At 61.1% G+C, this 55656-nt stretch carries 56 protein-coding genes, 1 pseudogene and 1 riboswitch (2 of these 58 running past the window's edge); of the genes and pseudogenes, 22 read left to right on the top strand and 35 right to left on the bottom strand.

Annotated elements, in window-relative coordinates; all coding sequences use genetic code 11:
• The 3 genes in view from mutT to ACR0NT_RS08225 are tightly spaced (at most 6 nt apart) and all read right to left on the bottom strand, a layout consistent with a single transcriptional unit that may run on beyond the window.
• On the bottom strand, nt 1–50 hold the start of the coding sequence (gene mutT, locus ACR0NT_RS08235) for an 8-oxo-dGTP diphosphatase MutT (RefSeq protein WP_170672659.1). Its footprint begins 349 nt before the window's first position; only the first 50 of its 399 coding nucleotides appear in the window; it begins with the start codon at nt 48–50; its stop codon lies off the left edge, out of view.
• Nucleotides 47–1273, bottom strand: a complete 1227-nt coding sequence (gene argJ, locus ACR0NT_RS08230) for a bifunctional glutamate N-acetyltransferase/amino-acid acetyltransferase ArgJ (RefSeq protein ID WP_170672657.1) — start codon at nt 1271–1273, stop codon at nt 47–49. The genes mutT and argJ overlap by 4 nt, the downstream gene beginning before the upstream one ends.
• 6 nt (nt 1274–1279) lie before the next feature.
• On the bottom strand, nt 1280–2128 hold the full coding sequence (locus tag ACR0NT_RS08225; RefSeq protein ID WP_170672655.1) for a peptidylprolyl isomerase: 849 nt from the start codon (nt 2126–2128) through the stop codon (nt 1280–1282).
• Nucleotides 2129–2304: 176 nt separating this feature from the next.
• On the opposite strand from ACR0NT_RS08225, the gene secA reads away from it, so the two are divergent.
• From secA to ACR0NT_RS08210, 3 genes are all read left to right on the top strand, one after another.
• A complete protein-coding gene (secA, locus tag ACR0NT_RS08220; protein ID WP_170444592.1) occupies nt 2305–5022 on the top strand; it encodes a preprotein translocase subunit SecA in 2718 nt (905 codons plus the stop codon).
• A 100-nt stretch (nt 5023–5122) separates the two neighbouring features.
• Complete coding sequence (locus ACR0NT_RS08215) at nt 5123–6046, top strand: hypothetical protein (protein ID WP_170672653.1); 924 nt, start codon at nt 5123–5125, stop codon at nt 6044–6046.
• Nucleotides 6047–6071: 25 nt separating this feature from the next.
• Nucleotides 6072–7628 (top strand): phosphate ABC transporter substrate-binding/OmpA family protein, encoded by a 1557-nt coding sequence (locus tag ACR0NT_RS08210; protein ID WP_170672651.1) that lies wholly within the window; start codon nt 6072–6074, stop codon nt 7626–7628.
• A 4-nt stretch (nt 7629–7632) separates the two neighbouring features.
• Here ACR0NT_RS08210 and radC read toward each other — a convergent pair whose 3' ends face one another.
• The 13 genes from radC to dnaK all read right to left on the bottom strand — a co-directional run bounded on the left by radC (nt 7633) and on the right by dnaK (nt 19351).
• Nucleotides 7633–8388 carry a RadC family protein gene (radC, locus tag ACR0NT_RS08205; protein ID WP_170672649.1) on the bottom strand — a complete coding sequence of 252 codons (756 nt, stop codon included), beginning with the start codon at nt 8386–8388 and terminating at the stop codon, nt 7633–7635.
• A 35-nt stretch (nt 8389–8423) separates the two neighbouring features.
• Nucleotides 8424–9158, bottom strand: a complete 735-nt coding sequence (locus ACR0NT_RS08200) for an ABC transporter permease (protein WP_170672647.1) — start codon at nt 9156–9158, stop codon at nt 8424–8426.
• The gene (locus ACR0NT_RS08195) at nt 9155–9883 is read right to left on the bottom strand and encodes an ABC transporter ATP-binding protein (RefSeq protein ID WP_170672645.1); all 729 of its coding nucleotides are present in this window, start codon (nt 9881–9883) and stop codon (nt 9155–9157) included. Before ACR0NT_RS08195 ends, ACR0NT_RS08200 begins: the two co-directional genes overlap by 4 nt.
• Complete coding sequence (gene tenA, locus ACR0NT_RS08190; RefSeq protein WP_170672643.1) at nt 9880–10554, bottom strand: thiaminase II; 675 nt, start codon at nt 10552–10554, stop codon at nt 9880–9882. Before tenA ends, ACR0NT_RS08195 begins: the two co-directional genes overlap by 4 nt.
• Entirely contained in the window at nt 10551–11486 is a 936-nt protein-coding gene (locus ACR0NT_RS08185) for an ABC transporter substrate-binding protein (RefSeq protein ID WP_170672641.1), read from the bottom strand. Before ACR0NT_RS08185 ends, tenA begins: the two co-directional genes overlap by 4 nt.
• A gap of 20 nt (nt 11487–11506) precedes the next feature.
• A complete protein-coding gene (locus tag ACR0NT_RS08180) occupies nt 11507–12472 on the bottom strand; it encodes a ThiF family adenylyltransferase (RefSeq protein WP_170672639.1) in 966 nt (321 codons plus the stop codon).
• Complete coding sequence (locus tag ACR0NT_RS08175; protein WP_170672637.1) at nt 12469–13065, bottom strand: thiamine phosphate synthase; 597 nt, start codon at nt 13063–13065, stop codon at nt 12469–12471. The genes ACR0NT_RS08180 and ACR0NT_RS08175 overlap by 4 nt, the downstream gene beginning before the upstream one ends.
• Nucleotides 13062–13826, bottom strand: coding sequence for a thiazole synthase (locus ACR0NT_RS08170; protein ID WP_170672635.1), 765 nt, complete (start codon nt 13824–13826; stop codon nt 13062–13064). Before ACR0NT_RS08170 ends, ACR0NT_RS08175 begins: the two co-directional genes overlap by 4 nt.
• A gap of 2 nt (nt 13827–13828) precedes the next feature.
• On the bottom strand, nt 13829–14023 hold the full coding sequence (thiS, locus tag ACR0NT_RS08165) for a sulfur carrier protein ThiS (protein WP_170444624.1): 195 nt from the start codon (nt 14021–14023) through the stop codon (nt 13829–13831).
• The gene (locus ACR0NT_RS08160; RefSeq protein WP_170444628.1) at nt 14007–14984 is read right to left on the bottom strand and encodes an FAD-dependent oxidoreductase; all 978 of its coding nucleotides are present in this window, start codon (nt 14982–14984) and stop codon (nt 14007–14009) included. The genes thiS and ACR0NT_RS08160 overlap by 17 nt, the downstream gene beginning before the upstream one ends.
• Complete coding sequence (gene thiD, locus ACR0NT_RS08155; protein WP_170672632.1) at nt 14981–15784, bottom strand: bifunctional hydroxymethylpyrimidine kinase/phosphomethylpyrimidine kinase; 804 nt, start codon at nt 15782–15784, stop codon at nt 14981–14983. The genes ACR0NT_RS08160 and thiD overlap by 4 nt, the downstream gene beginning before the upstream one ends.
• 44 nt (nt 15785–15828) lie before the next feature.
• Nucleotides 15829–15935, bottom strand: a riboswitch (TPP riboswitch).
• A 276-nt stretch (nt 15936–16211) separates the two neighbouring features.
• Nucleotides 16212–17366, bottom strand: coding sequence for a molecular chaperone DnaJ (gene dnaJ / locus ACR0NT_RS08150; RefSeq protein WP_170444633.1), 1155 nt, complete (start codon nt 17364–17366; stop codon nt 16212–16214).
• A gap of 74 nt (nt 17367–17440) precedes the next feature.
• Nucleotides 17441–19351 (bottom strand): molecular chaperone DnaK, encoded by a 1911-nt coding sequence (gene dnaK / locus ACR0NT_RS08145; RefSeq protein WP_170444636.1) that lies wholly within the window; start codon nt 19349–19351, stop codon nt 17441–17443.
• A gap of 213 nt (nt 19352–19564) precedes the next feature.
• Between dnaK and ACR0NT_RS08140 the strand changes: the two genes are divergently transcribed.
• Entirely contained in the window at nt 19565–20167 is a 603-nt protein-coding gene (locus tag ACR0NT_RS08140; protein WP_170672630.1) for an alpha-ketoglutarate-dependent dioxygenase AlkB, read from the top strand.
• Here the strand turns inward: ACR0NT_RS08140 and ACR0NT_RS08135 are convergent.
• The gene (locus ACR0NT_RS08135) at nt 20164–20985 is read right to left on the bottom strand and encodes an ABC-2 transporter permease (protein WP_170444642.1); all 822 of its coding nucleotides are present in this window, start codon (nt 20983–20985) and stop codon (nt 20164–20166) included. The two genes, ACR0NT_RS08140 and ACR0NT_RS08135, sit on opposite strands and share 4 nt — an antisense overlap.
• Nucleotides 20986–21107: 122 nt before the next feature.
• Here ACR0NT_RS08135 and cysQ point away from each other — a divergent pair.
• A pseudogene (cysQ, locus tag ACR0NT_RS08130) lies at nt 21108–21896 on the top strand (3'(2'),5'-bisphosphate nucleotidase CysQ); the annotation flags it as partial.
• 100 nt (nt 21897–21996) lie between these two features.
• Here cysQ and ilvD read toward each other — a convergent pair.
• A complete protein-coding gene (gene ilvD / locus ACR0NT_RS08125) occupies nt 21997–23829 on the bottom strand; it encodes a dihydroxy-acid dehydratase (protein ID WP_170447479.1) in 1833 nt (610 codons plus the stop codon).
• A 107-nt stretch (nt 23830–23936) separates the two neighbouring features.
• Here ilvD and ACR0NT_RS08120 point away from each other — a divergent pair, with 107 nt between their 5' ends.
• The 4 genes from ACR0NT_RS08120 to ACR0NT_RS08105 all read left to right on the top strand — a co-directional run bounded on the left by ACR0NT_RS08120 (nt 23937) and on the right by ACR0NT_RS08105 (nt 26919).
• Nucleotides 23937–24500, top strand: a complete 564-nt coding sequence (locus ACR0NT_RS08120; protein WP_170447478.1) for an XRE family transcriptional regulator — start codon at nt 23937–23939, stop codon at nt 24498–24500.
• Nucleotides 24501–24529: 29 nt separating this feature from the next.
• The gene (locus ACR0NT_RS08115; protein WP_170327862.1) at nt 24530–24799 is read left to right on the top strand and encodes a CBU_0592 family membrane protein; all 270 of its coding nucleotides are present in this window, start codon (nt 24530–24532) and stop codon (nt 24797–24799) included.
• 81 nt (nt 24800–24880) lie between these two features.
• Nucleotides 24881–25735 (top strand): 3-mercaptopyruvate sulfurtransferase, encoded by an 855-nt coding sequence (gene sseA / locus ACR0NT_RS08110; RefSeq protein ID WP_170674453.1) that lies wholly within the window; start codon nt 24881–24883, stop codon nt 25733–25735.
• Nucleotides 25735–26919: an amino acid aminotransferase gene (locus tag ACR0NT_RS08105; RefSeq protein ID WP_170674451.1), complete on the top strand. Its 1185-nt coding sequence runs from the start codon at nt 25735–25737 to the stop codon at nt 26917–26919. Before sseA ends, ACR0NT_RS08105 begins: the two co-directional genes overlap by 1 nt.
• 99 nt (nt 26920–27018) lie before the next feature.
• Here ACR0NT_RS08105 and ACR0NT_RS08100 read toward each other — a convergent pair whose 3' ends face one another.
• From ACR0NT_RS08100 to ACR0NT_RS08090, 3 genes are all read right to left on the bottom strand, one after another.
• The gene (locus ACR0NT_RS08100; protein ID WP_170674449.1) at nt 27019–27333 is read right to left on the bottom strand and encodes a hypothetical protein; all 315 of its coding nucleotides are present in this window, start codon (nt 27331–27333) and stop codon (nt 27019–27021) included.
• Between the two features lie 135 nt (nt 27334–27468).
• Nucleotides 27469–28794: an ammonium transporter gene (locus tag ACR0NT_RS08095; RefSeq protein ID WP_170327859.1), complete on the bottom strand. Its 1326-nt coding sequence runs from the start codon at nt 28792–28794 to the stop codon at nt 27469–27471.
• Nucleotides 28795–28829: 35 nt separating this feature from the next.
• Nucleotides 28830–29168, bottom strand: a complete 339-nt coding sequence (locus tag ACR0NT_RS08090; protein ID WP_170674447.1) for a P-II family nitrogen regulator — start codon at nt 29166–29168, stop codon at nt 28830–28832.
• Between the two features lie 258 nt (nt 29169–29426).
• On the opposite strand from ACR0NT_RS08090, the gene ACR0NT_RS08085 reads away from it, so the two are divergent.
• Nucleotides 29427–31616 carry a PBP1A family penicillin-binding protein gene (locus ACR0NT_RS08085; RefSeq protein WP_170674445.1) on the top strand — a complete coding sequence of 730 codons (2190 nt, stop codon included), beginning with the start codon at nt 29427–29429 and terminating at the stop codon, nt 31614–31616.
• Nucleotides 31617–31674: 58 nt separating this feature from the next.
• Here the strand turns inward: ACR0NT_RS08085 and leuB are convergent, their stop codons facing one another.
• Both leuB and ACR0NT_RS08075 read right to left on the bottom strand, forming a co-directional pair.
• Nucleotides 31675–32778 carry a 3-isopropylmalate dehydrogenase gene (leuB, locus tag ACR0NT_RS08080; protein ID WP_170447466.1) on the bottom strand — a complete coding sequence of 368 codons (1104 nt, stop codon included), beginning with the start codon at nt 32776–32778 and terminating at the stop codon, nt 31675–31677.
• A gap of 133 nt (nt 32779–32911) precedes the next feature.
• Nucleotides 32912–33805: a LysR family transcriptional regulator gene (locus tag ACR0NT_RS08075; protein ID WP_170447464.1), complete on the bottom strand. Its 894-nt coding sequence runs from the start codon at nt 33803–33805 to the stop codon at nt 32912–32914.
• A gap of 83 nt (nt 33806–33888) precedes the next feature.
• On the opposite strand from ACR0NT_RS08075, the gene ACR0NT_RS08070 reads away from it, so the two are divergent.
• Nucleotides 33889–34779 carry a Rossmann-fold NAD(P)-binding domain-containing protein gene (locus tag ACR0NT_RS08070; protein ID WP_170674443.1) on the top strand — a complete coding sequence of 297 codons (891 nt, stop codon included), beginning with the start codon at nt 33889–33891 and terminating at the stop codon, nt 34777–34779.
• Nucleotides 34780–34785: 6 nt separating this feature from the next.
• Here ACR0NT_RS08070 and ACR0NT_RS08065 read toward each other — a convergent pair whose 3' ends face one another.
• From ACR0NT_RS08065 to leuC, 5 genes are all read right to left on the bottom strand, one after another.
• Complete coding sequence (locus ACR0NT_RS08065; protein WP_170674441.1) at nt 34786–35814, bottom strand: endonuclease/exonuclease/phosphatase family protein; 1029 nt, start codon at nt 35812–35814, stop codon at nt 34786–34788.
• Nucleotides 35811–36590 carry a hypothetical protein gene (locus ACR0NT_RS08060; RefSeq protein WP_480442877.1) on the bottom strand — a complete coding sequence of 260 codons (780 nt, stop codon included), beginning with the start codon at nt 36588–36590 and terminating at the stop codon, nt 35811–35813. Before ACR0NT_RS08060 ends, ACR0NT_RS08065 begins: the two co-directional genes overlap by 4 nt.
• 409 nt (nt 36591–36999) lie before the next feature.
• Nucleotides 37000–37605 (bottom strand): 3-isopropylmalate dehydratase small subunit, encoded by a 606-nt coding sequence (gene leuD / locus ACR0NT_RS08055; RefSeq protein WP_170674438.1) that lies wholly within the window; start codon nt 37603–37605, stop codon nt 37000–37002.
• Nucleotides 37606–37647: 42 nt separating this feature from the next.
• Nucleotides 37648–38193: a DUF308 domain-containing protein gene (locus ACR0NT_RS08050; RefSeq protein ID WP_170447455.1), complete on the bottom strand. Its 546-nt coding sequence runs from the start codon at nt 38191–38193 to the stop codon at nt 37648–37650.
• 37 nt (nt 38194–38230) lie between these two features.
• Nucleotides 38231–39634 (bottom strand): 3-isopropylmalate dehydratase large subunit, encoded by a 1404-nt coding sequence (gene leuC / locus ACR0NT_RS08045; protein ID WP_170674436.1) that lies wholly within the window; start codon nt 39632–39634, stop codon nt 38231–38233.
• 243 nt (nt 39635–39877) lie between these two features.
• Between leuC and ACR0NT_RS08040 the strand changes: the two genes are divergently transcribed.
• From ACR0NT_RS08040 to ACR0NT_RS08025, 4 genes are all read left to right on the top strand, one after another.
• Nucleotides 39878–41230: a mechanosensitive ion channel domain-containing protein gene (locus tag ACR0NT_RS08040; protein ID WP_170674434.1), complete on the top strand. Its 1353-nt coding sequence runs from the start codon at nt 39878–39880 to the stop codon at nt 41228–41230.
• Between the two features lie 164 nt (nt 41231–41394).
• Entirely contained in the window at nt 41395–41754 is a 360-nt protein-coding gene (gene rsfS / locus ACR0NT_RS08035; RefSeq protein WP_170327847.1) for a ribosome silencing factor, read from the top strand.
• Nucleotides 41755–41798: 44 nt separating this feature from the next.
• Nucleotides 41799–42269 carry a 23S rRNA (pseudouridine(1915)-N(3))-methyltransferase RlmH gene (rlmH, locus tag ACR0NT_RS08030; protein WP_170674432.1) on the top strand — a complete coding sequence of 157 codons (471 nt, stop codon included), beginning with the start codon at nt 41799–41801 and terminating at the stop codon, nt 42267–42269.
• 1 nt (nt 42270) lies between these two features.
• Nucleotides 42271–42756, top strand: coding sequence for an NAD(P)H-dependent oxidoreductase (locus ACR0NT_RS08025; RefSeq protein WP_170674430.1), 486 nt, complete (start codon nt 42271–42273; stop codon nt 42754–42756).
• Between the two features lie 3 nt (nt 42757–42759).
• Here the strand turns inward: ACR0NT_RS08025 and ACR0NT_RS08020 are convergent, their stop codons facing one another.
• Together ACR0NT_RS08020 and ACR0NT_RS08015 are read right to left on the bottom strand one after the other, a co-directional pair.
• Nucleotides 42760–43107 (bottom strand): hypothetical protein, encoded by a 348-nt coding sequence (locus ACR0NT_RS08020; protein ID WP_170674428.1) that lies wholly within the window; start codon nt 43105–43107, stop codon nt 42760–42762.
• Between the two features lie 35 nt (nt 43108–43142).
• Complete coding sequence (locus ACR0NT_RS08015; RefSeq protein ID WP_170674426.1) at nt 43143–43853, bottom strand: DUF599 domain-containing protein; 711 nt, start codon at nt 43851–43853, stop codon at nt 43143–43145.
• An 81-nt stretch (nt 43854–43934) separates the two neighbouring features.
• Here ACR0NT_RS08015 and ACR0NT_RS08010 point away from each other — a divergent pair, with 81 nt between their 5' ends.
• The 6 genes from ACR0NT_RS08010 (at nt 43935) to ACR0NT_RS07985 (ending at nt 50172) form a co-directional block, all read left to right on the top strand.
• Entirely contained in the window at nt 43935–45374 is a 1440-nt protein-coding gene (locus ACR0NT_RS08010; RefSeq protein WP_170674425.1) for an FAD-linked oxidase C-terminal domain-containing protein, read from the top strand.
• A gap of 64 nt (nt 45375–45438) precedes the next feature.
• Complete coding sequence (locus ACR0NT_RS08005) at nt 45439–46539, top strand: FAD-binding protein (protein WP_170674422.1); 1101 nt, start codon at nt 45439–45441, stop codon at nt 46537–46539.
• 4 nt (nt 46540–46543) lie between these two features.
• Nucleotides 46544–47860 carry a glycolate oxidase subunit GlcF gene (gene glcF, locus ACR0NT_RS08000; protein WP_170674421.1) on the top strand — a complete coding sequence of 439 codons (1317 nt, stop codon included), beginning with the start codon at nt 46544–46546 and terminating at the stop codon, nt 47858–47860.
• A gap of 118 nt (nt 47861–47978) precedes the next feature.
• Nucleotides 47979–48770 (top strand): trypsin-like serine peptidase, encoded by a 792-nt coding sequence (locus ACR0NT_RS07995; RefSeq protein ID WP_480442873.1) that lies wholly within the window; start codon nt 47979–47981, stop codon nt 48768–48770.
• Nucleotides 48767–49582: a trypsin-like serine protease gene (locus ACR0NT_RS07990; RefSeq protein ID WP_170674419.1), complete on the top strand. Its 816-nt coding sequence runs from the start codon at nt 48767–48769 to the stop codon at nt 49580–49582. Before ACR0NT_RS07995 ends, ACR0NT_RS07990 begins: the two co-directional genes overlap by 4 nt.
• 122 nt (nt 49583–49704) lie before the next feature.
• Entirely contained in the window at nt 49705–50172 is a 468-nt protein-coding gene (locus tag ACR0NT_RS07985) for an Hsp20 family protein (protein WP_170674417.1), read from the top strand.
• 172 nt (nt 50173–50344) lie between these two features.
• Here the strand turns inward: ACR0NT_RS07985 and ACR0NT_RS07980 are convergent, their stop codons facing one another.
• The 4 genes from ACR0NT_RS07980 to ACR0NT_RS07965 all read right to left on the bottom strand — a co-directional run bounded on the left by ACR0NT_RS07980 (nt 50345) and on the right by ACR0NT_RS07965 (nt 54433).
• On the bottom strand, nt 50345–51376 hold the full coding sequence (locus ACR0NT_RS07980) for a lyase family protein (protein WP_170674407.1): 1032 nt from the start codon (nt 51374–51376) through the stop codon (nt 50345–50347).
• A 37-nt stretch (nt 51377–51413) separates the two neighbouring features.
• Nucleotides 51414–52928, bottom strand: a complete 1515-nt coding sequence (locus ACR0NT_RS07975; RefSeq protein ID WP_170674405.1) for a tripartite tricarboxylate transporter permease — start codon at nt 52926–52928, stop codon at nt 51414–51416.
• Between the two features lie 6 nt (nt 52929–52934).
• Nucleotides 52935–53402 (bottom strand): tripartite tricarboxylate transporter TctB family protein, encoded by a 468-nt coding sequence (locus tag ACR0NT_RS07970; protein WP_170674403.1) that lies wholly within the window; start codon nt 53400–53402, stop codon nt 52935–52937.
• Between the two features lie 71 nt (nt 53403–53473).
• On the bottom strand, nt 53474–54433 hold the full coding sequence (locus tag ACR0NT_RS07965) for a tripartite tricarboxylate transporter substrate binding protein (RefSeq protein WP_170447422.1): 960 nt from the start codon (nt 54431–54433) through the stop codon (nt 53474–53476).
• A gap of 110 nt (nt 54434–54543) precedes the next feature.
• Between ACR0NT_RS07965 and ACR0NT_RS07960 the strand changes: the two genes are divergently transcribed.
• Nucleotides 54544–55461 carry a LysR family transcriptional regulator gene (locus ACR0NT_RS07960; RefSeq protein WP_170447420.1) on the top strand — a complete coding sequence of 306 codons (918 nt, stop codon included), beginning with the start codon at nt 54544–54546 and terminating at the stop codon, nt 55459–55461.
• Between the two features lie 181 nt (nt 55462–55642).
• Here ACR0NT_RS07960 and ACR0NT_RS07955 read toward each other — a convergent pair whose 3' ends face one another.
• Nucleotides 55643–55656: the 3' portion of an esterase-like activity of phytase family protein gene (locus ACR0NT_RS07955; RefSeq protein ID WP_170674401.1), read on the bottom strand. It continues 2176 nt past the right edge of the window; 14 of the gene's 2190 nt are visible here — the last part of the coding sequence; its start codon lies beyond the right edge, outside the window; it ends in the stop codon at nt 55643–55645.

Raw genomic sequence — 55656 nt, 5'->3', positions numbered from 1 at the left:
CGGCCCTCGATGTCGATCAGGGCAACGGCAGAAACAAGGATAGTTTTCACGAGCGATAATCCGCGTTGATCTCGATATATCCGTGGGTCAGGTCACAGGTCCAAACGGTGGACTTGCCCGCGCCCAGTCCCAGATCGACGGTGATCACCAAATCCTGACCTTTCATATAGGCGGCGGCGTCTTCCTCGCGGTAATCGGGACTAACCCAGCCTTTTTCCGCCACCAGAATGTCTCCGAAAGAGATGCTTAGCAGGTCCCGATCCGCCGCGGCGCCGGATTTGCCGATAGCCATGACCACGCGGCCCCAGTTCGGGTCTTCGCCCGCAATCGCCGTTTTCACCAACGGAGAGTTGGCGATCGCCAGCCCGTGCACCTTGGCGTCAGCGTCCGAGGCGGCCCCGGTGACGCGGATTTCCACGAATTTCGTGGCCCCTTCCCCGTCGCGCACCACCTGCTGCGCGAGGTCCAGCATCACAGCCTCCAGCGCCTCGGCAAAAGCCGCGTTGCCGGTGGCGTCCACGCCCGAGGCGCCGGTGGCACACAGCAACAAGCTGTCAGAGGTCGAGGTGTCGCTGTCCACGGTGATGCAGTTGAAGGTCCGGTCGGTCTGCGCCCCCAGCATCGCCTGCAATGCCGATTGCACGACCTGCGCATCGGTGAAGATATAGACCAGCATCGTCGCCATGTCGGGCGCAATCATGCCGGATCCCTTGGCAATCCCCGCAATAGAGACTGTTTTGCCATCGATCTCGACCTGCGCGCTGGCCCCTTTCGGGAACGTATCCGTGGTCATGATCGCGCGCGCGGCGTCTTCGATGGCATGGCGGCTGAGGCCCGATTTCAGCGCCTCAAGCTGCGCAACGATACGCTCATGCGGCAGCGGCTCACCGATCACGCCGGTCGAAGAGGTAAAGACCCGCTCGACCGGCACACCGGTCGCCGTGGCGACGGCCTGCGTGAGCTCGGCCACCGAGGTCTGACCGTAATGCCCCGTAAAGGCATTGGCATTGCCCGAGTTCACAAGGATCGCCGCAGGCCCATCGCTGGGTCCGCCGATCTTGTCCTGACAATCCAGCACCGGGGCCGCGCGGGTGGCGGACCGGGTGAACACCCCGGCGACCGAGGTGCCGGGGTCCAGCACGGCCAGCATGACGTCGGTGCGGCCCTGATAGCGCACACCCGCCTCGACGGTGGCGAAACGCACACCGTCAATTGCAGGCAATTCGGGAAAGCCCGCCGGGGCCAGCGGAGAGACCTTGGTGATCGTGGCCACGGGCGTTTACTCCTGAATCAGGTCAGTCTGACGCAGAACTTCAGGGCCGACGCCTTCCAGTGCCGGGCGCTCGATCTCGGCCTGCTGAGTCAGTTCGTCGATGCGGGCCTGAATGACCTCTTGCTGCATGGTCTGGGTCAGTTCGGCGCGGACCTGATCCAGCTCGGGCGCCTCGGATTTGCGCTTGTCGTTCAGGGTGATCACGTGCCAGCCGAACTGGGTTTTCACCGGCTCGGACACCTGACCTTTTTCCAGCCCGATCACGGCCGCCTCAAATGCCGGAACCATCTGGCCCGATCCGAACCAGCCCAGCTCACCCCCATTGGGACCTGACGGGCCGGTCGATTTTTCCTTGGCCAGCTCGGCGAAATCAGCGCCGTCGTCCAACTGCGCCTTGATGTCCTTGGCCTCTTCTTCGGTTTTCACAAGGATGTGGCTGGCGTTGAATTCATCCGCGCCCTGGAAATCGGCATATTTCGCGTCATAGGCCGCCTGGATCGCGTCATCCGTCAGCTCTTCCTCAAGCAGCGTATTCACCGTCTGAACCGCCAGCAGCGAGCGCGTCTCATTGTCCAGCGCCAGTGTGTTCAGCTTGGACAAGGCGTCCTGCTGCTGGCCCAGCAGCACCTGCTGGATCAGCTGGTCGACGATCAGCTCGTACAGGACGTCGTCTTCGATCTGCTGGTACTGCTCGGGCAGGGCAGCCCCGGTGGCGATGACGTGACCCAATGTGATCTCATCCCCGTTCACACGCGCGATGACGGTGCCGGCGTCGGGTTTGGTTTCAGCGGCCAATGGCAGGGCCATCACCGCAGCAAGCGCCAGCGATGGCAGAAAAGTGAGGCCTTTGGGCATGGAATCATCCTATTTCTTTGCCGCGACAGGGCGCAGCGTTGACACTCTGGTACCTGCCGCTTACATCGCTTTTAAGCCTTGGACAGGGCCGCCTTTCACCCCCCGTATCTATGGGTTGCGCGCAAGGTGGGCAAGCCTGTCGCAACCACGATAAGAACAGATCCGCTGGAGTGAACATGCTGGGACTCGGAACGCTCGCCAAAAAGGTGTTCGGAACACCGAACGACCGCAAGATCAAGGCGACCCGCCCCCTGATCGAAAAGATCAACGCGCTGGAACCCGAGTTCGAGAAGCTGTCCGATGAGGGCCTGATCGAAAAGACCGCTGAACTGCGCAAACGCGCGCTGGACGGTGAAAGCCTGGACGCGCTGCTGCCCGAAGCCTTTGCCAATGTTCGCGAAGGCGCCAAGCGGGCGCTGGGTCTGCGCGCCTTTGACGTGCAGCTGATGGGCGGCACCTTCCTGCATCAGGGCAATATCTCGGAGATGAAGACCGGTGAGGGCAAGACGCTGGTTGCCACCTTCCCCGCCTATCTGAACGCTCTGACCGGCAAGGGCGTGCATGTGGTCACGGTGAACGAATATCTGGCCAAACGCGACTCGGAATGGATGGGCAAGGTGTTTGCTTCGGTGGGCATGACCACCGGCGTGATCTGGTCGGGCCAGCCGGATGCCGAGAAGATGGCCGCCTATAAATGCGACATCACCTATGCCACCAATAACGAGCTTGGGTTCGACTACCTGCGCGACAACATGAAGGCCGATCTGGAGCAGGTCTATCAGAAGTACCATAATTTCGCGATTGTGGACGAGGTGGATTCGATCCTAATCGACGAGGCGCGTACGCCGCTGATCATCTCGGGGCCGTCGCAGGACCGGTCGGACCTGTATACCGCCATCGACGGGCTGATCCCCTCGCTGAGCGACGATCACTACTCGCTGGATGAGAAATCCCGCAACGTGACCTTCACCGACGAGGGCAACGAGTTTCTCGAGCAGCAGCTGATTGCCGCCGGGCTGATCCCAGAAGGCCATTCGCTCTATGATCCCGAAAGCACCACGGTTGTTCACCACGTCAATCAGGGTCTGCGCGCGCATAAACTGTTCACGCGTGACAAGGATTACATCGTGCGTGACGGCAATGTCGTGCTGATCGACGAATTCACCGGCCGCATGATGCCGGGCCGCCGCCTGTCGGAAGGCCTGCACCAGGCCATCGAAGCCAAGGAAGGTGTCCAGATCCAGCCCGAGAACGTGACGCTGGCCAGCGTGACCTTCCAGAATTATTTCCGCCTCTATGACAAGCTGAGCGGCATGACCGGTACCGCCCTGACCGAGGCCGAGGAATTTGCCGAGATCTATGGTCTGGGCGTGGTCGAGGTTCCGACCAACAAGCCGATCGCCCGGGTGGACGAGGACGATCAGGTCTATCGCACCGGCGCCGAGAAATACGGCGCGATGATTGAACAGACCAAGGAAGCACAGGAAAAGGGCCAGCCGGTTCTGCTGGGCACCACGTCGATCGAGAAATCCGAACTGCTCAGCCAGCTGCTGCAAAAGGAAGGTATCGCCCACAATGTCCTGAACGCCCGCCAGCACGAGCAAGAGGCGCAGATCGTTGCCGATGCGGGCCGTCTGGGCGCGGTGACCATCGCCACCAACATGGCCGGTCGCGGCACCGACATTCAGCTGGGCGGCAATGTGGAAATGAAAGTGCTGAAGGCGCTGGCTGAAAACCCCGAGGCTGATCCCTCGGAACTGCGCGCCGCCGAAGAAGCCAACCACGCGGCAGAGAAGGAAAAGGTTCTGGCCGCCGGTGGCCTGTATGTGATGGCGTCCGAACGCCACGAAAGCCGCCGTATCGACAACCAGTTGCGTGGCCGCTCGGGCCGTCAGGGCGATCCGGGGCGCACGGTGTTCTACCTCAGCCTCGAAGACGACCTGATGCGCATCTTCGGTTCGGAACGGCTGGACAAGGTTCTGACCACACTGGGCCTGCAAGAGGGTGAGGCCATCATCCACCCCTGGGTCAACAAGTCGCTGGAACGGGCGCAATCCAAGGTCGAAGGCCGCAACTTTGACATGCGCAAGAACGTTCTGAAATTCGACGACGTGATGAACGACCAGCGGAAAGTGGTGTTCAGCCAGCGGCGCGAGATCATGTCCTCGGATGACCTGTCCGAGATCGTCTCGGACATGCGCGAGCAGGTGATCGACGATCTGATCGACGAATACATGCCGCCCAAATCCTATGCCGATCAGTGGGACACCGACGGCCTGCACGAGGCGATCAAGGACAAGCTGACCATTGACGCCCCGGTGCAGGACTGGGCCGCCGAGGAAGGTGTGGATGACGAACAGGTGCGCGAACGCCTGATCAACGCCGCCGACGAGATGATGGCGCAGAAGGCCGCCGCCTTTGGCCCCGAAAACATGCGCAACATCGAAAAGCAGGTGCTGCTGAACACCATCGACAGCAAGTGGCGCGAGCACCTGCTGACGCTGGAACATCTGCGGTCGGTCGTGGGTTTCCGCGGCTACGCGCAGCGCGATCCGCTGAACGAATACAAGAACGAAAGCTTCCAGCTGTTCGAAGGGATGCTCGACGGCCTGCGCGAAACCGTGACCCAGCAATTGTCGCGCGTGCGTCCGCTGACCGAGGAAGAGCAAAAGGAAATGCTGGCGCAGATGGCGGCACAACAGGCACAGGCGCAACAGGCGGTCGATCAGGCCTCGGACCGCGCCGAAGCGGTGGCCGAGGCCGAAGCCTCGGGCGATGCCCGCCCCGGTTTTGTCGAGGACGATCCCAGCACCTGGGGCAACCCGTCGCGCAATGACCGGTGCCCCTGCGGGTCGGGCAAAAAGTTCAAACATTGCCACGGGCGTCTGACCTAACGTCACCCGATTGCAGACACATTGAGTCCCTGTCACGGCCACATATTGGCCGTGTTTCTTAATCAATATGCGACTCGCTCCTTCAACTGGGGAGGGTGTCTTGTTTGTAATTAAAAACTACGTGACCACCGGCGGCACAGTCGTTTGCGCGCTGGCGATTGGTTACCTGATGCAAAACGGAATTCCTGCGGGACTGAACGGTTCGCAGGACGATGAAATTGCGGCCGCCGCCCCGAACGCAGGTGTGTCCGGGCTGGAGGGTATTGTCCTGACCTCCTCGACCCCCGCCACGGGAACACACCAGATCACGTCATCGACGCAACGCAGGCTCAAACCCAGTCGGTCAACCCCCTCAGACCGCGCCGATTGTGGCCTGAGCGCCCGGGCACATGCCGTCCCCGGCGCCGCCGCCCGCCTGATCGTCAAAGCCCCCTGCCACGGCAATGAACGGATCGAAGTGCATCACAGCGGCCTGACCGTCACGCAAGAGACGGACGCAAACGGCACATTGGATCTGACCATGCCGGCCCTGTCGGAATACGCGATCTTTCTGATCTCGCTTGACGATCAGAAAGGGACCGTAGCCACCACTCACATTCCCGACGTCGGTCAGTATTCCCGCGTCGCCCTGCAATGGCAGGGTGAGACCGAGTTGCAGCTACATGCGCTGGAATTCGGCGCTGGCTATGGCGACGCGGGTCATGTTTCTGCCGGGTCAGGCACGCAAGGCGCGGGCAGCGTCGTGCATCTGTCCCAGCCCAAGTTCCCCGATGCCCGCAACATCGAGGTCTATTCCTTTCCCGCGGCACAATCGCACCAGTCGGGGTCGATCGCATTGACGGTCGAGGCCGAAGTGACCGAGGCCAATTGCGGCCAGGACCTGAGCGTGCAGTCGATGGAATTGCAATATGACCGAAGCCTGCGGTCGCGCGACCTGACACTCAGCTTTCCGGATTGTTCCAAAACCGGAGAGTTTCTGGTGTTGAATAATCTGTTCCAAAACCTGACAATCGCGGCAAACTAAACCCGCAGGCAGGCTCGAACTTCCAATGACATTCCTTCGTGTGGCGGCAGCCGCACTGTTTTCGGCACTATTGGCCTCGGCCGTTCAGGCGCAGGACATCACGCTCACCTCTCATGACGGCAAAGTCGAGGTGGCCGGGACCCTTCTGGGGTTTGATGGTGAGTTCTACCGCATCGACACGCAATTCGGCGAGCTGACGGTCGACGGCTCTGGCGTGACCTGCGACGGACCCGCCTGCCCCAACCTGACCGATTACGTGGCAGAGCTGCGGTTTTCCGGATCGTCCGTCATGGCCGAAAAGGTACTGCCCGCCCTGCTGATGGGCTTTGCGGAGCAAGAAGGGCTGTCCGCAACCTCCCTCACGACCCAAAATGATAAACTGGTTTATGAACTGCACCGGACCGGGCGCGATGCCCCGCTTGGGCGGTTCTTTTTCGACATCGGCAATACAGGCGGCGGCTTTTCCGATCTGATCGCAGGTCAAACCGATATCGTGATGGCCTTGCGCGAAATTCGCCCGTCGGAACAAGAGGCTGCCGAGGCCGCCGGTTTGGGCGATCTGACCCTCGCGCGCCGGTCTCGGGTTGTTGCCTTGGATGCGCTGGTTCCCATCGTCGCCCCAGACAACCCGGTGCCGTTTGTTTCCCTGTCCGATCTGGCGCTGGTGCTGTCCGGTGAGATCGACAACTGGTCTGCTTTGGGCGGACCGGACGCGCCAATTGCGCTGCACCTGCCCGATGCCGGGTCGGGGCTGGCGCAAGGGGTCGAGGATCGGTTGCTTGCCCCCGCCAAAGTAGCGCTGTCTGATGCCGTTCTCCGACACGCGCGTGGCAGCGATCTGGTGCGTGCCGTGGCCGATGATGCCTTTGCCATCGGAATAGCCAGCGAGGCCGAGGTCGAAACGGCCCGCGCCCTGCCGCTGGCCGGGGGGTGTGGTCATGCTCTGATGGCCACAAGGCAAACGATCAAGACCGAGGATTACCCGCTGACCTCACCCATGTTCCTGTATCTGCCCCAGCAACGCCTGCCCCGCGTCGCTCGTCAGTTTCTGGCCTATACCCAAAGCGCTGACGCGCAGATGGCAATCCGCGACGCTGGTTTTGTCGATCAGGCGCCTGAGAGGATGCCGATCGAGCTGCAGGGAAACCGGTTTGCCAATGCCGTTGCCTCGGGCGGCGCTGAGGTCGGGCTGGAAGAACTGCAGCGCATGGTCACCACATTGCGGCCTCTGTCCCGCTTGTCGCTGTCTTTCCGGTTCGAGGCCGGGTCTTCGCGGCCGGACGCGCAATCGCGGTCCAACATCCAGCACCTGGCCCAACAGCTTGAGGCCGGAACGCTCGATGCGCGCAAACTGGTCTTTGTCGGTTTCAGCGACGGCGACGGCGACGCGGCGGCGAACGCACGGATTGCGCTGCTGCGGGCAAAAACGGTGCGCAATGCGGTGCTGGCTGCGGTGGAAACCGCGATCCCCGACAGTATCGAGCTTGAGGTCGACGGGTTCGGTGAGGCCATGCCGATGGCCTGCGACGACACGGATTGGGGCCGCAAGGTCAATCGCCGGGTCGAGGTCTGGGTCAGGTAACCCGCTACAGATACCCTTCCGAACGAAAGCTCAGCTCATTCGATTTTCCGATGATCAGGTGATCGTGCAGCGTCAGGCCCAGCGCCAGACAGGCGTCCTGAATCCGGTTGGTCATGTCGATATCCGACTGTGACGGGGTCGGGTCGCCCGACGGGTGGTTGTGCACCAGAATAAGCGCTGAGGCGTTCAGCTCCAACGCCCGTTTCGCCACCTCACGCGGGTAGACCGGCACGTGATCCACGGTGCCCTTGGCCTGTTCCTCATCCGCGATCAGCACATTCTTGCGATCCAGATAGAACACCCGGAACTGCTCGGTTTCACGATGGGCCATGGTGGTGTGGCAATAATCCAGCAGCGCGTCCCAGCCCGAAATCACATGTCGCTGCATCACCCGCGCGCGGGCCATGCGGTGGGCGCAGGCCTCAAGGATTTTCAGGTCGGTGATCACCGTATCGCCGACACCCTTGATCTGGCGCAGCCGTTCCTCGGGCGCGGTCAGCACCCGGTTAAAATCGCCGAATGTATCCATCAGCGCCCGCGCCAGCGGTTTGACGTCCTGCCGGGGGATGGATCGGAACAGGACCAGCTCCAACAGCTCATAATCCGGCATCGCCGCCGAGCCACCGGACATGAACCTTTCGCGCAGCCGTTTTCGGTGGTCTTTGATATAGGAGGGCAATCGACCAGACGGCAGCGGCTGCACCGGGGCTTCGTCGGTTTCAAACAGCATCGGGGCTTCGGCAAAGGCGTCCTGGGTCATGCCCTGAGATTGGCGCAGAATCGGTTTCTGAAAGGTTAACGCGCCTCACCCGCCATGCGGGAAGTGGCACGCCGAACCAGCATATGCAGCAGGACCGAGAACACTCCCAGCGTCAGCATCGCCGCAAACATCAGATCGGTCTTGGCCCGGCCATTGGCCAGCAGCATCAGATACCCCAACCCCTGCGAGGACCCGACCCATTCCCCGATCACCGCCCCGATCGGCGCGTAAACCGCCGCCAGACGCATCCCCGAGGTGAGCGAAGGCAAGGCCGCCGGTATCCGGATATGCCACAACACCGCGCGCGGGCTGGCCTGCATGGTGCGCGCCAGATCGAGATACCCCGCAGGCGTCCGCATCAGCCCGTCGAAAAAGGATGAGGTGATCGGGAAATAGATGATCAGCACCGCCATCGCCACCTTGGACCACAGCCCGTAACCCAGCCACAGGGTCAGCAGCGGCGCCAGCGCAAAAACCGGCAACGCCTGCGTGAACACCAGCATCGGCTGCACCAACACCCGTGCGGCGCGGGAATTGGCCAGTTGCAGCGCGGTGACAACTCCCAGAACCGTACCGCAGGCCAGCCCGACCACCACTTCGACCGCGGTGATCCAGGTGTGTTCAGCAATCAGCCAGCGGCTCTGCCACCATGTCTCCGCCACCAAGGCGGGTCCGGGCAGGATGAATTTCGGCAAGCCGGTCAGCGAAACAATCGCCTGCCAGACCGCCAATGCGAACAGGGTCGCGGCGAGAGCCGAGAGGTATTTCACGCCGCCTCCTCTCGCAGCAGCCGCAGAAGCGCGCCTTGGGTCTCCAGCGAACCAAGATCATCGACCTTGCGCGGGGCAGGCGCAGCAGGAGGCTGACAGGGGGTCAGACCGTGTTGCGTCATGACCACGATGGACTGGCCCAGCCGGGCGGCCTCAGCCGGATCATGGGTGACCAGCAGAACGGTGCGCCCCCGCAAAGCCTCGGCGGCCAGATCCTGCATGTCGGCGCGGGTGCGGGCGTCGAGGGCCGAAAACGGTTCGTCCAGCAACACGATAGGGCGATCTTCCATCAGCGTGCGGGCCAAGGCGACGCGCTGCCGCTGCCCGCCAGACAATTCGCCGGGTTTCTTGGTCAAATGATCCTGCAGGCGCATCCGTTCGATCAGTCGGTCACGCCGCGCAAGGTCCGGTTTTTCACCCCGCAATCGCGCGCCCAGCAAAACATTCTGCGCCACGGTCGCCCAAGGCAACAGCAGATCGTCCTGCGCCATGTAAGCAACACGCTGGGTCACTGGTTGACCATCGCTGGCGGTGATCTGACCGTCAAAGTCAGCCCCGGTATCCAGCCCTGCAATCAAGCGCAGAACGGTGGTTTTCCCAACACCTGAGCCACCCAGCAGGCAGGTCCATTGCCCCGCGCCAAGCGTTAGTGACAGCGGCGCAAACAGCGGTGTGCCATCAATGCTGGCCAATCCGCTGATTGTCAGGCCGGGTGCCGGGGTCATGGGGTCAGGCCCATCTGCCAGAAATTGACCTCAAGTTCGGTCGCGGTGCGGAAGATTTGGCACAGGCGCTGCCAACGCGGTGATGTCTCAAAATCTGCACCAATACGCCGTGTTAGAGCCGCATCAAGCATTTCCCCGACCGCCTGACACGCCGCCTGATAATCCGGGCTGGCATAGGTGTTGATCCAGTCCCGATAAGTGTCCGAAGTGGCCTCGGACGCCAGCCGAGCGCCAATCTCACCATACCCCATCACGCAAGGCGCCAGCGCGGCCAACAGGTCCAGCAGATCGCCGCTATACCCGGCCTCGAGCACAAAGCGGGTATAGGCCAGATTCTCGGCCCGTTCCCTGGTCGCGAACAGCTCTTCGCCCGAGATGCCTTCGGCCTCGCAAATCCCGATATGCAGCTGCATTTCTTCAGCCACCAATGCGTTGACGGTCGCAACCGCAGTCAGCATCTCGGAATGGGTTTCGGACTTCACTACCGCCAATGCCCAAGCGCGCGAGAAGTGGATCAGGAACACATAGTCCTGCCGCAGATAGTGCAGAAACGCCTCACGCGGCAGGGTGCCATCCTTCATCCCTTCAACAAAGGCGTGGCGGGTATAATCCCGCCACGGCCCTTGCGCCGCATCACGCATCAGCGTGAACGCTTTGCCGTATCCGCTCATTGCACGGTCACGTCGATGGTGATGTCGCTGACCGGGTTGATGCTGTCGATCATGCCGCTGTCTTTCAGGAACGCCTCGAACCGGGCATAGCGGCCCGCGTCAAAACCGGCAGGACGCAGGGCAAAACGGGGCAGCGTGTCGGCCCAGGCACGGGCGTTCAACTCATCCTGCAATTCCGGCGAGGTAGCGGCGAAAATCTCCCAGCTTTTTTCCGGGTTGTTCACGATGAACTGGGTCGCTTTTTCTGTCGCGGCCAGAAAACGCGCGACCTTGTCGGCGTCCATCGTTTCGGGATTGGCGACATAGATCAGCTCATCATAGGGCGGCACGCCTTCTTCCTCGATATAGAAACAGCGGCCCGCGACACCTTCGATATCCATCTGGTTCAGCTCAAAATTGCGGAAGGCCCCGATCACCGCGTCCACCTGGCCGCTCATCAGCGACGGCGACAGCGAGAAATTCACGTTGATCATCTCGATATCGTCCAGCGCCACGTCATGGGTGTTAAGCATCGCGGACAGAACCGCCTCTTCCACACCGGCGACCGAGAACCCGACCTTTTTGTCCTTGAGGTCGGCCAGCGTTTCGATCGGGCCATCCTCAAGCACCAGCAGGCAGTTCAGCGGGGTGGCAACCAGCGTGCCGACACGTTTCAGCGGCAGGCCCTCGTGAATCTGCAGGTGCAGCTGCGGCTGATAGGACACCGCCAGATCCGCCTGACCGGCCGCCACCAGACGCGGTGGCGCCGAGGGGTCGGCGGGCGGGATGATTTCGACCTCAAGCCCTTCGTCCGCGAAATAACCGTTTTCCTGCGCCACGATGATAGGGCCGTGGTCGGGGTTGATGAACCAGTCCAGCAGAACGGTCATCTTATCCTCGGCCCAGGCGGGCGCGGCGGCCAGCAGGGCAATGGCTGTGATCAGTTTCTTCATGTCTCGCGTTTCCTTTTCACTCACGAGGTTGAAGCCGCGACGAGGACAATCTCGCCCGGCCAATCCGGTTGAATTTTTTCCGCCGCGCGCCATGCGCGCAGGCCGGTGGCGCAGCAGAGCGCCAGTCTTTTGCCTTTGTTAGGGTCTATGTCTTGCAACCTTTCGGGTGAGACACGAGCCGCGCTGGGATGCACGGGAACGGGCGCTTCGTCAGGGCCGCGCAGTTCGATGATCTGGTCCTCCGCCGTCAGTTGACTGGCCGAGAGGAAGCGGAAACGACTACTCGGCTCGGGCGCGTCATCGAACCGGAAACTGCTGCTGCGCAGGGTGCGGCCATCATATTGGACCATCTGACCCAAGGGGGATGGGTCCATGCCCAAGATCAGATTCAGCGCCATCTGCGCCTGTACCGCTCCGATCGTTCCGACCACGGGGCCAAGTACCCCTGCGGTCGCACAACTGGCTGCACTGTCCGGGGCATCAGGAAACAAGGCGCGCAGGGACGGAGCCCCGCAACAGAACCCGCCGACGAAACCCGACAGGCCCAGCACCGAGGCGCTGATCAGCGGTTTGCCCTGCGCCAGACAGGTATCCGAAAGGATATAGCTGGCCGCATAGCTGTCGGCGCAATCGAGGATCACATCCGCCTGCGCAACCAAAATGGCGGCATTTTCGCTTGTTAGAGCCTGTTTTTTCGCAACTACTGCGCAGTCATCGTTCAACGCATAACATCGCTCAGCCGCGACCTCAGCTTTTAGGCGCCCACAGTCAGACTGCCTAAACAAGGTCTGCCGGTGCAGGTTCGACAGAGCGACCTCATCGCGATCCATGATCGTCAACTGTCCGACCCCGGCCCCGGCCAGCAGCGGCAGCGCAGGGGCGGCCAGCCCCCCCGCGCCCACCACCTGAACCCGCGCGGCGGACAAGCGGGCCTGCCCTTCTGCGCCAACTTCCGGCAGGATCATCTGTCGGGCATAGCGGCTCATCTCGTGACCTCGATCCATTGGCGTACGCGGGCCTCTGGATCGGTGTTCAGCGTAATGTCGGTGACGACCGAAACGATATCAGCCCCCGCCTGCAACACGCCCGGCGCGCGTTCGACGCTCATGCCACCTATGCCGACCAGAGGAATATTGCCCACACGCTCTTTCCATTCGGTGACACGCGGTAGGCCCTGTTGATGCCATTTCATCTTTTTCAGGATGGTCGGATAGACCGGCCCCAACGCGACATAGTCCGGGTCCATGGCCAGCACCCGTTTAAGCTCCTCATCGTCGTGGGTGGATACGCCCAGCTTGAGGCCCGCCTTGCGGATGGCTTTCAGATCGGCGTCGTCCAGATCCTCCTGCCCCAGATGGATCCAGTCGCAGCCCAGATCGATAGCGTCTTGCCAATAGTCATTCACCACCAGCACCGCACCATGTTCGCAGCACAGATCGCGTGACAGGGCAATCTGGTCGCGCACCACCGCGTCGGGCTGGTCCTTGATCCTCAATTGCACGAATTTCACACCCAACGGCAGCATCCGACGCAGCCACTCCGAGTGATCGAAGATCGGGTAAAACCGGTCCAGCCTCATAACAGGAACGCCTTTCCGATCACCGGGGTTGAGGGTTCGGCCATATCGCGCGCCTCGATCGGGTCAGCCTGATGCGCCAACTGCCCCGCTTCAATCGCCAGCATCATCGCCTTGGCCATCGCCGCCGGATCGCCCGCCCGCGCCACGGCGGTATTCAGCAGCACCGCGTCATACCCCAACTCCATCGCCTGCGCCGCGTGGCTGGGCAAACCGATCCCGGCGTCGATCACCAGCGGCACATCCGGGAATTCGGCCCGCATCGCGCGCAGGGCATAGACGTTGTTCAGCCCCCGTCCCGATCCAATCGGCGCGCCCCAGGGCATCAAAACCTCGCACCCTGCCGCCAGCAGACGTTCGCCCACGATCAGATCGTCAGTGGTGTAGGGGAAGACCTGAAACCCGTCTTCAGTCAGAATGCGGGCGGCCTCGACCAGTTGGAACACATCCGGCTGCAGGCTGTCGGTATGGTCGATCAGTTCCAGCTTGATCCATTTGGTATCGAACACCTCCCGCGCCATATGGGCGGTGGTCACGGCCTCTTTGACCGTGTGACACCCGGCGGTGTTGGGCAGGACCAGCACGCCCAATTCGCGGATCATCTGCCAGAATGTCTGCCCCGCCCCGGATTCGCGCCGCAGTGATACCGTGGCAACCCCTGCGCCACTGTCCCGAAACGCCTGTTCCAGGATCGCAGGGCTGGGATATTGCGCCGTACCCAGCATCAGGGGGTTGGGCAGAGAGGTGCCGTAGAAAGTCTTCATCTTCACCCCCCCTGCATCGGCGCGACAACTTCGATCCGATCGCCGTCGGTCAATGTGTGGGCCATGCGCAGACCCGAGGGCACGAAATCCTCATTCACGGCCGTGGCCACCCGCCCCGAGAATCCGCATTCGACCAGCAGCTCCGTAAGAGTTTCAGCCCGCACTTCGCGCGGTTCGCCATTAAGCACGATCTTCATCGACCATCTCCGAATGTTTGTTGTCCAGCGCCAGATCCGCCACACCCTGCGCCAGCGCCGGGGCCAGCAGATAGCCGTGGCGATAGAGGCCATTGGCATAGATCGTGCGCCCCAGCCGCCGAATGCGCGGCAGGTTGTCGGGAAAGGTCGGGCGCAGATCGACGCCGATCTCCAATACCTCAGCCTCACCAAAAGCGGGATTCAGTGCATAGGCGGCGCTGAGCAGTTCCAGCATCGACCGCGCGGTGATGCGGCTGCTGTCCTCGCTTTCGATCATCGTCGCGCCCAGCATGTAGACGCCGTCCCCACGCGGCACGATGTAAAGCGGCATTCTTGGGTGCAGCAGACGCACAGGCCGGGTCAGGGTCACGTCCGGGCAACGGATCACCAGCATCTCGCCCTTCACGCCGCGCAGATCGTGCAGCACCTCGCGGGCGTGCAGTCCCCGGCAGTCAATTGCATTTTCAAGCCGTGATGGGGCGAGTTTGCGGTGGAATTCGACGCCTTGTTCCAGCAGTTGCCCATGAATGTCCCGCAAGGCCCGGCGTGGGTCCAGATGGGCTTCATTCGTGAAATAGAGACCTTTGGCGAATCCGTGCAAATCAGGCTCTAATTGAGCGATTTCGGGTTGCGTGACTTCGCTGTACCCCTCGGTCCGGCGGGCAAACCGGCGCAGATCGGGCAGATCGCGCGGGTTGGCCACAACCAGCGTACCCTGCCGCTCCACTGGCGTGCGCGCCGCCCACCAATCCAATGCAGCTTGCCCCAACCGCAGCACAGGTTCCTCGGCGTTTTCATACTCACACCACGGGGCCAGCATGCCGCCCGCCCACCAGGAACACCCATGCGGACCCGGAGGGCCTGCGGGATCAAAAACCTGAACCTTGGCGCCCCGCGAGACAAGCTCGCTGGCCACTGCCAATCCGGCCACCCCGGACCCTATGACCGACCAAACCGTCACGCGGGCCAGACCCGGTGGAAGTGATGCACCGGCCCGTGCCCCTGCCCGATCATCAGACCGTCCGCCCGGGCGATCGCCCCCTGCAGATAGTCATGCGCCTGCCCAACCGCGTCGGTCAGACCAAGCCCCCGAGCCAGCCCCGCCGCAATCGACGACGACAAGGTGCACCCTGTACCATGCGTGTTTCGCGTCTCGCGTCGGGGGGAGGTGAACTCGGCCACGAGACCGGAGGCATCGACCAGCATGTCATGGCAGACAGTCCCGCGGCCATGTCCCCCTTTCATCAGCACCGAACCTGCGCCCAGCCCGCACAAGGCCAGCCCTTGCGCAACCATCTGGTCAGACGTTTCGGCCTCGGCACTCTCCAACAAACAGGCGGCTTCGGGCAGGTTCGGGGTCAGCAACGTGGCTTGTGGTACAAGAATATCGCGCAAGGTCTGCACCGCGTCCTGCGCCAGCAATGCATCCCCCGATTTGGCAATCATCACCGGGTCCAGCACAACCGGGCCATCAAACCCGGCAATGGAGTCCGCAACCGTCTGTATGATCTCTGGTGTCGCCAGCATCCCGATCTTGATCGCACCGACGTCCAGGTCGGTCAGAACCGCCTCGATCTGGGCGGACACCACATCCAGAGGAATCCCATGCACCGCTGTCACGGCCCGGGTATTCTGCGCCGTCACCGCCGTGATCACGCTGGCGCCGTATACGCCCAATGCGGACATCGCCTTGAGATCCGCCTGTATCCCGGCCCCGCCGCCACTGTCCGAGCCCGCAATAGTCAGGGCAATATGCGCCATATCGTTGCTCCATCATTAATGGGCAACGCAGCATGGAAAACGTCTGTGCATGTTAGACCGTTCCCTACGCCGGTATTGCCCGGATCAGGTTCGATGGGTTAGCGCATTCACGCCTCTCAGCCCCTTGATCGGGGCACCCCAACGGTTGGGCGGACAATCTCAGGCAAGGGGGAGAAAATCAAGCGGCAATCTTCGGATCGTAAGACCACATCCGGCAGGTAAATAAGACCAACCTATGCGCGCGCAATGAATTGAAGGAATTTAGCGAGGCTCTGCCTCGCGCTCCGGGATATTTTCAGACAGATGAAGTCCGGATCCCCTGCTTCATCTGTCTATAAATATCCCGGGGGAGTCGCCCAAAGGGCGGCGGGGGCAGAGCCCCCTTAAGCAAAAGGCCGCCCCAATCGGTGCGGCCTGTTTTGTTGTATCAGCCTTTCATCCCGTCCCAGAAGGACTTGACGGATGAGAAAAAGCTGTTTGATTCCGGGTGGTTATCTTCACCCAGATCATCGAACTCTTTCAGCAGCTCTTTCTGGCGGCTGGTCAGGTTGACCGGTGTTTCCACGGCCAGTTCGATGAACATGTCACCAACACCGCCACCGCGCAGGGCAGGCATACCCTTGCCGCGCAGACGCATCTGACGGCCCGATTGGCTGCCAGCCGGTATCTGCACGCGACCGCGTCCACCGTCGATGGTGGGCACTTCGATCGATCCGCCCAGCGCGGCCTTGGCCATGCTGACCGGCACACGGCAATAGAGATTTACACTGTCGCGCTCGAACAGTTTGTGATCGGACACTTCGACAAAGATATACAGATCACCCGGAGGGCCACCGCGCATCCCGGCCTCACCCTCACCCGCCAAACGGATACGGGTGCCGGTCTCGACACCGGCGGGGATGTTCACGGACAGCGCGCGTTCTTTCTCTACGCGGCCTGCACCACCGCAGGATTTACAGGGGTTCTTGATGATCTGGCCCAAACCGGAACAGGTGGGGCAACTGCGTTCGACGGTGAAAAATCCCTGCTGCGCGCGGACCTTGCCCATGCCGGAACAGGTCGGGCAGGTGGTCGGCTCCACGCCGCCTTCGGCACCCGAACCGTCACAGGCCGAACAGGCCACGGCAGCCGGAACGCTGATGGTTTTCTGCAGGCCCGAGAACGCCTCTTCCAGCGTCACACGCAGGTTATAGCGCAGGTCGGACCCCCGCGCGGCACGGCGCCCGCCACCGGCACCACCGCGCTGGCCGCCCATGAAATCGCCGAACAGATCGTCGAACACATCCGAGAACGCGCTGGAAAAATCGCCCTGACCAAAGCCGCCACCGGGACGGCCACCGCCACCACCCATGCCGTTTTCGAACGCGGCGTGGCCAAAGCGGTCATAGGCAGCCTTTTTGTCGGCATCGCGCAGAACGTCATAAGCCTCATTGGCTTCTTTGAACTGCGCCTCGGCATCCGGGTTGTCTTTGTTGCGGTCGGGATGCAGTTCCTTGGCCTTCTTGCGAAAACCCTTTTTGATCTCGTCCGCCGATGCGCCCTTGGCAACGCCCAGCACATCGTAATAGTCGCGTTTTGACATCAGTGTTTCCTTCTGCCTCAACGTAATCGGGCCGGCCCGGCAACCGGACCGGCCCGCATTGGCCCGGTTACCCGTTAGTTACGCTTGTCTTCGTCCAGGTCTTCGAACTCGGCGTCGACAATGTCGTCATCACCAGCCGGAGCGGCATCCGCCGCCACAGGCTCATCCTCGGCCTCATCGGCTTGCGCCTTGTAAATGGCTTCGCCCAGCTTCATCGCGGCTTCGGTGACGTTCTGGATGCCGGACTTGATCTTGTCGGCATTTTCGGTTTCCAGCTCGTCCTTCAGTGCGGCAATCGCCAGTTCGATGGCTTCGATAGTGGTCGGGTCGACCTTGTCGGCGTGCTCTTCCATCGACTTTTCGGTCGAATGGATCAGGCTTTCCGCCTGGTTCTTGGCGTCGACCAGCTCGCGGCGTTCCTTGTCGGCTTCCGCGTTCTCTTCGGCGTCCTTGACCATCTTTTCGATATCGTCATCCGACAGACCGCCCGAGGCCTGGATGGTGATCTTCTGCTCTTTGCCGGTGCCTTTGTCCTTGGCCGAAACCGAGACAATGCCGTTGGCGTCGATGTCGAAGGTCACCTCGATCTGAGGCATACCGCGCGGTGCGGGCGGGATGTCTTCGAGGTTGAACTGACCCAGAATCTTGTTGTCCGCAGCCATTTCACGCTCACCCTGGAACACGCGGATGGTTACGGCGTTCTGGTTGTCTTCTGCGGTCGAGAAGACCTGAGACTTTTTGGTCGGGATCGTGGTGTTCCGGTCGATCAGGCGGGTGAACACGCCACCCAGCGTTTCGATACCCAGCGACAGCGGGGTCACGTCCAGCAGAACCACGTCTTTGACGTCGCCCTGCAGAACACCTGCCTGAATGGCGGCGCCCATGGCGACCACTTCGTCCGGGTTCACACCCTTGTGCGGCTCTTTGCCGAAGAACTTGGTGACCTCTTCGATGACTTTCGGCATCCGGGTCATACCACCGACCAGAACAACCTCGTCAATGTCACCCGCCGACAGACCGGCATCTTTCAGCGCGGCCTGGCAGGGCTTCATCGACTTCTTGATCAGGTCCGACACCAGCGATTCCAGCTTGGCACGGGTCAGCTTCATAACCATGTGCAGCGGCTGACCGTTCGAACCCATCGAGATGAACGGCTGGTTGATTTCGGTCTGCGAGGTCGAGCTGAGTTCGATCTTGGCTTTTTCAGCGGCTTCTTTCAGACGCTGCAGAGCCATCTTGTCGGCAGACAGGTCGACGCCGTGTTCCTTTTTGAACTCGTCCGCCAGGTAGTTGACGATGCGCATGTCAAAGTCTTCACCACCCAGGAAGGTGTCGCCGTTGGTCGACTTGACCTCGAACAGACCGTCGTCGATTTCCAGAATGGTCACGTCGAAGGTACCGCCACCAAGGTCATAAACCGCGATGGTTTGGGTTTCTTCCTTGTCCAGACCATAGGCCAGAGCCGCCGCTGTCGGCTCGTTGATGATCCGCAGCACTTCCAGACCGGCGATCTTACCGGCGTCTTTGGTGGCCTGACGCTGTGCGTCGTTGAAGTAGGCCGGAACGGTGATGACCGCCTGCGTGACTTCCTCACCCAGATAGCTTTCTGCGGTTTCCTTCATCTTGCCCAGAGTGAAGGCCGAGATCTGGCTTGGGGAGTATTTTTCACCGCGGGCTTCAACCCACGCGTCGCCATTGCCGCCATCGACGATGGCATACGGCACCATTTTCTTGTCTTTTTCGACTTCTGCATCATCCACACGACGACCGATCAGACGCTTGACGCCAAAGATCGTGTTGTCGGGGTTGGTGACCGCCTGACGTTTTGCAGGCTGACCGACCAGTCGCTCATCTTCGGTGAAGGCGACGATCGAGGGCGTGGTCCGCGCCCCTTCGGCGTTCTCGATGACCTTCGGCTGCGAGCCGTCCATGATGGCCACACACGAGTTGGTGGTCCCGAGGTCAATCCCGATTACTTTTCCCATATGTTCAATCCCTTTCTCTTCAAGGCGATGTCCGAGGTCCGGACCCGTTATGGCACCCGGCCCCGATCTGATATGCGCGAACGGCCCTACACCATCGCGCGTCCCGGCGTATATAAGGGCGGGATGAGAGGCCTGCAAGCGTTGTAAAACGCAGGTTTTCGGGAATCTGGCGCCTTTTTTGGCAAGGTTTTGGCAAGGATTGGGGAATCTTGAATGGCGCGGCTGCTTTTGCGCGGATTTGATATCAGAAAAGCCTGGCTGGATGCCTCTGCACAGGCGCAGCTGATCGAGCTTTTGCGCCCGATTCTGAAATCCGCCCCTTTGTTCCGGCCGGTGACACCGTCGGGCAAGGCGATGTCGGTGCGCATGACCTCGGCCGGATCTTTGGGCTGGGTGACCGACAAGGCCGGGTACAGGTACCAGCCGCAGCATCCCAAGGGGGCCGACTGGCCCGCGATCCCCGATGCCGTGCTCGATATCTGGCGGGATCTGGCCAGCCCGGATCGAGACCCGGACTGCTGTCTGATCAACTATTACGGCGAAGGCGCCCGGATGGGGCTGCATCAGGACAAGGACGAGGCCGATTTTTCCTGGCCCGTGCTGTCAATCTCGCTGGGCGATGACGCGCTGTTTCGCATTGGCAACCAGACCCGCGGCGGCAAGACCGAGTCGATCTGGCTGAGCTCGGGCGATGTGGTGATCATGGGCGGTCCGGCCCGGCTGACCTATCACGGGATCGACCGTATCCGGTTCGGGTCCTCGAAACTGCTGCCCAAGGGCGGCCGGATCAACCTGACCCTGCGGGTGGCGGGCTAGCGGCGCGCGCTCCAGCTTTGCGATACGTGCTGGCGCGAGAAGAAGATACCAAGCAGTCCGATCAGCAACAGCGCAACCCCCACCCAAAGCGCATATTCCCAACTGGTGTTGCGCGGATAGTAGTTGCGGAACACGAAGCCCCGGCACTGGTCGATGATGTGAAACAGCGGGTTCCACGCAAACATGGCCAGCGTGGCACCGCCCAGCGCATTGGCGACGAACATCTTTCCCGAAAAAATCATGTTCAGACGCCGATATATGTTGTTCAGAATCGTGGAAACCGTCGGCAACCAGGGCTTCAGGGCCATGAACACCACGCCAACGGAACAGCCGGTAAACCAGGCCAGTATCAACATCGCAAACGCGCCGCCGGGGTCCTGAATCTCGAGCGGGGCTACTGTGACACTGTAGAGAAACAGGATCACGATGATCGTGACAACCTGCGTATAAAGCGCACCGAAGGCGGTCGCCAACAACATGACCATCATGTTCATCGGCGAGTGCAGCATCATCGGATTACCCCCGGTACTGACCCCCGCCACAATGCCGACCGATCTGATATGCGTCAGGAACAAAAACACACCGGACAGAAGGTACAGAACAAACTCTCCGCGGATTCTGGCAATGCGCGGACCCAGGAAGGACATGATCGTGTAAAACACGGCCACCAGCGCCAGCACTTGCAGGATATTGATCAGGATCGCCAGCACGGCGTTGTGATGCTGTGATCGCACGCTGCGGACAACCGCATGGAAAATAAGCTCGGCGGTTGTGAACGCGCCGCCCAGTAGTGTCCGGTTTCGCTTGAAATAATACACCCGAAGCGTCTTTCCCGTTTTTTCGCCTGCAATCTGCCACGAATTTCTTGCCGATCCGTAACCGGCACATCATAAGGCCGTCAGGATATTCGATCAACAAATCACAGGAACGGAGCATTTTTGTGACCTACGACGCCCTCATTCCCGTCATTCGACGTCTGGCCCTGGAAGCGGGCGACAAGATCATGGAAATCTACAATTCGGATGATTTCGACGTCAAAGTCAAATCCGACGCCAGCCCCGTGACCGAAGCGGATGAGGCCGCAGATGCCCTGATCTCGGCCGGTCTGCGCGACGCCTTCCCCGACATCCTGCTTGTGACCGAGGAACAGGCCGACTCGCATTCGGAAAAGAGTGATACGTTCCTGATCGTCGACCCGCTGGACGGCACCAAGGAATTCATCAACCGCCGCGGCGATTTCACCGTGAACATCGCGCTGGTGGAAAATGGCGTTCCGACCCGTGGCGTAGTGTACGCTCCGGCCAAGGGGCGGATGTTCTATACCCAGGCCGATGGTCAGGCGGTCGAGGAAACCGGAGCGTTGGACAAGGCACAGGCCGGGGATGTGACGCCGATTTCAGTCTCTGAACCGGACAATTCCGCGCTGTTGATCGTGGCGTCCAAATCGCACCGGGATCAGGCGACCGAAGATTACATCAACAAGTACGAGGTGCAGGACAGCAAGAGCGCGGGATCGTCGCTGAAGTTCTGCCTGGTCGCCACCGGCGAGGCGGATCTGTATCCCCGCGTCGGCCGCACGATGGAATGGGACACCGCCGCAGGCCACGCCGTTCTGGCCGGTGCCGGCGGCAAGGTGATCCGGTTCGACAACCACGAACCGCTGACCTATGGCAAGGACGGCTATGCAAACCCGTTCTTTATCGCCTACGCTCCGGGCGCCGGGCCCAAGACCGAACGTGGCATCGGCGCAGCCGATGGTGCGTTTCGGGCGCGGGAGCCTTTTGAGGTTGGAAGGAATCGGTTCCCGTTCAGGAACCGATTCTTATCGATCAGACCTGACGCACAGCACCTTTGGCGGCGCTGGTGGTCAGCTTGGCATAGGCCCTGAGCGCCGTGGACACCTTGCGTTTGCGCGGCTCAGCAGGTTCCCAGCCTTTTTCGTCCTGCTCTTCCCGGCGCGCGGCCAGTTCTTCGTCAGACACGGCCAGATGGATCGTGCGGTTGGGGATATCGATCTCGATCTTGTCGCCTTGGCGCACGAGGCCGATCTCGCCGCCTTCCGCAGCCTCTGGTGAAACGTGGCCGATCGACAGGCCCGAGGTGCCGCCCGAGAAGCGACCGTCGGTTAGCAGGGCGCAGGCTTTGCCCAGACCTTTGGATTTCAGATACGAGGTCGGGTACAGCATCTCTTGCATCCCCGGACCGCCGCGTGGCCCTTCATAGCGGATGACTACCACGTCGCCTGCTTCGACCTTGCCGGTCAGGATGTCGTTCACCGCCTGATCCTGGCTTTCGCAGACATAGGCCGTGCCGGTGAAGGTCAGACTGGCCGGATCGACGCCTGCGGTTTTCACGATACAGCCGTCGCGGGCGATATTGCCGAACAGAACCGCCAGACCGCCATCCTGGCTGAAAGCGTGTTCCTTGTTGCGGATCACGCCGTTTTCACGGTCGGTATCCAGCTCTTTATAGCGGTTCGACTGGCTGAACGCCTGCGTGGTGCGCACGCCTCCGGGGGCGGCCTTGAACAGCTCTTGCGCCTTGGGATTGTTGGCGACCTTGATGTCCCAGTTGGCAATCGCCTCGCCCATGGTGCCTGAATGCACAGTGCTGCAATCCTCGTGCAGCAACCCGGCCCGACCGAGTTCGCCGAGGATCGAGAAGATGCCACCGGCGCGGTGGACGTCTTCCATGTGGACGTTCTCGGTGTTCGGCGCGACCTTGCACAGGCAGGGAACCTTGCGGCTGAGGCGGTCCATGTCGGACATGGTGAAATGCACCTCGCCCTCATGCGCGATGGCCAGCAGGTGCAGCACGGTGTTGGTCGAACCGCCCATGGCGATGTCCAGGCTCATGGCGTTCTCGAACGCCTCGAATGTGGCGATCTCACGCGGCAGGAAGCCTTTTTCGTTCAGGTCATAGTGACGCTTGGTGATCTCGACGATGCGGCGACCGGCTTCAAGAAACAGCTCTTTGCGGTCGGCATGGGTGGCCAGGGTCGAGCCGTTGCCCGGCAGGGCCAGACCCAGCGCCTCGGCCAGGCAGTTCATCGAGTTGGCGGTGAACATGCCCGAGCACGACCCGCAGGTGGGGCAGGCGTTTTCCTCGATATGCTGAACCTGTTCGTCGGTGAACTTGTCATCAGCGGCGGCAACCATCGCATCGACGAGGTCGATCTTTTTCGCTTCCAGATCGGCGATGTCGATCTTGCCGGCCTCCATCGGCCCGCCCGAAACAAAGATCGCCGGGATGTTCAGGCGCATTGCGGCCATCAGCATGCCCGGAGTGATCTTGTCGCAGTTCGAGATACAGACCATCGCGTCAGCGCAGTGCGCGTTGACCATGTATTCCACCGAATCCGCGATCACCTCGCGCGAGGGCAGCGAATACAGCATCCCGTCATGACCCATTGCGATACCGTCATCCACCGCGATGGTGTTGAACTCTTTCGCAACACCGCCTGCGGCCTCAACCTCGCGCGCGACCATCTGGCCAAGGTCTTTCAGGTGCACGTGGCCCGGCACGAACTGGGTGAACGAGTTGACGATGGCGATGATCGGCTTGCCGAAATCATCGTCACCCATCCCGGTGGCGCGCCACAGGCCACGGGCACCGGCCATGTTGCGGCCATGGGTAGAAGTTCTGGATCGGTACATTGGCATGATGCTGTTTCCCTTTTGCCCCGGTTGCGATATGCGGGATATGTGCGTTATAGCGCACGTATCACATGTGCGCTATAACGCACAAGGGGATTCGAAAGACGATTGATATGGCACCGGACGACATAACGCTGAAATTACGGGACGTACGGGCAGCCTCCGGGCTGAGCCTGTCCAAGGTGGCCGAAATGACCGGGGTCAGCAAGGCCATGCTGGGCCAGATCGAGCGTGGCGAGTCCAGCCCGACCATCGCGACGCTGTGGAAGATTGCCAAAGGGTTCCAGCTGCCCCTCAGTGCTCTGATCGGCCCGGACGTGCTGCGCGATACGGCCACGCCGGACGTGTTCCGCACCGTGACCTTTCCCGGCAGCATCGAGGTCAAGATCGTGTTTCCCTTTGATCCTACCCTGCGGGCCGAAACCTTTCACGTTGATCTTGCGCCGAACCAGAGCCATGAATCCGCCGCCCATGCCACTGGTGTGACCGAAGAGGTCTTTGTGCTGAACGGATCGCTTGAGATTCTGCGGGATGGCGAGTGGGTGCCGCTGCAGGCCGGGCAGGGGCTGCGGTTTGCGGCGGACCTGCCGCATGGCTACCGTGCCGGTGATCAGGGTGCGGCGTTTCTGAACATGCACCATTATGCGCAGCTTGATGCGTTGGCCGCGATCGGCTGAACACCAATCCAAAAAGCCCGAGGGACAACATGGCCGCTTTTCTTGAAACTCTGACGCTGGCGGATGCGGTCGGCTCGTTCGGTGCGCTGGTCGTAGTGGCGGCGTATTTCGCCACCCAGATGCGGATGATGAATTCGGACGATCTGGCGTTTCCTGTGCTGAACTTGGCGGGCTCGATCCTGATCGTCTATTCGCTGCTTCAGAATTTCAATCTGGCGTCGATGTTGATTGAATCCTTCTGGATTCTGATCAGCATGATCGGGATCGTTCAGTTTTTCCGGCTCAGACGCGCGCGTTAGGCGGGCTTGGCGCCATCCAGCCTTGAACCCCAATGCCTGCACGTATAGGGAAAAACCAAGCTCGCTCTTGGGGAGGCTTTGATGCAGGACGATCCGAAAACCCTCGTTTCAACCGAATGGCTTGCAGCCCACATCAAGGACCCGGATCTGCGGATTCTGGACGGGTCTTGGTATTTGCCGCAGCAAGGGCGGAACGCCAAGGCGGAATACGACGAGGCGCATATTCCCGGCGCCCGGTTTTTCGACATCGATGACATTTCCGACCGACGGTCGGACCTGCCGCACATGGCGCCTCCGGTCGAAAAGTTCATGTCGCGCCTGCGGGCGATGGGTGTGGGCGATGGCCATCAGATCGTGGTCTATGACGGTGCCGGGCTGATGTCGGCGGCGCGGGTCTGGTGGCTGTTCCGCCTGATGGGTCAGGAAAACGTCGCCGTTCTGGACGGGGGTTTCCCGAAATGGCAGGCCGAGGGCCGCGAGATCGAGGATCTGCCCCCGGTGATCCGCGACCGCCACATGACCGTGCGCGTGCAGAACCATCTGGTGCGCGACGTGACACAGGTGTCTTCCGCAACCAAGTTGGCCGATCACGAGATCATCGACGCCCGCTCGGCTGCTCGCTTCGCCGGAACCGAGGCAGAGCCGCGCGAAGGATTGCGTTCGGGCCATATTCCGGGGTCGCGCAACGTGCCCTTCGGCACCCTGCTGAACAAGAACGGCACCATGAAGTCACCCGACGAATGCCGCGCCGTGTTCGAGGCCGCAGGCGTGGACCTGTCGAAACCCGCCATCACTTCTTGCGGGTCGGGCGTGACTGCTGCGATCCTCAGCCTTGCGCTCGAGCGCTTGGGAAAGAAAGATCATTCGCTTTATGACGGCTCCTGGGCTGAATGGGGTGCCTTCCCGACCCTGCCCGTCGCAACTGGAGAGAACTGATGTTCGAGAACCTCAAACCGCAGCCCGCCGACAAGATTCTGGCGCTGATGCAGATGTACCGCGAAGACCCGCGCGATCAGAAGATCGACCTGGGTGTGGGCGTCTACAAGAATGCCGAGGGCGTGACGCCCGTGATGCGCGCGGTCAAGGCGGCCGAAAAACGCATTCTCGAAGAGCAGGAAAGCAAGGCCTATACCGGTCTGGCCGGTGATCCGGCCTATGCCGATGCGATGATCGGTCTGATCCTCGGCAGCGCGGTCCCGCGCGGCAATATCGCGGCCGTGGCGACGCCGGGCGGCACCGGTGCGTGTCGGCAAGCGTTCGAGATGATCCGCATGGCCAACCCCTCGGCGCGCGTGTTCGTGTCGAACCCGACCTGGCCGAACCACCTGTCGATCCTCAGCTATCTGGGCATTGAGACGGTCCAGTACCGTTATTTTGACGGCGAAACCCGTGGCGTCGATTTCGACGGCATGGTCGAAGACCTGAAAACCGCCAAAGCGGGCGACGTGGTGTTGCTGCACGGTTGCTGTCACAACCCGACCGGCGCCAACCTGAACATGGTGCAGTGGCAGGAGGTCGTGAACATCATCAACCAGCTTGGCCTCGTGGCGATGATCGACATTGCCTATCAGGGCTTTGGCGACGGTCTGGAAGAAGACGCGCAGGCGACCCGCCTGGTGGCCTCGTCGGTCAAGCGCTGCCTGATTGCGGCGTCGTGTTCCAAGAACTTCGGCGTTTACCGCGAACGTACCGGCCTGTTGATGGCGATCAGCGATGACGCGGCGCAAACGGCTCTGAATCAGGCCACTCTGGCCTTTCTGAACCGCCAGAACTACTCCTTCCCGCCGGACCACGGTGCGCGGGTTGTGACCACGATCCTGAACGACGACGCCCTGCGCGCCGACTGGGCGGCTGAACTGGAAGAGGTCCGCTTGTCCATGCTGGGTCTGCGTCAGCAGCTGTCAGACGAGTTGCAGCGCCTGAGCGGGTCTGACCGTTTCGGGTTCATCGCCCAGCACCGCGGCATGTTCTCGCGTCTGGGTGCGGCACCGGAGCTGGTCGAGACGCTGCGCGCCGATCATGGCATCTATATGGTCGGCGACAGCCGCCTGAACATCGCCGGGCTGAATGCCGATACGGTGCCGATTCTGGCCAAGGCGATTGTAGACGTCGGCGTCTGAGTGCTATTGAAAAAATGACAGAGAGCTGCGCTACCCAGCGCGGCTCTTTTTCCGGGGTGTGAACGGCAGGTTCAATCAGGTTTACTGCGGCCACTGGGTCTAAAGCTCTTTGTTGTCGATAATTGCGTCTACCACGTCTTCGGCTCGTTTGCGGGCGCTTTTTCTTTCTCCCAAACCCATGTGCACAGTTTCAATTTGAACAAGGTAGTCGACAACCCTCCGACGTTCTTCTCCCTGGCGCAGCATTCCCGCAGCCCTTTGCAGATATCTGTCGTATTCGTCAGCGAACGGCGCGCAGTCTTCGTCCTGCCAATTGCCTTCAAGCCCCAGCAGACCGATGGGGTCCCATAGCTTCCAGCCGATGTCGCGAAGGCGGGACAGCCCTAACCGTGGTGTGCCTGATGATTTGGTCATTTTTATGCGAGGAGCTCGGGAATTTTCAGTTGTTAAGATTAGACCCAAAACAAGCGATTTTTTCCACAGGCTTTATTATCAGAAATAGAAAAAGCCGGGCGCGAACGCCCGGCCTTCGAATGGTTAACTCTGGTTTTAGCCTTTGGAGAACTCGGGATACGCTTCCATACCCAGCTCGCCCATATCCAGGCCGTTGATCTCTTCTTCCTCACCAACCCGCAGGCCAACAGTTGCCTTAAGGATCGAGAACAGGATGAAGCTGACCACGAAGACGAAGATACCGATGGCAGCGAAGCCGATGATCTGGGTCACGAAGTTCGCGTCACCATTGGTCCAGGCCACGATGAAGGTGCCCCAGAAGCCTGCGATCAGGTGAACCGGGATGGCGCCGACCACGTCGTCGATCTTCATGCGGTCCAGCATCGGAACGGTCAGGACAACGATCACGCCACCAACTGCACCGATGATCAGCGCCTGGAACAGCGACGGGGCCAGCGGTTCGGCGGTGATCGAGACCAGACCGGCCAGCGCGCCGTTCAGCACCATGGTCAGGTCGACTTTGCCGTACATCACCTGTGTCAGGATCAGCGCGGCAACGGCACCGGCAGCAGCGGCCATGTTGGTGTTGGCGAAGATGCGGCTGATGTCTGCGATGTCACCAATGGTGCCCATTGCCAGCTGCGAACCGCCGTTGAAGCCGAACCAACCCAGCCACAGGATGAAGGTACCCAGAGTGGCCAGCGCCAGGTTCGAACCGGGGATCGGAACCACTTTGCCGTCCTTGTTGTACTTGCCGATCCGCGGGCCCAGCACGATGGCACCGGCCAGTGCTGCGAAACCACCTGCGGCGTGCACCAGGGTCGAGCCTGCGAAGTCGCTGAAGCCCATCTCGGACAGCCAGCCGCCGCCCCACTGCCAGGACGCTTCGATCGGGTAGATGATGCCGGTCAGGACGATCACGAAAGCAAAGAAGGGCCACAGCTTGATCCGCTCGGCCACGGTGCCCGACACGATCGAGGCGGTGGTGGCGCAGAACATCAGCTGGAAGAAGAAGTCCGAGCCGACAGTTGCATAGGACAGGTCGGCATTCACGCCGTCCAGGCCGACGGCCTCAAGCGATGCGGGGGCGATTGCGCCCAGAACGCCGGGGATCATCCAGCCATCGCCGGGATACATCAGGCCATAGCCGACCAGCCAGTACATGATGGCGGCGAACGAAAACAGGCCCATGTTCTTGACCAGCTGCATGGCAACGTTCTTCGAACGCACCAGACCGGCCTCGAGCATGGCAAAGCCCGCAGCCATCCAGAACACCAGGAAACCGCCAACCAGGAACAGCAGCGAGGTCAGGATAAATTGCGTGTGCTGCGCGGTCTCGCCGCCGGCGGCCTCTTGCGCAAGACCCATCTGCGGCAGCGCGACGATCGCGGCGGCAGGGATGAGAGATTTCATCAGGTTCATTGTCAGTCCTCGAATGATTGTGAGTGGGGGGCGCCTTACAGCGCCTCTTCGTTCGTTTCCCCGGTCCGCACGCGCAGGGCCTGCTCGACATCGAGGACAAAAATCTTGCCGTCACCGATCTTGCCGGTCTTGGCGGTGTTGGTGATGGTTTCGACGATCTGTTCGGCCATCGTGGCGGGCACCACGATCTCGAGCTTGATCTTGGGTACGAAATTCACGGCGTATTCGGCGCCGCGATAAATCTCCGTGTGACCGGATTGCGAGCCGAAGCCCTTGATTTCGGTCACCATCATGCCGCGCACGCCCGCCTCGGTCAGTGCCTCGCGCACCTCCTCGAGCTTGAACGGCTTGATTGTCGCAATGATCAGTTTCACGTTCTTCCCCTCTGCTTCCCCGGTCTGTCCGGCTTGTTTGCACTTGCAGAAAAAAGCGCGCCTACGCCGTGTAAGGAACGGTTTGAGTGGTGAAAGGTTGGGGAAAACAGGGGTGAGGTGCACAATTTTTGCACAAATATCATCAAGTGATTAAAAATTAGGCGCCCTGATGAGGGCCGCTTCCGGAAATTCAGACCTCTACTTCAACGGTCTGTCAGGGTATGGTGCCTCAAAATGATAACCGGGCAGAGTTTGAGCATGACTGAGTCCAGGCGCCGAAAGGCACCGCTTGTCGCGGACAAGAGATACCCGTCGAAAGGGCGCAAGCCCACGGCGACCAAGCGGGCTGCGAAGCCCGCAGGAAAGAAGGCGACCGCGCGCAAGACGACGACCCGCAAGACCGCCCGGAAGAAAACACGCCGGAAATCCGGCGGCAACGGAGGCGGCGGGTTCTTCCGTCGGCTGTTCCGCTGGATTTGGCGGTTGATCTGGGGGGTTACGTGGCGCGTGGGCGCCGTAGCCGCATTGTTGCTGGCGCTGGCGGTGGGGGTTGTCTACACCTCGTTGCCCGATGTGGATGCGCTGCTGGATGGCCGGGCGCGGGGCTCGGTCACGTTGCTGGACCGCGATGGCAAGGTCTTTGCCTGGCGTGGCGATCAGTTCGGCGGGGTGATCACCGCCGACACCGTCTCACCACATCTGAAAAACGCCGTGGTCGCCACCGAGGACAAGCGATTCTATCGCCATTTCGGCGTCAGCCCGCGGGGTGTCGCCAGCGCGGTTCGAATCAACCTCAGCGAAGGGCGCGGGCCGTTGTCCGGCCATGGCGGGTCGACCATTACGCAACAAACCGCCAAGTTGTTGTGCCTGGGTGTGCCGTATGTGCCCAGCGAGTGGGAGTCCGAGGCCGCCTATGAGGCGGATTGCCGTCAGGGCTCGCTGTGGCGCAAGGCCAAGGAAGCGGTCTATTCGATGGCGATGGAGGTGAAATACTCCAAGGACGAGATTCTGACCATCTACCTGAACCGCGCCTTTCTTGGTGCCGGTGCCCGCGGGTTCGAGGCCGCAAGCCAGCGTTACTTTGGCATTTCCGCCGCCGAAGTGAACCCGGCGCAAGCGGCAATGCTGGCCGGTCTGCTGGTGGCGCCCACACGTTATGCGCCCACGAACAACCTGCAGCGCTCGCAGGATCGGGCGCAACTGGTGATCGGGTTGATGGAGGCGCAGGGCTATCTGACCACCGCACAGGCCAGCAGCGCCCGCAGCAACCCGGCGCAACTGTCCGAGGCCGCGGCGGCGCGGGCGGGCGGCTATTTTGCCGATTGGGTGATCACCGAGCTGCCCAGCTATTTCGGCACTGACACCACGGATGATGTGGTGATCCGTACCACGTTGGATCAAAGGCTGCAGAAATCGGCGGAAGAGGCGTTGAAATACATCTTCCAGGAAAAGGTGCGCGAAGGGTCCAAGGCGCAGGCCGCGATTGTGGTGATGTCGGCGGATGGGGCTGTGCGGGCCATGGTCGGCGGGCGCAAGACACGGGTATCCGGCGCGTTCAACCGCGCCACGCAGGCGTTGCGCCAGACCGGGTCGTCCTTCAAGCCCTTCGTCTATGCCACCGCGCTGGAGCTGGGTCATTCGCCGCTGGATACGGTGGTGGATGAACCCTATTGCGTCAACATCCCCGGGTCGGGTCAGTGGTGCCCCAAGAACTATACCCACAAATTCTATGGCCGGGTGACGCTGGCGGATGCGCTGAAGAACTCGCTGAACATCCCGGCGGTGAAAGTGGCCGAATTTGTCGGGCTGGACAATGTGCGCACGGTGGCCAGTGAGTTCGGCATCGAAAGCAACCTCGCCGAAGGCCCGGCGCTGGCGCTGGGCGCATCGGAAAGCACGCTGATCGAGATGACCGGGGCCTATGCGGGTATCCTGAACGGTGGTTCGGCTGTGGAACCTTATGGCCTGTCCGAGCTGAAACTGCTGGGGGACAACACGCCCTTGATCCAGACCAGCACCGGCATTGGTGAGCGGGTGATCAACGACAAGGCCGCCAAGCAGCTGACCTGGATGATGGAACGTGTGGTGTCCGAAGGCACCGGCGCGCGCGCCAAGCTGCCCGGATGGCAGGTGGCGGGTAAGACCGGCACCACGCAGGCCGCGCGGGATGCGTGGTTCATCGGCTTCACCGCCGATTACGTCGCGGGTGTCTGGATGGGCTATGACGACAACACGCCGCTGTCCGGCGTGACCGGCGGCGGCCTGCCTGCGGAGATCTGGAAAGAGACCATGCTGCGCGTGAGCGAGGGGATGACACCCACGCCGTTGCCGATGCTGGCCCCCGATCCGCCGGTGCAGACCGCGCAGCCGCGGCAACAGCGCCGTAGACAACAGACCGGTCTGGACAGGGCCATCAACAACCTGCTGAACAATATCTTCGGCAACTGAACCCACAAAAAAGGCGGTGCACCGGGCACCGCCTTTCCTTTTGGAATGTCGGACCCGATCAGAGGCTTTCGTCCAGAGCTGCCAGAATCGCGTCGCCCATTTCGGTGGTCGAGACCGGCTCAACGCCTTCTTCGGCCAGCAGATCGCCAGTACGGACACCGTCGGCCAGAACCTTCTCGATCGCGGCTTCCAGACGGTCGGCCTCGGCGCCCTGATCAAAGCTGTAGCGCAGCGCCATGGCAAAGCTGAGGATACAGGCAATCGGGTTGGCCTTGCCTTCGCCGGCGATGTCCGGGGCCGATCCGTGGACCGGTTCGTACATCGCCTTGGGGCGGCCATTGGCCATCGGGGCGCCCAAGGATGCCGAAGGCAGCATTCCCAGCGAACCGGTCAGCATCGCGGCACAGTCCGACAGGATGTCGCCGAACAGGTTGTCGGTGACAATCACGTCGAACTGCTTGGGCGCGCGCACCAGCTGCATCGCGCCGTTGTCGGCATACATGTGGGTCACTTCGACCTCGGGGTAGTCCTGGGCCACACGATCCACGACCTCGCGCCACAGGATACCGGCCTCCATAACGTTGGCCTTTTCCATCGAGCACAGTTTCTTGTTCCGGCGCATCGCCAGTTCAAAGGCGGAACGCGCGGCGCGTTCGATCTCGGATTCGGTGTAACGCTGGGTGTTGACGCCCACACGCTCGTTGCCTTCCTCAAAAATGCCGCGCGGCTCGCCGAAATAGACGCCCGAGGTCAGCTCGCGCACGATCATGATGTCCAGACCGGCAACGATGTCTTTCTTCAGCGACGAGAAATCGGCCAGCGCGTCAAAGCACTGGGCCGGGCGCAGGTTGGAATACAGGTCCATTTCCTTGCGCAGGCGCAGCAACCCGCGCTCGGGCTTTACGCTGAAATCCAGATCGTCGTATTTCGGGCCGCCCACGGCGCCCAGCAGAACCGCGTCGACCTCTAGCGCCTTGGCCATGGTTTCGTCCGACAGCGGCTTGCCATGCGCGTCATAGGCGGCACCGCCGACCAGATCCTCGCTCACGTCGAATTCCAGGCCACGGTTCGCACCGAACCAGTCGATCACGCGGCGCACTTCGGCCATGACTTCGGGGCCAATTCCGTCTCCGGGCAGGATGAGGAGCGAGGGGTTGGACATGAAGGATCTCCTTGCGTTTCGTCGCAATGGCCCTAGCGTCTGCGCCGCATCGGGTCAATGAGACGAACCGGCCTTTATGGGCCGGAAATCCGGTTTCCGGGCCGAAACCACCGCCCGGCCTGCGTTTTTCCGGTCAAAGACTGGCTTTCAACCCCTCGGCCAGCAGGTCCCAGACACGCCGGATTCGGGGTGTCTGGCGCATCGCCTGCGGCGCAGCCAGCCAGACCGGAAGCGGCGCAATCTCGATATTCAGGTCCAGCACTTCGACATCCGGGTCGGCCTCGGCCACCTGAACCTGTGAAAAGCCGATCCCGCACCCGGCCCGGACCAATTGCCAATAGGCGCTTTGCAGATCGCATCTGGTGCCAAAGCTGTCCTTGCTGACCGGCCAGCCGCGATCCCGCATCCGGGTGATGATATATTCATTGGCATCAAAGCCGACCAGTTCGTGGTCGAACAGATCCTCGGGGCGTTGCGGGTGCCCGGCGCGGTCCAGATAGGACCGGGCGGCACAGAGACACAGCTGCACATCGCCCAGATAGCGCGAGATGATGTCCATCTGCTCGGGGCGGTACATGCGCACCGCGATGTCGGCCTCGCGATACAGCAGGTTCTCGATGGCGTCCGTGGCGACCAGTTCCAGTTGAATGGCCGGTTCCTGCTGTCGGATCTGCGCCAGAATCGGGGGCAGCAGGTGGTGCGACGCAAAGACCGAAGCGGTAATGCGCACCGACCCTTCCAACTGCTGCGACTGCCCCGCCGCCGCCAAGCTGAACGATGTCATCGCCTTGTGCATCTGCTGCGCCATCGGCAACAACTGCGTGCCCACCTCGCTGAGTTTCAGGCCGCGCGCGTGGCGGTCGAACAGGGACACGCCCAGCTCATCCTCAAGCGCGTGGATCTGGCGGCCCAGCGTGGGCTGGCTGCGGTCCAGCTGCCGCGCCGCCGCCGACAACGAGCCGGTTTCGGCCACCGCCAGAAAGCTTTGAATCAGGGACCAGTCGGCGTGGGTGAGTGATTTATCCATTCATAAATGAATACACGTTCTGCATTTCCCGGCAATTGCTCGATTGATTTGAATTGGTAGTTTCGATTTGAAAGGAGTTTCCCATGACCCAATCCGTTCTCATCCTGGGTGCAAACGGCCGTTTTGGACGAAACGCCATGGCGGCGTTTCGAAACGCGGGATGGACCGTTCGCATCTTTGACCGCACCACCGACAGTTTGGCGCAGGCTGCGCGGGGCGCGGATGTGATCATCAACGCCTGGAACCCGCCCTATCCGGATTGGCAGGCACAGGTGCCGGAGCTGAACCGGCGGGTCATTTCGGTCGCGCGGGACACGGGGGCAACAGTCCTCCTCCCGGGCAATGTCTATGTCTTCGGGGCCGACCTGCCGGGTCCGTGGTCCGCGGCTACGCCACATCTGGCCCAGAACCCTCTGGGCCGCATTCGGATCGAGATGGAGGAAGCTTACCGCGCCTCATCCGTGCGCACGATCATCCTGCGGGCCGGAGATTTTCTTGACACATCTGCGTCGGGGAACTGGTTTGACCGGGTGATGATCAAACCGCTGGCGCGGGGGCGTTTCGTCTATCCAGGCAATCCCGACATCGCCCATGCCTGGGCCTATTTGCCCGACCTTGCGCGCGGGGCGGTGGTCCTTGCCGAGATGCGCGAGAGGCTGCCCCGTTTTTGCGACGTGCCTTATCAGGGGTATACGGCAACCGGCGCTGAAATGGCGCAGGCGCTGTCGCGGGTCACCGGTCGGCACGTGTCTGTGCACCGGATGAACTGGCTGCCGATTCAGCTTGCCCGTCCCGTCTGGCGGATTGCGCCTCATCTGCTTGAGATGCGGTACCTGTGGAATACGCCGCACAGTCTCGAGGATACGTTTTTCCAAGAACTGGTCGGGGAATTCAAGCGAACCGATCTGGACACTGCGCTGAAACGGGCGATCCCCGGTGCACTGCGACCGGATGGGGTTCTCGCCCCCGCCTGATCGCCGCTAGGGCGCGGTCACGTCCACCCAGACCAGCCGGTGCCTGCTGGCCTGTTCGGCGGCAGCGCGCAGGGGGGATCCCGGTGCGGGCCAGAACACGCCCGCGCCTGTCACCCGCAGATCGGCCGAAGGCAGAACGTAATCCACCCGCATCTCTCCCACCGCTTTCCATTCCACTGTGGTCATAGCGCCCGACATGTTGGCGGGGTGCGGGTCTTGCAGACGGGGGTCCGCCAACAGTGCCCGGATCGCTTCCCGGCGCCCGTCGCCCCGTTCCGGGTCCTGATTGGCGTCCCCGGCGATCACAAACGGGCCTTCGGGCCTGCGCCCCAACTGGCCGTCCAGAACCGCGGACCAGAGGCGGATTTCGTCGCGATTGCGCAGCCCGTTGCGGTCTTCGGGGCCGTCAAACACCGGCGGGGCGGCGTGAAAGGTCAACAGATCTAGCGCTCCGATTGGGGTGTCCAGCGGCACGATCCAGTGGGCCACGGCGGACAGGCGCTGGATGTTCTGCGCCTCTTCCGAGGGGAAAGGGCCATCGTCCGTGACCGGCATCTGCGCACCGGGCAGATCGCGCCACAGCAGATCGGTAAACGCCTGCACACCTTCGACGCGGATCGGATAGCGCGACAACACCGCGAGCCCGCCCTGGCCGGTGAACCGGCCCCAGCCCTGCGCGTCCGCCGGGCCATGTGTCGGCCCATCTCCGTTCAGGTCCAAAGACGTTTCCAGCCCGGCATTGGGCCGTGCGGCGAAGTGGTGGGGATAGTCCAACCCCGCGGCGCGCAGCTGTTCCAGCAGTGCGGTCAGGGCCTCGGCGTTCAGATCCCAGTCGATGCCCTGCAGGGCGAGGACGTCCGGCTGCGTGGCCACCAACACCTCGACCACCGCCTGTACCTGCGGATCACCGCGTCGTATGTCGCGCAGCAGCAGGCCCGGCCCGTCGCGGCTGAGTTCCGTGTTGTATGAGGCGATGCGGACTGTCTGCGCCTGAGCCATCACCGGCAACAGCAGCAACAGAAGGATGCGGATCATGCAGCCTGCGTGGACTCGGCGGTGGAGTAGGCGCGGCGCTTTTCGACGATCAGATTGGCGATGCGCAAGGTCGCCATGCCGCGCATGATCATGCTGGCGGGCAGGAAGGCCCAGGCGCTCATGGTCCAGATCAGGGTCTGAGGGTTGCTCAGCGAGATCGGGCTGGCATAGTCGGTCATCATCTTGATCAGGGCCGGGATCAGAAACGGCAGCAGCACTCCGATCGAAATGTTCAGACGTCCGTCCCGTTGCAGGCGGGTGACAACGTCTCCGCCCTTGGTCGGGTCGAACAGGGGCAGGTTGGTCCAGACATTGAAGGCGCCGTTGCCCGTGGGCCAGCCGCGCAGCTTCACCGCGTAGGCAAAGCTGGCAATGGTTACCAGCGCGGCGACATAGGCCACACTGGCGGCGATGCGCACCAGTTCGATCAGCGGCGCACTGGCATCTGCGGGCAGCATCAGCACCACCAGCCGGACCGGAGAATACGGGAAGTCGACCACATTGGCGACGCCCAGACCCAGCGCATAGAATATCGTGGTCAAACTGCTGGGCGCATAAGCGTTCTTGCAGATCAGCGTCAGGAACATGATCATCGACATCAGCCCGACAAAGCGCAGGCGGTTCACCGGTGGCGCGTCGCGGAATTCGATAAAGCTGGGAAAGGCCGAATTGTATTCGGCAAAGGTCAGAAAGAATGCGAGAATGGCGAGAAAGACGACAATCTCGGTCCCATTCGTTGACGATACGGGCAGGTACAACGCGGGGGTCAACACCATCAGTGCAACCAATAGTCCCCGAATCGCCGCCCCAGTTGTGCGCGCAATCACTATCCGAACCCTTTCAAACTGGATTAGTCGATTCTTCGCCGACTTCACTTCCAACTTGTGCCCGCCACTTGAAGTTGTGGCGGATGCCATAAGTCACCAATGTTCTTTTGGTGGGTGCCTGTCCCCGCCACATTGGCGATAAGCGACATTTCGCTCAAGCCAAGGCGCAGAAAACACGTGATTTCGGGCAAAATGATGGCGCAACTGGTGCGGGATTGCATCATTTTCGACGCAAATCCGACGTGTGTATCAGTGTGACACCTAGATGTTGTGGTTTCCTGAATTTCAACCCCAAGAATGCGAACGGGGCCGCCTTGTCGACCCCGTTAGGTTGAGTATCCACAGATTCGTTACAGAATCATACCCAGGGGCGGGCCTGGCTTGCGTGATCCTCGAACTTGTCGATGTGATGGTCTTTTTCCATCGTCAGGCCGATATCGTCCAGACCGTTCAGCAGGCAGTGCTTGCGGTGCGGGTCAATGTCGAATTCGATCACAACCCCGTCCGAAGTGGTGATCTGCTGATCTTCCAGATGCACGGTCATGCGGGCGTTTTCGCCCTTATGCGCGTCCTCCATCAGGATCGCGTGATGCTCCTCTTCGACCACGATGGGCAGGATGCCGTTCTTGAAGCAGTTGTTGAAGAAGATGTCGGCAAAGCTGGTCGAGATCACCACCTTGATGCCGAAATCCTTGATCGCCCAAGGCGCGTGTTCGCGCGATGAACCGCAACCGAAATTGTCGCCCGCGACCAGAATCTCGGTCTGGCGATAGGCGGGTTTGTTCAGAACGAAATCCTCGTTCTCGCCGCCATGGTCGTGATAGCGCATCTCGTCAAACAGCACGACGCCAAGGCCGGACCGTTTGATGGTTTTCAGGTGCACTTTCGGAATGATCATATCGGTATCGATATTGATCAGCGGCATCGGGGCGGCCACCCCGTGGACTTTTTCGAACTTTTCCATCTCTACACTCCTGCGGGAGAGGGCCGCGCCCGTGCCCCGCGTTTAAGCTTCTTTCGTTTCGCCTTTGGGTGCGTTCTTGACGAAGAACGCCATGAAGATCAGGCCGAACCCGTTGAACAGCATCTCGATGCCCAGCAGGATACCCAGCAGGCTCAGCAAAGCTGCCGGTTCTGCCGCCGCATATGACCAGATGATACCGGCCAGCACGATCGACAAGATGCCCGAAATCAGCGTGGGCCAGAAAAACTGCGTTCCTTTCATCTGGAACGACAGAAAGACCCGCGCAATGCCGCCTGCCATGAACAGGATCAGCATCACGGTCGCCAGCGTCAGCGTGCCCTGCAGCGGGTGATCCAGAAAGGACCAGCCCAGAAACAGCATGACCGCACCCATGATGAGCGACAGGATCTTGTTGCCGGTGCCTTCAACGGTGAAGCCACCCACAAGCTGCAACGCGCCCGAGATCAGCAGCAACACTCCGGTTACCACCGTCACGGCGACAGACGCCACAACCGGCGCGCCCAGTACGAAGATACCGAACGCGATGGACAGAAGCCCCAGCAGGAGCCATTTGACCCAGTCACTCATGTTTTCAATCCCTCAAATATCTAGATATGAGGGGACCTTACATCAATTCACGGACGTCTGTCAGCCGTCCTGTGATTGCCGCTGCAGCAGCCATTGCCGGGCTCAGCAGATGGGTGCGCCCACCCCGCCCTTGACGACCTTCGAAGTTGCGGTTCGAGGTCGCGGCACAGCGCTCGCCCGGTTGCAGCTGGTCCGGGTTCATCGCCAGGCACATCGAGCATCCCGCCAGACGCCATTCGAAACCGGCCTCTTTGAAGATATCGGCCAGACCCTCTTCTTCGGCCTGAGCCCGCACCAGACCCGAGCCCGGCACGACCATGGCGCGCAGACCGTCCTTGATCTTTTTGCCCTTCAGAATCTCAGCCGCGGCGCGCAGGTCTTCGATACGGCCGTTGGTGCAGGACCCGATGAACACAGTGTCGATTTCCACATCGCTCAGCTTTTGGCCTGCCTCCAGACCCATGTATTCGATCGAACGGCGGGCCGCGTCGACCTTGCCGCCTTCGAAATCCGAAGGATGCGGCACGGTTGCGGTGATCGGCAGAACGTCCTCGGGGCTGGTGCCCCATGTGACGACTGGCGCGATGTCTTCGCCGCGCAGGGTGATGACCTTGTCGAAATGCGCGTCTTCGTCGGTATAAAGCGTTTTCCACCACGCCAGAGCCGCTTCCCACTGAGCGCCTTTCGGGGCGTGCGGGCGGCCTTGGACATATTCATAGGTGGTCTCATCCGGCGCGATCAGACCCGCGCGGGCGCCGCCTTCGATGGCCATGTTGCAGACGGTCATGCGGCCTTCCATCGACAGATCACGGATCGCTTCGCCGCAATATTCGATGACATAGCCGGTGCCGCCAGCAGTGCCGGTCTCACCGATCACGGCCAGAGTGATGTCCTTGGCGGTCACGCCCGGCTGCAATTTGCCGGTGATTTCCACCTTCATGTTCTTGGACTTCTTCTGGATCAGGGTCTGGGTGGCCAGAACGTGCTCAACCTCGGACGTGCCGATGCCGTGCGCCAAAGCGCCAAACGCGCCGTGGGTGGCGGTGTGGCTGTCGCCGCAGACAACGGTCATGCCGGGCAGGGTCCAGCCCTGTTCGGGGCCAACGATGTGCACGATGCCCTGACGCACGTCATGCACCGGGTAATAGTGAATGCCAAAATCCTTGGCGTTCTTGTCCAGTGCCTCGACCTGAATGCGCGATTCCGGGTTTTCGATCCCGTTCACGCGGTCTGCCGTGGTGGGCACGTTATGGTCCGGCACAGCGATGGTCTTTTCCGGTGCGCGTACCTTGCGGCCCGCCATGCGCAGGCCTTCGAACGCCTGCGGGCTGGTCACTTCGTGCACCAGATGGCGGTCGATATACAGCAGGCAGGTGCCATCATCGGCCTCGTGGGCGACATGGGCATCCCAGATCTTGTCATAGAGTGTTTTGGGGGACATCGGTCCTCTCCCGTTTTTAAATGAGAAATAGCTGGCGAGTGGCTGGGCGCCGCTTATAGGCGGGCCAGAACTGTGCGGGCGGCCCCAAAGAACCGTTCACGCAGGCGCGTGCGGTCTTGCAACGTGGGTGCTGGGGCCAGGGTGAGTCTCATGCGCACCAGATATATCGCGTCTGGCCGTCAATCAAGGTTCAATCCCCCCGACAGGCTTGCATCGTGCGGAAACGCTGTCCAAGCTGGGGTCATGAATCAGGACCTGATCCCCAGCTCGCTGTCGGACCTCTATGAAAACATGGTCGCGGGCTTTTCCGTGCAATTCGAAAACCTTGTCGAGCTGGTCGTCACGCCCGGCTGGCGTCAGCACCAGCTGGTCATCATTCTGGGCCTGTGGGCGCTGTCCTATATTCTGAAACTTGCGACACAAGGCCGATGGGAGGCCTGGGCCCGCGCCCGCGAAGGGTGGCCGAAATGGCGTTTGCGGGTTCTGATCCAGCTGATGCAGCGCCTGACGCTGGTTTATTTCGTGCTGCTGTCCTGGGCGCTGTACCTGTTGATGCAGCAGATCACATGGCCCTCGCGCAGTTATATCATCGGGGTTGTGGCAACCTTGGCGCTGGCGTGGCTGGCGATTGCGCTGGTGGCGCGGCTGGTGCGCAACCGGACCCTGCGGCGCATCTTCAAATGGGCGATGTGGGTCTATGCAACGCTTATTGCCCTGAACCTGACCGATGACGTGGCCGAGTTTCTGGACGGCGTGGCGATCTCCATCGGCGATCTGCACATCTCGGCGCTGGGTATTCTCAAGGCGACGTTGCTGATCGGTATCCTGCTGACGCTGGCCCGCGTCGGCACCCGCGCCGCAGAACGGGGGCTGATGAGCAATGACGACATCACCCCGTCGATGCAGGTGCTGCTGGCCAAGGGCATTCAGGTGTTGCTGTATGGCGCGGTCTTTCTGGCGGCCATCCGCACGCTCGGGTTCGATCTGACGGGGATTGCGCTGCTGTCCGGTGCGATCGGTGTGGGGATCGGTTTCGGCCTGCAAAAAGTGGTGTCGAACCTGATCTCGGGGATCATCATTCTGATGGACCGGTCGATCAAACCGGGCGACGTGATCTCGCTGGGGGATACGTTCGGCTGGATCAACGCGCTGGGCGCGCGCTATGTCTCGGTCGTGACACGGGACGGGCGGGAATACCTGATCCCGAACGAGGATCTGATCACCAATCAGGTGGTGAACTGGTCGCATTCCGACAAGTTCGTACGGTTGGACCTGGAATTTGGCACCAGCTATGACGATGACCCGCATCTTGTCCGCGCAACGGCCATAAAAGCGGTCAAAACCGTAACGCGGGTGCTGAGCGGGGGGGGGCATGAGCCGGTCTGCCATATCACCGGATTCGGCGACAGCAGTGTCGATTATGTCCTGCGGTTCTGGATCAGCGATCCGACCAAGGGGCTGACCAACATTCGCGGCAATGTTTACCTTGCCCTGTGGGATGCCTTTAAGGCCGAAAACATCTCGATCCCCTTCCCGCAACGCGAGGTTCGGCTGTTGCCCGACAGCGCAGACGCGCAACAGGTCGCCAAAGAGTGACCGCCCGTGCGCCCCGCCCGGCGGCCTTTCATTGAAATGTTGCATTCCCCTTGTTACCTTATTAGTACCCCTGCGCCGGGGTTTGGCGGCGCGCAGCAAAGGAGGACTATGTCCTGTCTCTACATACCCAGGCGGGTTTGCCCGCCGATGACGGAGCCGGTGTAATGGCTCACTCTCAGTCAATCAGCGACAAGCTGCTTGAACGTATCCTTTCCTCACTTTCCGATGACAAGGCCGAAGACGTCGTGCAGATCAACCTGCAAGGTAAGTCTTCTGTTGCGGATCACATGGTGATTGCCTCGGGTCGGTCGACCCGTCAGGTGGCGGCCATGGCGGAAAAGCTGACGGATCGCATCAAGCAGGAATTCGGTTTCACCTCGAAGGTCGAAGGCAAGGATGCCGGCGACTGGGTGCTGATCGATACGGGCGACGTGATCGTCCATATCTTCCGCCCCGAAGTGCGTGAATTCTACCAGCTGGAAAAGATGTGGCTGCCTCAGGGCGGCAGCGCCTCGGCGAACTGAGGCGCCATCCTGGCCTGTATTGAGAGGTCGGAGGCGAGAGAAATATGCGTATCAGCATAGTTGCGGTCGGGCGATTGCGTGCCGGACCGGAGAAGACCCTGCTTGACGATTACCTGACCCGTTTCGACCGGACCGGCCGCGCGCTGGGCCTTGGTCCTGCACGGGTGATCGAGGTCGAAGACAAGAAAAACGCCGGCATGGGCGCAGAAGCTGCGTTGCTGCGCAAGGCGCTGCCCAAAGGCGCTGTGATTTGCACATTGGACGAGCGCGGACGGGTGATGTCGTCGCCTGATTTTGCCAAGAAGCTGGGCGGCTGGCGCGATGCCGGACGTCAGGATCTGGCACTGATCATTGGCGGTGCTGACGGAATAGACCCTGATCTGCGGGCCGAGGCTGATTTTTCCATTTCATTCGGGTCGATGGTCTGGCCCCATATGCTGGTCCGTGTGATGCTGGCCGAGCAACTTTACCGGGCCGCAACCATCCTGTCGGGCGGCCCCTATCACCGGGTCTGACATGGCGCAGCTTCTGATCGTTTACCATTCCCGCACCGGCGGAGCCCGGCAGATGGCCGAAGCAGCGGCTGAGGCCGCACGCGATGAAGCCGAGACTATTCTGAAGCCCGCCGATCAGGCGGGGCCGGACGATCTGCTGCGCGCCGATGGCTATATCTTCTGCGCGCCCGAGAATCTGGCGGCGATTTCGGGTCTGATGAAAGAGTTTTTCGACCGCAGCTACTATCCGGTGCTGGGTCAGATCGAAGGGCGCCCCTATGCGCAGATGGTCTGCGCCGGGTCAGACGGTGAAAACGCAGCCCGCCAGATGGCCCGGATTGCCACCGGCTGGCGCCTGAAAGAGGTGCAGCCACCGCTGATCCTCTGCACCAATGCGCAGACGCCCGAGGCGATTCTGGCCGAAAAGACCATCCCTGACGATCAGCTGGAAAAATGCCGCGAGATTGGCGCCGCCTTGGCCGCGGGGCTGAGCCTGGGCGTGTTCTGAGCCTCAGTTCAGATCGACAACCGTGGTGCCGTCGTTCCAGCCATCCACATTGCACCGCGCCTGAACCTGCACTTGCGTTGCACCCTCGGGGATCACGACACCACTGAGTGAGCGGGTAAAGGGCTGCTCGGTCTCATGCGGATGGTGCAGCACGCGCATCCCCAGCTCATTGCCGTCCATGTCCAATACGCGCCACCCGTCGGCGTAATGATCCCAGCCGGTATCCGGATGGCGGATCGTTACGTCGAATCGCCATGTATCGCCGCTCTGACGGGCTGAGACAGTCTCGATCATGGCAGGATCGGCAAAGGCGGGTGCGGCCAGAACGGCGCCGAGAATCAGATATCGCATAGGGCGACCATACGGGGTGACGCGTGGCGACGTCATCACGACTCTGTGTTGGGCGGCAGGGTCAGCAGCACCGACCGGGAATGGGATGCGAATTCGCGCCGGTACAAAACGCCCAGAGTGATGACCGTGCCGAGTATCAGGGCGAGCGGGCCCAAAATCCACGCCAACGAAGCCAGCGCAAAATAGGTGACACGCAGGCCGCGATTGAAACTGCGCGCAGCGGTGACGCAAATCTCGGCCGCTTGTGCGGCGCGCGGATAGGCTCGCGGATCATCGGGATCGTTCGGGACGGCAGCCATCAGCACCGCGCAATATCCAAACAACCGATGCGCCCAGACGTATTTCAGGAACGCATTGGCCAGAAACAGGATCACCACCAGAATCTTGATCTCCCACACCAGCGCCGGGGCGCTGCCGATGGCGAGATCGCTGGCGACCCCGGCCAGCCGCTCGGTATTTCCCAACAGCGCCAGCCCGCCCCCGATGGCGATCATCGTGGTTGACGCAAAGAAGGTACTGCCCTGCCGCATCGCTGCCACGACCTGCGCGTCAAACATCCGGGGTTGCCGCGTGACCATCTCGTGCATCCAGCTGCGCCGGAAGTCGTCCATCATCATCGCGACCGATTGCCGGTTTGGCGCGGGATGCTCGATCCGCCAGCCGATCCATTGCCACGCGCCCAGCAAGAGCAGCACGGCGGCATAATCCAGTGTTGAGAACAAAAGGGCGCGGTCGATCCAGGTCATGGCGGCGACAGTAGGGCCAGAGATCGGAACTTGCCAGACGGGTAAATTGGTAATATTATTTTACCAAACGGAGGATCAGCGATGGAAATGCCCCGGCCAAACCCCGAAATCCTGGCGCGCAAGCAGGCGGTGCTGTCGCGCCTGTTGCAGGTGCTGCCTGTGGACGCGGTGATCCATGACCCGGCTGAGACGCGCGCCTATGAATGTGACGCGCTGACCGCCTATCGCTGCCCGCCGATGCTGGCGGTGTTGCCGTCGACTACGCAAGAGGTTTCGGACGTGCTGCGCATCTGCCATGACGAGGGCGTGCCGGTGGTGCCGCGTGGCTCTGGCACGTCACTGGCGGGCGGGGCGCTGCCCACCGCGGATAGCGTCATTCTGGGCGTCGCCCGCATGAATGAAGTGCTGGAGACCGACTATGACAACCGCTTCATCCGCGTTCAGACCGGCCGCACCAACCTGAGCGTGACCGGCGCGGTCGAGGAAGAGGATTTTTTCTATGCCCCGGACCCGTCCTCGCAACTGGCCTGCGCGATTGCGGGGAATATCGCGATGAACTCGGGCGGGGCGCATTGCCTGAAATACGGCGTGACCACCAACAACCTTCTGGGCGTGAAAATGGTGATGATGGATGGCAGCGTGGTCGAGATCGGCGGCGCACATCTGGACGCGGGCGGGCTGGACCTATTGGGCGTCATCTGCGGGTCCGAAGGGCAGCTGGGTGTGGTGACCGAGGCGACGCTGCGCATCCTGCGCAAGCCCGAGGGCGCGCGGCCAGTGCTGATGGGCTTCGATGACAATGAGGTCGCGGGGCAATGCGTGTCCGACATCATCAAGTCCGGTATCCTGCCAGTGGCGATCGAGTTCATGGACACGCTCTGCATCAGGGCCTGCGAGAATTTTGCCCATGCGGGTTATCCGGATTGCCACGCGCTGTTGATTGTCGAGGTCGAAGGGTCGGAGGCCGAGATTGACGATCAACTGTCGAAAATTATCAAGATCGCCAAGCGCCACAATCCAGTGGAACTGCGCGAAAGCCAATCGGCTGAAGAAAGCGCTAAGATCTGGCTGGGGCGCAAATCGGCGTTTGGTGCGATGGGTCAGATGAATGATTACATGTGCCTGGACGGAACGATCCCGGTGTCTTCGCTGCCTGAAGTCCTGCGTCGAATTGGAGAGTTGAGCGCGGAATACGGCCTGCCCGTAGGTAACGTATTCCATGCCGGCGACGGTAATATGCACCCGCTGATCCTGTTCGATGCCAATAAGTCCGGCGATCTGGAAAAATGTGAGGCATTCGGGGTCGATATCCTGAAGCTCTGTGTCGATGTGGGCGGTTGCCTGACCGGTGAGCACGGCGTGGGCATCGAAAAGCGCGATCTCATGTCACATCAATACGCGCCTGCGGACCTTGAGGCGCAGATGGCCGTCAAGGATGTATTCGATCCCAAATGGCTACTGAACCCCGCCAAAGTGTTCCCTCTGGAGGCATCAGATGCGCGGCGGATGGCTGCGGAGTGAGGGGCGCTGCCCCCGACGCGCGTTGCGCGTCTCCCCCGGAGTATTTTTGAAAAGATGAAGAGATATGAGAGCTGAGACAGAGGCCGAACTGGCCGAGATTGTGGCCGGGCTGACGGAACCGGTGCGAATTGTCGGCGGTGGCACACGTGGGGTTGGTGGGCCGGAGGCCACGCTTGAGACCTCGGGGCTGAGCGGGATTAACCTCTATGAGCCCGGCGCGCTGACCCTGGTGGCGCAGGCAGGCACGCCTGTGGCCGAGATCGAGGCTGCTTTGGAGGCGGAAGGGCAGCAGCTGGCGTTTGAGCCCATGGACCATCGCGGGCTGCTGGGCACCAGCGGGACGCCGACCATTGGTGGTGTTGTGGCCGCCAATATCTCGGGTCCGCGCCGTATTCAGGCAGGGGCGTGTCGCGATTTCCTGTTGGGCGTCCGCTATGTCGATGGCATGGGGCAGGTGATCAAGAATGGCGGTCGGGTGATGAAAAATGTGACCGGCTACGATCTGGTCAAGCTGATGGCCGGGTCGTGGGGCACGCTTGGGGTTCTGACCGAGGTGTCGCTGAAGGTGCTGCCCAAGCCCGAGGCCGTTGCGGCCCTTGCCGTTCACGTCACGAATGCCGGGGATGCGGTTCAGGCCCTGTCTGCCGCGTTGAAATCCCAGTTCGAGGTTAGTGGGGCCGCTTACGACCCGCAAAACGGCCAGGCGCTGTTGCGGGTTGAGGGTTTCTCGGGTTCGGTCACCTACCGGACAGAACGCTTGAATTCCACGCTGTCGGTATTCGGTGAGATCACCGAGGCCTCGGACGCTGCCGATCTATGGCGAAATCTGCGCGATGTCGGGCCGTTTCACGGGCGCGAGGGCGACGTCTGGCGGATGTCGGTCAAACCAACCGATGCGCCTGAAATCTTGACCCGGCTTGAGGCGCATCAGACCCTGTTGGATTGGGGTGGCGGTCTGATCTGGGCGCGCGTTCCCAAAGGCACAGATCCGCGTGCTCGGTTGGGCGCATTCCAGGGTCACGCGACACTGGTGCGCGCAGAGGCTGAGACTGCTGCAGTATTGGGCCGGTTTCAGCCTGAGTCCGCTGGTGTTCAGGCTCTAACACAGGGACTACGGGCGCGTTTTGATCCTCGCGGTTTGTTCAATCCGGGGCTGATGGGGTAGGCGGATGCAGACGACGTTCACCGAAAAACAACTACAAGACCCGGCGATAAAGCGGTCGAATGAGATTCTGCGCAGCTGCGTGCATTGCGGGTTCTGCACAGCCACCTGTCCGACCTATCAGGTGCTGGGGGATGAGCTCGACAGCCCGCGCGGACGCATCTACCTGATCAAGGACATGCTGGAAAATGAGCGTGTCCCCGATGAAAAGACCGTCAAACATATCGACCGCTGCTTGTCCTGTCTGGCTTGCATGACGACCTGCCCTTCGGGCGTGCATTACATGCATCTGGTCGACCACGCGCGGGAATATATTGAGGCCAATTACAAACGCCCTTTCACCGATCGCGCGCTGCGCTGGGTGCTGGCGCAGATTCTGCCCTATCCGATGCGGTTCCGCTGGGCGCTGATCGGGGCCAAGTTGGGCCGGCCGTTCCGGTTCCTGATGCCCGACGCCCGGCTGCGGGCGATGCTGGACATGGCGCCGAAACACATCCCTCCGGTCAGTCGCAATGACGACCCGCAGAGTTTTGCGCCCAAGGGGCCGCGTATCAAACGGGTGGCGCTGATGACGGGGTGTGCGCAAAAGGCGCTGAACACTGATATCAACGACGCAACGATCCGCCTGCTGACGCGGTTGGGGTGCGAGGTTGTGGTGGCCGAAGGTGCCGGGTGCTGTGGTGCGCTGACTCATCACATGGGCAAGGTGCAGGACAGCCACAAAGCGGCGGAGGCCAATATCAGAGCTTGGACAACCGAGATGAATGGCGAGGGTCTGGACGCTATCGTCATCAACACCTCGGGCTGCGGCACCACCGTCAAGGATTACGGCCATATGTTCCGTAACGACCCATTGGCCGAAGATGCGGCGCGGGTGTCGGGCATTGCGATGGATATCAGCGAACTGCTGGTGCAGCTGGACCTGCCCGAAGGCACCGACAAGGGCTTGATCGTCGCCTATCACGCGGCCTGTTCCCTGCAGCACGGGCAAAAGATCAAATCCCATCCTAAGGACCTGCTGAAACGGGCTGGTTTCACTGTATTAGAGCCTGCTGACAGCCATCTGTGCTGTGGCAGCGCGGGAACGTATAACCTGATGCAGCCTGAAATCTCGGGCCAGTTGAAGCAGCGCAAGGTCAGAACGCTTGAGGCGAAGAACCCCGATGTGATCGCCGCGGGCAATATCGGCTGCATGATGCAGATCGGATCAGGCACGGATGTGCCCGTTCTGCACACGGTCGAGCTGTTGGACTGGGCGACCGGCGGTCCCAATCCAAGGGGCCTGCAAACCGGTCAGACGCCCGAGGTTCCGATCCTCAGATAAGCGCGGATGATGCAGCGGTGCATCAGGTTCCGGGGGAAAGCGTAGGCGACGCAACCGCCCTATTTTCGCCCCACCAGGGCCGTAGGAAGGTAAGCCAACAGCAACGCCGGAGAACCGCTTGCGAAACTGGATCAGGGCATTCGCGCTGGCATTGATGCCGATGGCCGCCATGGCGCAGGACAGCGGGCTGAAAAGCCTGGACACCACCGATGCCGGGCGGGCGTGGATGGCTGTGGGCCGTCTGGACATCAACGGTGCGGGGTTCTGTACCGGCACGCTGATCTCGCCGACTTTGGTCCTGACCGCCGCCCATTGCCTGTTCGACAAGGCGACAGGCCGGCGGATCGATCTGTCCGAGGTCGAGTTTCTGGCCGCGTGGCGTCTGGGCCGGGCCTCGGCTTACCGGGCGGCGCGGCAGGCGGTGATTCATCCGGACTACCGCTATAGCCGTGAAACCCCGACGGCGCGGCTGGCCAATGACATCGCCCTGATCGAGCTGTGGCAACCCATCCGCAATACCACCGTGATTCCCTTTGAAACCGGCGACCGGCCGCACCGGGGCGCCGAGGTGGGCGTGGTGTCCTATGCGCGGGACCGGGCCGAGGCACCCTCGCTGCAAGAGGTCTGCTCGGTCATGACCCGCCGGTCCGATGTGCTGGTGATGTCCTGCGATGTCGAGTTCGGCTCGTCCGGCGCGCCGGTGTTTTCCTTTGACGGCGACCGCCCGCGCATCGTGTCGGTGGTGGCCGCCAAGGCGGAATTCAACGGTCAGCGGGTCTCGGTCGGCACAGCGGTCGAGGGGGCATTGCCCCTGTTGCAGGCCGAACTGTCGGCCGGTCGCGGATTTCTGGCCGATACACCCAGTGGAGCGCGCAACAGGAATATTGGCGCGAGGTTCATCAAACCGTGACACGATTTCTTCTGAGCGCCCTGTTGGGCTTGTCGGTCCTAGCCACCGCGTCTCATGCCCAAAGCAGCAAGCGCGAACTGACCGACCGCGAGGACCTGTTCGGCTGGGAAGCCATTGGCCGTCTGGACTTTGGCACGCGCGGATTCTGCACGGGTACGCTGATTGCGCAGGATCTGGTTCTGACCGCTGCGCATTGCGCGATCGACAAGAAGACGGGCAAGACCTATACCCCGGGCGAGGTGACGTTCCGGGCCGGTCTGAGCTATGGTAAATCGCTGGCCGATCGCGACGTTGTTCAGATCGCGGTGCACCCGGATTACCTTAACCACCCCGAGCTTTCGGCCGCGTCCGTGCGGGCAGATGTTGCCCTGATGCGGCTGGAACAGCCCATTCCCTATTCCGTGGCCGATCCCTTTGTGCTGTTCAACGGCGGTGTGGCGGGAAAAGAGGTCAGCCTTGCCTCATACGGGCGCGGCCGGTCCGAGGCGATCACCCGCGAACGGTCTTGCAACATTCTGCAAAGACGGCAGGGGCTGATCACCTTCAACTGTGACATTACCTTTGGGTCGTCCGGGTCGGCGCTGCTGGCCCGGAACGGCCCCCGCTGGCAGATTCTGTCGGTTGTTTCCGCGGTCGGAACCGACGGGCGGCAAAAGGTCGGTTTCGGGATGGAACTGGCTGGAATCATTTCGGAACTCAAGTCCGATCTGCGCCGCGACGCACCGAAACCCAAGGCCGCGATCCGCCGATTGCAGGTGGGGTCGGGCAAGTCCGGTACCGGCGCGAAATTCATCTCCTCTGGCGGGTCTTGAACTCGGTCAAAATGCTCCCCATGTGATTTGTACCGGGTCGCCGCAAACGGGGCCCGGCAGACTGAATCGCCCGTCCGAACGGAGGGCAAAACACAGATCGCTCAGACATGAGGATATGACATATGCGTACTTTTGATTTTGCACCGCTGCACCGCGCCACCATTGGGTTCGATCAGATCGCCGACATGATGGATCGCGTCCTGACCAATGACGTGGCTCAACCCAGCTATCCGCCTTACAACATCGAAAAAACCGATGTCGATACCTATCGCATCTCGGTCGCTGTCGCCGGTTTTTCCGAACAGGACCTGTCGGTCGAAGTGAAGGAAAACGCGCTGATCGTTGCCGGCAAGAAAGCCGCCGAGGACAAAGAGCGCAGCTACCTGCACCGTGGCATCGCCACCCGCGCGTTCGAGCGCCGCTTCGCGCTGGCCGACCACGTGCGCGTCACCGGCGCGAGCCATGAAAACGGCATGCTGAACATCGACCTGAAGCGCGAAGTGCCCGAGGCCCTGAAGCCGCGCCGGATCGAGATTTCTTCGGCCAAGGCCATCCAAAAGGACGTGGTCGACGCCAAAGCCGTGAACTGAGGCCGTTGACCCCAAAGCGACAGTCCCGCCTCTCTGGACTGTCGCAGACTGCACGCCCCGCGCACCTCCAGGCGCGGGGCGTTGTTTTTTGAGGTACCGGGATGTTCGCTAAGCGGACAAAACCGCCGCTCGCATTGAGCCTTCCAATGGCTGCTTTCGTTGTAATTTCTTCTCAGCCCAAATTCTGTTCCATTCGGTCTTTGTCGACTCTCAAATCAGACAGCATCCGTTTTGCCCATGACAGAGCGCCGGACGTCAACAAAAACACCTCTGGAACGACCAGCCACTCGCCAACCCAGACACCGCCAGAACGCTCATGCTGATGCAGGGTCAGTTCCCCGATTTGCTCGGACCGTTGGCGCCCGAGCCTTGCGACGGCCTCGGCAAATTCACTGGCCCGCTGGTTGCGCTTGTGGTGCATCGAAGATGAAGCACCCTTGCCGTTTTCATGGCATTCGCACACCTCACCGATGTCGCTGGACGAAAGCAGATTGATGTTGTGGGCGATTTTGCAGATCGTCGCACAAAGTGCGCCCAGCGATGCAACTATATCACCCACACCGTCACGCGCGTTTTGCCAATGGGGATCTACCGCACCAAGGCCAAGCGCCTCGGCCATTCGCGTCTTTATCCCTGCCCCGGTTCCGTCCTCATAACTCGACATATCCCCCAACGGTCCGCCGACCTGAACGAGTGTCCCGCGTCTTTCCGCTTCGGTAATCGCCTCGCGACGGCGCAGGAGTTCTGCGCGCCAGACCTCAAACTTGGTCCGCAGCAGCATCGGAATGGCATGCTGCCCGTTGGTGCGCCCGATCATCCGTGTGGTGGGGTGTGCCTCGATCAGGCCCGTCAGGGAGGATAGGAGCTGATCGAGGTCGCTCAGCACGGTCGTCAGACCGAGCTTCATTTGCATAGCCAAGCCCGTGTCCATGATGTCTTGCGTCGTGCTGTTGAAATGGACATATGGCGCGAGATCTTTGCCGACATGTTCGCGCAATTGGCCGACCAGACCGACGATGGGCCGTCCAACAAGCGCCATGTCCTCGCGCAATCGGTCCTGATCCAGTTTCCCGATGCAAAACCCGTCTAACGCGAAGACAGCTTCACGCGGCACAAGACCTGCATCGCTTTGCGCCCGCATAAGCGCCTGTTCGACTTTGATCCATGCAGAGATCGTTGAGGTTTCGGACCAGATGCGGCGCATATCTGTGCTCGAAAAGCTACCTTGCATGAGGTGCCAATCAAGCATCACCCAACCCTCCCTGAACCAGTTTGCGCTCTTTCATGATACCGCGAATACGGAAAGCAATGGCCCCGGCCCCAAGGATCAGGAACGCAAGCGCGATTGGGCGTTCCACAAAAACCAGCGCCCCGCCATCAGACATCAGCAGCGATTGCCGGAAGGTCTCTTCCGCGCCCTTGGCCAGAACAAACGAGATCACGAAGGCCGCGATGTTGAAATCATACTTGCGCATCAGCCATCCGACGAAACCTGCACAGGTCATCACCGTGACATCGAACATCGACCCGCGCGCCGAATACGCAGCCACGAATGCGGTCATGAAAATCAGCGGGTACAGCACATTTGTCGGGATTTTCAGGATCAGCCGGGCAACCTGAGTGGCTCCGAAATATCCAATCAGACCATAGGCCAGAATACCCAGCATCCCGCAGGCAAAAAGCTTGTAGACAAGCTCCTTATCGGTCAGGAACAGTGTCGGCCCCACCTGAATGCCGTGGATCAGGAACACGCCCAACAGGATCGCACCGATGGTCGAGCCGGGAATACCCAGTGTCAGCAGAGGAGCCATGGACGGTCCGGACACAGCATTGTTCGCGGCTTCCGGCGCGGCGACGCCCTCCAGCGCGCCTTTGCCCCACTGTTCGGGATTCTTCGCACGTCGTTTTCCTTCACCATAAGAGATGAACGCCGCAATCGCCGATCCAAGGCCGGGTAGCACACCAATGCCTGCCCCAATAAATCCGCCGCGCAGGGCATGGGGCAAACAGGGCTTGTATTCCTCCCATGTCAGATCATTGCCATTGGCAGAGCTTTCGTTTTCCTGGGTTTCACCGGTTGCCTTTCGGCGCTCTTCGAGCTGGGCGAAAACCTCACCCAAAACAAACACACCGATCATCAGCGGCACCAGACCGATGCCGTTGGACAGGTCAAACGATCCGAATGTATAGCGTTCTTCGTTGGAAATCGGGTCAAGACCAACCATGGCCACGAGAATACCCAAAAGCGCCGAGGCCAGACCTTTCACGATGGATATTCCGATCACCGACCCGATTACCACAAAGGCTGCAAAGTAGATCGCGAACGTTTCTGGCGGACCAAGCTTCAGCGCAATGGCCGCGATAAAGCCGACACCGACAACCAGAAGAACATCCCCCATGAGATCACCAATGACGGACGAAATCGTGGCAACTTTCATCGCCTTGCCCGCTTTGCCAGCACGTGCAAGTGGGTAGCCATCAATCTGGGTTGCCGCGCTGGCGGCTGTGCCCGGCGTATTGAACAGGATGGCGGCTATAGAACCGCCATAGCGCCCCGACTTACCGATCACATAGAGGAAGGCGAGCGCGAACAGAGGTGACATATAAAAGGTTATGGGCAACAGCATGGCGATTGCGGCCGAGGCCGTCAGACCGGGCGTTGCGCCCACGATCATGCCAACAGCAGCAGCAAGAATAATGGCGAACAGCAGCATCGGGTCGGTGATGACCGAAAGAAGGGCGGGAAAGATTTCCATGAGGTATTACCCCTGTATCCAGCTGAGCAGGTCGAACACTTCGCCATAAGGCGGAAAGACACCAAGCAGCACGAAAAAGATGAGATGAAAGACCAGCGGGCAGACGACCACGGATACCGCGAGCCCGATCCAGCTGCGCACGCCGAACATATTAAGCACGATGGGCGCCACGATGGCGGTGGGCAGCAAATAACCGAACCAGCGGAAGGACTGCTGGTAGATCAGCGCGATGATGAACAGCGCGATAATCTGAGCGGTTGCCCCGTTATCCGTGCTCGCCGTGGCGATATCTCCGGTCTGGCGGGAGGCGCCCACCAGCAGAAATCCAGACAACACAAGAAGCGCAACCGAGGCGGAAAACGGCACAATCCCGGCCCAGGTGTCTCCGGGTGAGGCCGCGGGTACCTGCCATGCGCCCCAAATTGCAACAATTGAAATGGTGGCCAGCACCAGACCCTCAGCATAGGCACGCATGTCTTCCTCCCTGAGTTGTTCGTAGACAGAGAAAGGCCGGGGACGTTAAGCCACCCGGCCTTATTGCTCTTTTAGTAGGTCAGGCTTTCGACCAAGGGGGCCGCATCGTTCTTCATGGAACTCAGCGTGGCCTTGGCATCTGCGCCGTTCTGATAGACCGGCCCGGTCCCGCGCGAGGCCAGCAGCTCAGCAAATTCCGGCTTGGCCGCGATCTGTTCCAGCGCGGTTTCCATAGCGGTCACCACTTCCGGCGGGGTGCCTTTCGGGGCAAACACGATCACCGGCGAGGACACGGCGGCAAAGGGAATGCCAAGCTCACCAAAGGACGGAACCTCGGACATGATACCGTCGCGCTCCTGACTGTTCACCGCCAGCGCCCGCAGTTGGTCTTCGAACCCGGCAAGCTGCTGAACGCCGAGGAACCCGAAATCGGCCTGTTCGCCGATCAAAGCGGCACGGGTCGGCCCGCCGCCTTTGAAAGGAACGTCCTGCGCTTCAATGCCGTTATTGGCCAGAAATCCCAGACCGCCGACATGGTGAAAACCACCGCGACCTGAATGTGCCCAGCGAAGCGAGCCGGGATCGGCTTTGGCAGCGTCGATCACGTCCTGAACGGACTGGAACGGGCTGTCTTTGGGCACCATCAGCGAGGTCTGCAACTGGCCGACCTGAGCGACAAAGTCAAAGCTCTCCAGAGCGTCAATGTCAGTATCGCGCGTCATTGTAGAGAGCAGGAACGAGCCGCCGGAGGTCATCAACATCGTGTAACCGTCCGGTCGTGCACCGACGACCGAATTGGCACCATTCAGGCCGCCCGAGCCGGGTTTGTTAACGACCACAACCGGCACCTCCAGAATGCCTTCAGCTGCGGCCGAGATGGCGCGGGCATAGGCATCTGTGCCACCGCCGGCTTTATAAGGCACAACCAGATTGATCGGACGTTTGGGCCAATCGGCTGCGAAACTGGCTGTTGCCGTTACCGCAATGGCGATACCGGCCAAAGCGGCAGAGATGCGCGTTCTGCGTTTCATGAAGTTCTCCCTGTTTTCTCTCCTGTTTTCATCTAGCAGACGCGCTAGATTGCGAAAAATGCAAAGATGTTTAGTTTACTTGCAAAACATGCAAATGAACGGTGGCGAATATGAATATCAAAGCCCTACGCGCTTTCAGAGCTACACTGTCTGAAGGATCCCTCGCGGCGGCGGCGAACATACTGCACCTTTCCCAACCGGCAGTGAGCCGGTTGATCTCGGGCCTCGAAGGTGAGCTGCGACTTGACCTCTTTGATCGAAGTGGTCGGAACCTCACGCCGACAGCTGAGGGGCTTGCCTTTTATCGCGAAGCGGGGCGCATTCTCGACAACCTCGACGAAATCCCAGGCATCGCCGCCGAGATCCGCGCAGGCCGTACCCAAAGCCTCCGTATCGTCGCCATGCCCCGCATCGCCCGTGCGCTCGCTTCTCCCGCAGTTGGCCAATTTGTAAGGGCGAACCCTGATACCAATGTCAGTCTGGACGTTCGCGCCCGTCGCGAGGCCGGAAAGTGGTTGGCCGGTCGCGAATACGATGTCGGCATTGGGGCGCTGCCCGTTGAGCACCCGGACATCCGAACCGAGCTATTGCTGCGTGTCAGAGCACAGGCCGTTGTTCCAGTTGACCACCCGCTTGCCGATCTCAGGGAGATTTCCGTCGACGATCTGGCGGACGTTCCAATCGTCAGGCTGATGCACGGATTGCTTCTGCGCGATCAACTGGATGATATGTTTCGATCAGCAGGAGTGGTCCCAAAGCAAACTTGCGAAGTCGCATCTTCTTCGTTGGCATGTGCTCTGGTTGCAGATGGAGGAGGCGTTACCATCGCGGATGAACTTGTCGCTGCCAACGTGGACAAAGGCCGCATCCGAACCGTTCCGATCACGCCGGAACGCTGGATGTCCTTTGGGCTTCTGTTCCCGGTTCAGGCAGAACCAAGCGATGCCTGCGATCAGTTTGTCGGCGTGCTGAAAGCGCATGTGGCAAAGCTGGCGAGATCAAGCGCCACAATAGAGGTGGTTGGCTAGCGACCTGTTCAGCCCCTCATAATACTCTGCTGGAAATTCGACATTCTCAGGACTTGATCATCCAGAAATATGACATTGGCGAATGGTGCAGCATCGGGTTTCTTGAGCCCAAAGCTGACGTAAAAAGAAAAAGGACCCCGCACAATTTCGTGCGGGGTCCATCAACGATTTGCAAGCGGGTTCAATTCCCGGCCG

Source organism: Ruegeria sp. AB10 (genome assembly GCF_056542745.1).
The sequence above is the reverse complement of the archived record's forward strand: the minus strand, read 5'-3'. Positions and strand labels throughout refer to the sequence as shown.

What these genes read in the sequence shown, in the direction of transcription:
- ACR0NT_RS08085 (WP_170674445.1), top strand. Translation starts at nt 29,427, where the DNA reads ATGACTGAGTCCAGGCGCCGAAAGGCACCGCTTGTCGCGGACAAGAGA.
- sseA (WP_170674453.1), top strand. Translation starts at nt 24,881, where the DNA reads ATGCAGGACGATCCGAAAACCCTCGTTTCAACCGAATGGCTTGCAGCC.
- leuC (WP_170674436.1), bottom strand. Translation starts at nt 39,634, where the DNA reads ATGTCCCCCAAAACACTCTATGACAAGATCTGGGATGCCCATGTCGCC.
- ACR0NT_RS07970 (WP_170674403.1), bottom strand. Translation starts at nt 53,402, where the DNA reads ATGCGTGCCTATGCTGAGGGTCTGGTGCTGGCCACCATTTCAATTGTT.
- ACR0NT_RS07975 (WP_170674405.1), bottom strand. Translation starts at nt 52,928, where the DNA reads ATGGAAATCTTTCCCGCCCTTCTTTCGGTCATCACCGACCCGATGCTG.
- ACR0NT_RS08040 (WP_170674434.1), top strand. Translation starts at nt 39,878, where the DNA reads ATGAATCAGGACCTGATCCCCAGCTCGCTGTCGGACCTCTATGAAAAC.
- rsfS (WP_170327847.1), top strand. Translation starts at nt 41,395, where the DNA reads ATGGCTCACTCTCAGTCAATCAGCGACAAGCTGCTTGAACGTATCCTT.
- ACR0NT_RS08225 (WP_170672655.1), bottom strand. Translation starts at nt 2,128, where the DNA reads ATGCCCAAAGGCCTCACTTTTCTGCCATCGCTGGCGCTTGCTGCGGTG.
- ACR0NT_RS08005 (WP_170674422.1), top strand. Translation starts at nt 45,439, where the DNA reads ATGAGAGCTGAGACAGAGGCCGAACTGGCCGAGATTGTGGCCGGGCTG.
- ACR0NT_RS08210 (WP_170672651.1), top strand. Translation starts at nt 6,072, where the DNA reads ATGACATTCCTTCGTGTGGCGGCAGCCGCACTGTTTTCGGCACTATTG.
- glcF (WP_170674421.1), top strand. Translation starts at nt 46,544, where the DNA reads ATGCAGACGACGTTCACCGAAAAACAACTACAAGACCCGGCGATAAAG.
- ACR0NT_RS07980 (WP_170674407.1), bottom strand. Translation starts at nt 51,376, where the DNA reads ATGCGCCGCATCTGGTCCGAAACCTCAACGATCTCTGCATGGATCAAA.
- ACR0NT_RS08070 (WP_170674443.1), top strand. Translation starts at nt 33,889, where the DNA reads ATGACCCAATCCGTTCTCATCCTGGGTGCAAACGGCCGTTTTGGACGA.
- radC (WP_170672649.1), bottom strand. Translation starts at nt 8,388, where the DNA reads ATGACCCAGGACGCCTTTGCCGAAGCCCCGATGCTGTTTGAAACCGAC.
- ACR0NT_RS08180 (WP_170672639.1), bottom strand. Translation starts at nt 12,472, where the DNA reads ATGAGCCGCTATGCCCGACAGATGATCCTGCCGGAAGTTGGCGCAGAA.
- ACR0NT_RS08010 (WP_170674425.1), top strand. Translation starts at nt 43,935, where the DNA reads ATGGAAATGCCCCGGCCAAACCCCGAAATCCTGGCGCGCAAGCAGGCG.
- secA (WP_170444592.1), top strand. Translation starts at nt 2,305, where the DNA reads ATGCTGGGACTCGGAACGCTCGCCAAAAAGGTGTTCGGAACACCGAAC.
- dnaJ (WP_170444633.1), bottom strand. Translation starts at nt 17,366, where the DNA reads ATGTCAAAACGCGACTATTACGATGTGCTGGGCGTTGCCAAGGGCGCA.
- leuB (WP_170447466.1), bottom strand. Translation starts at nt 32,778, where the DNA reads ATGTCCAACCCCTCGCTCCTCATCCTGCCCGGAGACGGAATTGGCCCC.
- rlmH (WP_170674432.1), top strand. Translation starts at nt 41,799, where the DNA reads ATGCGTATCAGCATAGTTGCGGTCGGGCGATTGCGTGCCGGACCGGAG.
- ACR0NT_RS08140 (WP_170672630.1), top strand. Translation starts at nt 19,565, where the DNA reads ATGGCGCGGCTGCTTTTGCGCGGATTTGATATCAGAAAAGCCTGGCTG.
- dnaK (WP_170444636.1), bottom strand. Translation starts at nt 19,351, where the DNA reads ATGGGAAAAGTAATCGGGATTGACCTCGGGACCACCAACTCGTGTGTG.
- thiD (WP_170672632.1), bottom strand. Translation starts at nt 15,784, where the DNA reads ATGGCGCATATTGCCCTGACTATTGCGGGCTCGGACAGTGGCGGCGGG.
- tenA (WP_170672643.1), bottom strand. Translation starts at nt 10,554, where the DNA reads ATGAGCGGATACGGCAAAGCGTTCACGCTGATGCGTGATGCGGCGCAA.
- ACR0NT_RS07960 (WP_170447420.1), top strand. Translation starts at nt 54,544, where the DNA reads ATGAATATCAAAGCCCTACGCGCTTTCAGAGCTACACTGTCTGAAGGA.
- ACR0NT_RS08100 (WP_170674449.1), bottom strand. Translation starts at nt 27,333, where the DNA reads ATGACCAAATCATCAGGCACACCACGGTTAGGGCTGTCCCGCCTTCGC.
- ACR0NT_RS08025 (WP_170674430.1), top strand. Translation starts at nt 42,271, where the DNA reads ATGGCGCAGCTTCTGATCGTTTACCATTCCCGCACCGGCGGAGCCCGG.
- leuD (WP_170674438.1), bottom strand. Translation starts at nt 37,605, where the DNA reads ATGGAAAAGTTCGAAAAAGTCCACGGGGTGGCCGCCCCGATGCCGCTG.
- ACR0NT_RS08120 (WP_170447478.1), top strand. Translation starts at nt 23,937, where the DNA reads ATGGCACCGGACGACATAACGCTGAAATTACGGGACGTACGGGCAGCC.
- ACR0NT_RS08065 (WP_170674441.1), bottom strand. Translation starts at nt 35,814, where the DNA reads ATGATCCGCATCCTTCTGTTGCTGCTGTTGCCGGTGATGGCTCAGGCG.
- ACR0NT_RS08095 (WP_170327859.1), bottom strand. Translation starts at nt 28,794, where the DNA reads ATGAACCTGATGAAATCTCTCATCCCTGCCGCCGCGATCGTCGCGCTG.
- ACR0NT_RS08185 (WP_170672641.1), bottom strand. Translation starts at nt 11,486, where the DNA reads ATGAAGAAACTGATCACAGCCATTGCCCTGCTGGCCGCCGCGCCCGCC.
- ilvD (WP_170447479.1), bottom strand. Translation starts at nt 23,829, where the DNA reads ATGCCAATGTACCGATCCAGAACTTCTACCCATGGCCGCAACATGGCC.
- ACR0NT_RS08105 (WP_170674451.1), top strand. Translation starts at nt 25,735, where the DNA reads ATGTTCGAGAACCTCAAACCGCAGCCCGCCGACAAGATTCTGGCGCTG.
- ACR0NT_RS07985 (WP_170674417.1), top strand. Translation starts at nt 49,705, where the DNA reads ATGCGTACTTTTGATTTTGCACCGCTGCACCGCGCCACCATTGGGTTC.
- ACR0NT_RS08020 (WP_170674428.1), bottom strand. Translation starts at nt 43,107, where the DNA reads ATGCGATATCTGATTCTCGGCGCCGTTCTGGCCGCACCCGCCTTTGCC.
- ACR0NT_RS08115 (WP_170327862.1), top strand. Translation starts at nt 24,530, where the DNA reads ATGGCCGCTTTTCTTGAAACTCTGACGCTGGCGGATGCGGTCGGCTCG.
- ACR0NT_RS08195 (WP_170672645.1), bottom strand. Translation starts at nt 9,883, where the DNA reads ATGACCCCGGCACCCGGCCTGACAATCAGCGGATTGGCCAGCATTGAT.
- ACR0NT_RS08075 (WP_170447464.1), bottom strand. Translation starts at nt 33,805, where the DNA reads ATGGATAAATCACTCACCCACGCCGACTGGTCCCTGATTCAAAGCTTT.
- ACR0NT_RS07965 (WP_170447422.1), bottom strand. Translation starts at nt 54,433, where the DNA reads ATGAAACGCAGAACGCGCATCTCTGCCGCTTTGGCCGGTATCGCCATT.
- ACR0NT_RS08170 (WP_170672635.1), bottom strand. Translation starts at nt 13,826, where the DNA reads ATGAAGACTTTCTACGGCACCTCTCTGCCCAACCCCCTGATGCTGGGT.
- ACR0NT_RS08050 (WP_170447455.1), bottom strand. Translation starts at nt 38,193, where the DNA reads ATGAGTGACTGGGTCAAATGGCTCCTGCTGGGGCTTCTGTCCATCGCG.
- ACR0NT_RS08015 (WP_170674426.1), bottom strand. Translation starts at nt 43,853, where the DNA reads ATGACCTGGATCGACCGCGCCCTTTTGTTCTCAACACTGGATTATGCC.
- ACR0NT_RS08060 (WP_480442877.1), bottom strand. Translation starts at nt 36,590, where the DNA reads ATGGTGTTGACCCCCGCGTTGTACCTGCCCGTATCGTCAACGAATGGG.
- ACR0NT_RS08175 (WP_170672637.1), bottom strand. Translation starts at nt 13,065, where the DNA reads ATGAGGCTGGACCGGTTTTACCCGATCTTCGATCACTCGGAGTGGCTG.
- thiS (WP_170444624.1), bottom strand. Translation starts at nt 14,023, where the DNA reads ATGAAGATCGTGCTTAATGGCGAACCGCGCGAAGTGCGGGCTGAAACT.